The sequence below is a fragment of the Streptomyces sp. NPDC052910 genome (genome assembly GCF_055585605.1).
This window is the reverse complement of the sequence record NZ_JBVJJR010000001.1, coordinates 939,940-997,610: the sequence shown is the minus strand read 5'-3', so window position 1 is coordinate 997,610 and position 57,671 is coordinate 939,940. Positions and strand designations below refer to the sequence as shown.

The window sequence follows — 57,671 nt, the reverse complement described above, 5'->3', positions numbered from 1 at the left end:
GGTGATCGCCGAACTGCACGACCGGGGCGTTCCGGTCGTGCGGTTCGACTCCGGGGATTTCCCCGCCACCCTCGCGTGCTCCGCCTTCATCGGCGGCGAGGCGGGGAAGTGGCGCGGAAGTGTGCGGACCCCGACGCGCACAGCCGAGCTGGGGAGCGTCCGGTCCTTGTACCACCGGCGCCCCTCCGGGTTCGCCTTTCCCCACCTCGACCCTCAGGACGCCCGCTTCGCCGCCGCTCAAGCGCGGTACGGCCTGGGCGGCGTCCTCGTCTCGCTCCCCGACTGCCTGTACGTCAACCACCCGCACCGCATCGGCGATGCCGAGTACAAACCCGCCGGCCTCGCCACCGCCGCGGCGTGCGGCTTCACCGTCCCGTCCACGCTGATCACCAACCGGCCCGACGAGGCCCGCGCCTTCATCAAGCGGCACGGGCCTGTCATCTTCAAACCCCTTTCCATGCCGCTCTACCTGGTTGACGGCAAGGCGCAGACCGTGCCCGTCACCACGGTCGAGGCCGCCGAGATCGACGACGCCCTCGCCGGCACCATGCACCTCCTCCAAGCACAGGTGGAGAAGACCGCGGACGTCCGCGTGACCGTGATCGGGGAGCGAATGTTCGCGGTGCGCATCGACTCCGGACTACTCGACTGGCGGACCGACTACAGCACCCACAGGTACACCCCTGTCAGCCCGCCGCCGGACGTGGAGCACGCGATCTTCGCCTACCTCCGCCACTTCGGGCTCGTCTTCGGCGCGTTCGACTTCGCCCTCACCCCCTCCGGCGCGTGGGCGTTCATCGAGTGCAACCCTTCCGGGCAATGGGCGTGGATGGAGCCCCCCACGGGCCTGCCCATGACCGCCGCCCTCGCTGACCTGCTGGAACGAGGCACCCATGGCACCTGACACCTTTCCCACCGCAACCACATTGCGGCGTCGGCTCGCGGCCCGCCTCGCCGAGGACGGCCGACTGCGCAGCCCGGCGTGGCGCGTGGCCGTGGAAGCCGTTCCCCGGCACGAGTTCGTCCGGTGCTTCTACCGCGAGACCGATGCCCCCGGCCTGACGACATGGACCCCCGTCACGGCCGACCTCGTGGGCAACGGGGAATGGCTGCGGCAGGTGTACGCCGACGAAACCCTCGTCACGCAGTTCGACGGCCAGGAGATCGACTGGACCGACCCGAAGCCCGTCAGCGGCGCACACCCGACGTCGTCCTCGACCCTGCCGGCCCTCGTCGTGCACATGCTGGAAGAACTGCGGGTGCACGAGGGCATGACCGTCATGGAGATCGGCACCGGTACCGGGTACTCGACCGCCCTCATGTGTCACCGCCTCGGCTCCGACCGGGTGACGTCCGTCGAGACGGATCCCCATGTCGCCGCCCGGGCGAGCGACGCCCTCGATCGCTGCGGCTACGCCCCGCGCCTCGTCGTCGGCGACGGCCTGGCCGGAGACCCCCAGGGCGCCCCCTACGACCGCACCATCGCCACGTGCGGCGTTCGCCACGTTCCCCACGCGTGGGTGCGGCAGACCCGCCCCGGCGGGCTCGTCCTCGCCACCCTCCGCGGCTGGATGCGTTCGCTCGGGCTGGTCCGTCTCACCGTCGACCGCGAGGGCCGCGCCGAAGGACGGTGCATCGACAGCGGTCCGAGCTTCATGATCGCGCGGCAGCAGGACGCCCCCGCGAGCCTCGGCATGATCCCCGCTCCGGACGACGGCACCTCACGCCGCACCCCCTACGGGCCCGACGTGCTGACCCCGCCCGGCAGCGGGTTCGTGGCTCAGCTCGCCATGCCCGGCGCCCGGTTCTTCTCCCTGCCGACTGACGACGGCACCCCCTGCACCTACGTGCTCGACGGTACGAACGAGTCCTTCGCCGTCCTCACGCCCAAGGGCGACGACGCGTGGAACGTCCGCCAGGGCGGCCCCGTCGCTCTGTGGGACATGCTGGAAAACGCGCTCGACACCTGGCACGCGGCGGGCTCCCCGACCGCGACGGAGTTCGGCGTCACCGTCACACCGGAGAGTCAGCGGGTGTGGCTCGGAGCACCGGACGGCCCGAGCCTGCGCCTGCCGGCTCCGGGGGCTTCGGGAGGCTGAGGCTCCGCGTAGCCGGGCGAACCCATGCGGCGTACCGCCGTGGCCGGTTGGCCGCCGGCCCGGCGCGCCGGGCCCCGCGCTCGTACCCACGGCCTCCGCGTGACCCCTTCGCCGGCCGGGCTGGACGTCAGCCCGTCCGGCGCGCGAGGAGGGCGGCGCGGAACCGGGGTCCGCCCCCTACCCCGCGAGCACCGCCCGCAACTGTTCCAGTCCCCAGTCCAGGTCTTCCTTGGAGATGACCAGCGGCGGAGCGATGCGGATCGTCGCCCCGTGTGTGTCCTTCACCAGGACCCCCCGCTTCATGAGCCGCTCGGACACCTCCCGCGCGGTCCCCCGGGACGGTGCGATGTCGACGCCGGCCCAGAGGCCACGTCCCCGGACCGCTTCGACGGCGCCTGTGCCGGTGAGGAGGCCGAGTTCGTGGTGGAGGTGCTCGCCGAGGCGGGTGGCGCGCTCCTGGAATTCACCCGTCTTGAGGAGGGCGATCACTTCGAGGGCGACGGCGCAGGCGAGGGGGTTGCCGCCGAAGGTGGAGCCGTGTTCACCCGGCCGGTGGACACCGAGTACCTCCGCGGAGGCGGCGACGGCGGACACCGGGACGACGCCGCCGCCGAGTGCCTTGCCCAGGACGTACATGTCCGGGACGACGCCCTCGTGCTCGCAGGCGAACGTCCGGCCCGTCCGGCCCAGGCCGGACTGGATCTCGTCCGCGATGAAGAGCACGTTCCGTTCGGCGGTGAGCCGCCGTACCGCCGCCAGGTAGCCGGGCGGTGGTACGAGCACACCCGCTTCGCCCTGGACGGGTTCCAGCAGCACGGCCACCGTGTGCTCGTCCATGGCCGCTTCCAGGGCGGCCTGGTCGCCGTAGGGGACGATCTCGAAGCCGGGGGTGAAGGGGCCGTGGTCGGCCCGCGCCTCGGGGTCGGTCGAGAAGCCGACGATGGTCGTGGTGCGGCCGTGGAAGTTGTTCTCGGCCACGATGATCTTCGCCCGGCCGTCCGGCACGCCCTTGACCCGGTAGCCCCACTTCCGGGCGGTCTTGACGGCGGTCTCGACCGCCTCGGCGCCGGTGTTCATGGGCAGCACCATGTCCTTGCCGCAGAGCGCGGCGAGCTCGGTACAGAACTCCGCGTACCGGTCGTGGTGGAACGCCCGGGACGTGAGGGTCACCCGTTCCAGTTGGGCCTTGGCGGCGTCAAGGAGACGACGGTTGCCGTGGCCGAAATTGAGCGCCGAGTACCCGGCGAGCATGTCGAGGTAGCGGCGCCCCTCGACATCGGTCATCCACGCCCCCTCGGCGGTCGCCACCACGACCGGAAGGGGGTGGTAGTTGTGGGCGCCGTGGGCCTCGGCGGCGGCGATGCTGCGTTCGGTGGCGGTCAACGTGTGCTCCGTTCGGGTCGGGGCATGCGGTTGTCCGCCTTTCTAACACCGGCGCGGCCACCGCCGGACCGAGTCCGCGCCCGCACCTGAGAGAATGTGCGCATGGCCCTTGATCGTCCGCGCGCACTGTCCGGTATCCAGCCCACCGCCGGCTCCTTCCACCTCGGCAACTACCTCGGTGCCATCCGGCAGTACGTGGCGCTCCAGGAGACGCACGACGCGTTCTACATGGTCGTCGACCTGCACGCGATCACCGTCCCGCAGGACCCGGCGGAGCTGCGCGCCAACACCCGCGTCGCCGCCGCCCAGCTCCTCGCCGCCGGGCTGGACCCGGAGCGCTGCACGCTGTTCGTCCAGAGCCACGTCCCCGAGCACGCGCAGCTCGGTTGGGTGATGAACTGCCTCACCGGTTTCGGCGAGGCGTCCCGGATGACCCAGTTCAAGGACAAGTCGGCCAAGCAGGGCGCCGACCGGACGACGGTCGGCCTCTTCACGTACCCGATCCTCCAGGTCGCGGACATCCTGCTCTACCAGGCGAACGCCGTCCCGGTCGGCGAGGACCAGCGCCAGCACATCGAGCTGACCCGTGACCTCGCCGAGCGCTTCAACGGCCGGTACGGCGACACCTTCACGCTGCCCGCCGCGCACATCGTCCGCGAGACCGCGAAGATCTACGACCTCCAGGACCCGACCGCCAAGATGAGCAAGTCGGCGTCCACCACCAAGGGCCTGATCAACCTGCTCGACGAGCCCAAGGTCTCCGCGAAGAAGATCAAGAGCGCCGTCACCGACACCGACACGGTGATCCGCTTCGACCCCGAGGAGAAGCCGGGCGTCAGCAACCTGCTCACGATCTACTCCACGCTCACCGGGACGGGAATCGCGGAACTGGAGCAGAAGTACGAGGGCAAGGGCTACGGTGCGCTCAAGACCGACCTCGCCGAGGTGATGGTGGAGTGGGTGACGCCGTTCCGTGCCCGTACGCAGGAATATCTGGACGACCCCGAGACGCTGGACTCTGTCCTGGCCAAGGGCGCCGAGAAGGCCCGTGCCGTCGCGGCCGAGACCCTCGCCCAGGCGTACGAGAAGGTGGGCTTCCTGCCCGCCAAGCACTGAGCCGCTCCGGCATCGGACGGCACGGGGTGGCACCGGGCGTGAGAAGTCCGTCACACCGGACAAGTCCGGACGGTCCGAAGGCGCAGGGAGGACGGCCGTCCTCCCGCGCCCGGGACCAGGACACCTGGCAGGGGACGCGGCGCAGCCGCCACACTGACCACGGGGACCTACAGGCGCACAGGAGGGAGAACTCGATGGGGACCGTAACGCTCGGCGTTTCGATCGCGGTCCCGGAGCCGTACGGCAGCTTCCTCCAGAAGCGCCGCGAGGGCTTCGGGGACCCCCACGCGCACGGCATCCCCACACATGTCACCCTCCTCCCGCCCACCGAGGTCGAGGCGTCGTCGCTCCCCGTGATCGAGGCGTACCTCGCCGAGGTCGCCGCGGCCGGCCGCCCGTTCCCCATGCGGCTGGCCGGGACGGGCACCTTCCGCCCGCTCTCGCCGGTGGTCTTCGTCAACGTGGTGGAGGGCTCCGCGGCCTGCTCCTGGCTGCAGAAGCGGATCCGGGACGCGGCCGGGCCGCTGGCCCGCGAGCTCCAGTTCCCGTACCACCCGCACGTGACGGTCGCCCACGGCATCGCCGAGGAGGCCATGGACCGGGCCTACGAGGAACTGGCGGACTACGAGGCCGCCTGGACGATCGACGGCTTCGCGCTCTACGAGCAGGGGGCCGACGGCGTCTGGCGGCTGGACCGCGAGTACCCCTTCGGCCGGGAGGAACCGGTCCCGGCCGCCGTGCCGCGCCAGACGGGCGCGTTCCGGCCGCCCGCGGCCTCCCGCTGAGCGCAGGCCGGCCGCCGGGCGCTCCGCCCGACCGGCCGTGCGCCGGCTGATCGCAGGAGCCGCCCGACCGCCGGGCGCCGGCCGTGCGCCGCCGGGCCCCGGCGCGCGCCCCCGGGCGCGCACCCCGTCGAGCGGTGAGCGCCGCCCGCATGGGGTAGACGTGGATCATGGACTGGTTGTTCCGGCTGCCGGTGGTCGGGCCCGCCGCGGCCCGACTGTCGCGGACCCACGCGTGGCGCTCGTACGAGACCCTCGACCGCGTGAAGTGGACGCGGCTCGCCGCGGCGATCACCTTCACGAGCTTCGTCGCCCTGTTTCCGCTGCTCACCCTGGGCGCGGCCGTCGCCGCCGCGATACTCAGCGACAAACAGGTGCAGGACCTGGAGCAGAAGCTCGCCGAGCAGGTGCCCGGCATCTCCGGCGCCCTCGACATCGGCTCGCTGGTGGACAACGCCGGCACCGTCGGCGTCGTGGCCGGTGCCCTGCTGCTGTTCACCGGTGTCAACTGGATCGGCACGCTGCGCGAGTGCCTGCGCGCGGTGTGGGAGCTGGAGGAGAGCCCGGGCAACCCGTTCCTGCTGCGACTGAAGGACGCGGGCGTGCTGCTCGGCCTCGGCGGGACGGCCCTGCTGTCCCTCGGCTGCTCGACGTTCGCCTCGACGGCCGTCACCTGGTCGGCGGACAAGACCGGCCTGCCCACCGCCGGCGTCGGCGGCGCGCTGCTGACCGCCGCCGGGTTCTGTGCCGGTGTGCTCGCCGACTTCCTCCTGCTGCTCTACGTCCTCACCCGGCTGCCCCGCGTCCAGCCCGCCCCCCGGACGCTGGTGGTCGCCGCGCTGCTCGGCGCGGTGGGCCTGGAAGTGCTCAAGCTGGTCATCGGCGGCTATCTGAGCGGCGTGGCGGCCAAGAGCATGTACGGCGCGTTCGGCACACCGATCGCCCTGCTGCTGTGGATCAACTTCATCGCCAAGCTGCTGCTGTTCTGCGCCGCCTGGACGGCCACCACGCGGCACGACAAGGCCGACGCGGACCTGATGGCGGAGGACTCCGACGACTGACGGGGGGCGGCGGCCACGCGCGGCCGTCACCCCCCCGCCACTCCCTCAGCTCCGGCCGTCGCGCCGCCTGGCCAGGTCCGGCAGCGGCCACCGGCGGTGCACCACGTACGCCGCCGCGGCCAGCGCCACCACCGAGGCGCCGGTGATCCCGACGGCCGTCCACATGCCGCCGCCCGACCCGGACGAGCCGGTGACCGAGGCCTGGGCCTTGTCCCCGGCCTGGCCTCCGGACTTCCCGCCGTCCTTTCCGGGCGCGTTCAGCGGCGGAACGAGCGTGCCGACGGGTTTGACGTGGCCGGTCGCCTCGAAGCCCCAGTCCAGCAGGGCCGCCGCCTCCTTGTAGACCTCGTTGGGTTCCTTGGTCTCCGGGTTCATCACCGTCACGAGAAGCTTGCGGTCATCGTGCTGGGCGACGCCGGTGAAGGTGTTCCCGGCGTTGGTCGTGGAGCCGTTCTTCACTCCCGCGATCCCCTTGTAGAAGGGCACGCCCTGGCCGGTCAGCAGCCGGTTGGTGTTCTGGATGCCGTAGGTCTCCCGTTTCCCGCCCTTCCGCTCCTCGCCGGGGAACTGCGCGGTGGCGGTGGAGCAGTACTTCCGGAAGTCCGGCTTCTGGAGGCCGGAGCGCGCGAACAGGGTGAGGTCGTAGGCGCTGGAGACCTGGCCGTCCGCGTCGTAGCCGTCGGGGGTGACGACGTGCGTGTCGTTCGCCTGGAGCTGCTCGGCGTGCGCCTGCATGTCCCGGACGGTCTGCTGGACGCCGCCGTTCATGGCCGACAGCACGTGCACCGCGTCGTTGCCCGAGCGGAGGAAGACGCCGAGCCAGAGCTCCTCCACCGAGTAGGTCGACTCCTCCTTGAGCCCGACCTGGCTGCTGCCCTCGCCCATGCCCTCCAGGTCGGCCGGGATGACCTTGTGCCGCTGCTCCTTGGGGAACTTGGGCAGCAGGGTGTCGGCGAAGAGCATCTTCAGCGTGGAGGCCGGTGGCAGTCGCCAGTGGGCGTTCTTCGCCGCCAGCACGTCGCCGGACTCGGCGTCGGCGATCAGCCAGGCGTCCCCGCTCAGTTCCTTCGGCAGCTCGGGCGCGCCCGGCCCGCGCAGTACCTGGACGCCCGGCTTGCCCAGCAGCTCGCCGCCGACCTCGGACATCTTCACCGGGGGCTGCTTGGGCGGCCGGCCCTTGCCGTCGGCCGGTGTCCCGCTCGGCAGCCCGCTCGGGAAGCCGCTCGGCGTTCCGCCCGGTGTCGCGCTCGGGCCGGTTCCGGGGCTTCCCGAGGCGGACGGGGTGTGGGTGGAGTGAGGGGCGCCGGGGGGAGGCGGTGCGGGCGGGGCCGCGAAAGCCGGCGCCGCGGTGGCGAGGGGCAGCAGCAACGAGGCGGAGGCGGCCGCCAGGGCCGCGCCGCGGCGGCGCGCCGCCGCCCCCCGGCCCGTCGCGTTCGGTGATGTCGTGATCGGCACGCCGGTGAACGTACCGTTCCGCCCGCTCCGCGAGGGCGAGCCGGTGGCCCGGGCTCCCGCCGAGGACCCGATAGGACCAGTGCGTACTCCGGATCGCATACTGAAACCCATGGTGAATCCCTCCGGCTCGTCAGCCTCTCGAACCCCCGCCTCCCTGTCCCGCCCCGTCTCCTGGTTCCTGCTCGCCTTCGGCGTGTGGAGCTGGTTCATCTGGATCACTTTCGCAAAGAATCTCTGGAAGGACGGGAGCGGGCTCGCCTTCGACGACGCGGGTGAGCCGACCGCGTACTTCTGGGTCCATCTGCTGCTGGCGGTCACCTCTTTTCTTCTGGGGACGGTCATCGGCCTCATCGGGTTGCGTGGGGTCAGGGCGTTGCGGCGCACCTCATAGCGGTTCCCCGGCCACGTCTCCTGACAGCCTGTCGGCCACAGAAGTCGATCACTTGGCCGATTCCCCGGACGTACGCGCGTTCGTGTGTTTAGGTGAGGCGCGTCACGGAAAGGGGGCGCAGCCATGCGTGGGGTCCGGAGGCGAAGCCGCAGCAAGGTCGTTGTGGCGGCGTTGGCGCTGTTGTCGGTGGGGTTGAGCGGCTGTTCGAGCCTGTCTTCCGACGACGGGGACGAGAAGCCGATCATCGTGGGAACGACGGATTCGGTCATGGGGCTGGATCCGGCCGGTGTCTACGACGCCGGGTCGTGGTCGCTTTTCGGCAATGTCTACCAGTCGTTGCTCACGTTCACGCCGGGTACCGACAAGCCGACGCCCGACGCCGCCAAGAGCTGCGGTTTCATGGACGAGGAGCGGCGGACGTACACCTGCACCCTGCGGTCCGGGCTGAAGTTCGCCAACGGGCACGATCTCACCGCCGAGGACGTCAAGTTCTCCTTCGACCGGATCCTGCGCATCAAGGCCGAGCAGGGGCCCGCGGTGCTGCTGGAGACGCTGGAGTCGGTGCGGACCGAGGGGGACGACAAGGTGACCTTCCGGCTGCGGACGCCGGACGCCACCTTCCCCTCGAAGATCGCCTCCGGGGTGGGGTCGATCGTGGACAGCCACACCTATCCGGCGGGCAAAGTGCGGACGGGCGACGACCTGGACGGCTCCGGTCCGTACCGGCTCGCGGGATTCCGGGCCGACGGCCAGGCCGAGTTGAAGCCCAACCCGCACTACAAGGGCGCCAACCGGACATCCGGAATCCCCGTCACCGTCCGGTACTTCGCCACCCCGGCGAAGCTCAGGGACGCCTGGAAGCGCCAGGAGATCGACGTCGCCTCGCGCGACATGCCGGCCGCCGATGTCGCCGAACTGTCGCTCAACAACAACGATTTCCGGGTCACCGAGAACGCCTCGGCGAGCACCCGCTTCCTGGTCTTCAACCTCAAGAGCAAGTCCCCGGTGAAGGAGGTGGCGGTCCGGCGCGCCGTCGCGTCCGTCCTGGACCGGGTGGCCGTCGCCCGGGACGTCCACCACCGGACGGTCGAACCGCTCTACTCCCTCATCCCGCAAGGGCTCTTCGGGCACACGACGTCCTTCTACGACCGCTACCCGCGCCCGGACGCGGAGGCCGCCCGCCGGGTGCTGCGGTCCGCCGGGGTGACGACGCCGGTGCGTTTCAGACTCGCCTACTCCAAGGGCGTCTCCACGGACGAGGAGACCGGCCTGATCAAGAAGCAGTTGGAGGCGACGGGGCTCTTCCGGATCGAGACCGAGCGCGTGGACTGGACCCGGTTCCAACAGGGCCGGGCCAAGGGCGAGTACGACGCGTACCTGCTGGGCTGGGTCGCGGACTACCCGGACGCCGACACGTTCACCAGCCCGCTCGTGGGTACCGGGAACACGCTCTACTCGGGGTACTCCGACGACCGGATCGACAAGCTGATCCACGACGCCCAGCGCAACGGCCGCCGGGAGGGGAGCACGGACGACTACCGGACCATCCAGAAGATCATCGCGGAGGACGTGCCGCTGCTGCCGCTGTGGCAGAAGAAGGAGTTCGAGGTGAGCAAGCAGTCCATCTCGGGGGCGCAGTACCTGAGGGACGGCACGGGGCTGTGGCGGCTGTGGCGCCTGGGTCGTATCTGACCGACGGACTCCGTACCGTCGCCGCCGTCCACGGCCCTTGACCTCGACCGAAGTCGAGGTTGTTGAGTGAGGGCACCGGCCCGGACGGTCCGGAGCCCGGCTCACGGCACGGAAAGCGGTATTCACCATGGCAACGACCAGCGAACTCCTCGACGTCGTCCCCGCCGACGTCGCCATCGCGGTACGGGACGTCGTACGCGGCCTCCAGGACGCGTTCAACGCCAAGGACGCGCGGGCCCTGGGGGAGTGCTACGCGCGGAACGCCACTTGGACCAACGCCATGGGGCGCCGCGCCACCGGCCGGGCGGAGATCACCGAGGCCGCCCGGACGGTGTTCCCCCTCCTGCCCGACCAGCCGGTGCGCTACGACGTCGTCCGTATGTTCACCATCCGGCCCGACGTGATCGCCGTGAACGTCCTCCAGACGCCGGTCTCCCCGACGGGCGACCCGGTCGAGGGCGCCAAGGGCGCACCGCTCTACGTCGTGTCCCGGGAGGACGACGGATGGAAGATCATCGCCGGGATGAACGGCTTCCTCACCGACCCGGCGGCGGCCTGAGACGGGCGGCGTACGAGGGCCTGGCCGGCTCCCGGGCGTGCGCCGTGGCGCTTCACCGGCGGGGATGCCCGCCGTCCCCGCCCCGGTCGCGGAACCTCCTTGACTTGGAGTGCGCTCCAACTCCTACCGTCTGGGACGACAGCGCACCACAACGCCCCAGGAGGCACCGGTTATGACCAGCGTTCCCACCCGACGGCTCGGCGGACTCACGGTCGGCGCCCAAGGCCTCGGCTGCATGGGCATGAGCCACGCGTACGGAGCCTCGGACGACGACCAGTCGGTCGCCACCCTGCACCGCGCCCTCGACCTGGGTGTCACCCTGCTCGACACCTCCGACTACTACGGCAGCGGCCACAACGAGGAGCTGATCGGCCGGGCCCTCGCCGCCCCCGGACGGCGTGAACAGGCGGTCGTCGCCACCAAGTTCGGGTTCGCCAACCGACTGGGCGAGCCCCCGGTGATCCGCGGCGACGCGGCGTATGTCCGGCAGGCGTGCGAGGCGTCGCTGCGCCGGCTCGGCCTCGACCACATCGACCTCTACTACGCCCACCGCGTCGACCGGAACGTGCCGATAGAGGAGACCGTCGGGGCGATGGCCGAGCTGGTCGCGGAGGGCAAGGTGCGGTACCTCGGCCTCTCCGAGGCGAGCGCCGCCACCATCCGCAGGGCGCACGCCGTCCACCCGATCGCCGCGCTGCAGAGCGAGTGGTCGCTGTGGACCCGCGACATCGAGACCGACGTGCTGCCCGCCTGCCGTGAACTCGGCATCGGCGTCGTCCCGTTCTCGCCCCTCGGCCGCGGCTTCCTCACCGGCCGCTACACCTCCATGGACGGGCTGGAGAAGACGGACATCCGGCGCACCCAGCCGCGCTTCGCCGACGGCAACCTGGAGAAGAACCTGGCGATCGTCGAGCGGCTGGAGGCGCTGGCCGCCGACCGCGGCGTCACCGCCGGCCAACTGGCCCTCGCCTGGGTCCAGCACCGCGGCGAGGACGTCGTGCCGATCCCGGGCACCCGCCGCGAGAAGTACCTGGAGGAGAACGTCGCCGCCGCGACCCTGGAGCTCTCCCCGGCCGAGCTCGCCGCGATCGACGAGGCGGCCCCCATCGAGGCGGTCGCCGGCTCCCGGTACGACGAGACCAGCCTGACCTTCGTCAACGCCTGATCCCTTCGTCAACGCGTGACCCCTTCGCCGACGGCCGATCCCGCACGCCCGACCGAGACCCCGCGGGTTAGGCTCTCCGCCATGTCAGGCCTGCTGGACCTCGCCGTCCTGGGGTTCCTCCACGAGGAACCCCTGCACGGCTACGAGCTGCGCACCCGCATCGCCCGCCTCACCGGGCACGTCAAGGCGATCAGCCACGGCACCCTCTACCCGGCGATCAAGCGCATGGAGGCGGCCGGGCTGCTCGTCCGGGAGGCGCGGCAGGGGGCGGTGGCGGCGCCCCGGCACGTGCTCAGCCTGACCGGGGAGGGCCGGCGGACGTTGCTGGAGCGGCTGCGGGAGCCCGCGGAGCCGTTCGTCACCGACGAGAACCGGTGGTTCGTGCTCCTCGCCTTCCTCCGCCACCTCCCGGACCGGCAGGCGCAGGCCGGCGTCCTGCGCAGACGGCTGGCGTTCCTCCGCGAACCGAGCAGCTTCTTCTACGACGGCGACCGGCCGCTGGGCGCCGAGGACGTGGACGACCCGTTCCGGCGCGGCGTCCTCACCATCGCCCGCGCCACCTCCCGGGCCGAACTCGCCTGGCTGGAGGAGACGATCGCGGAGCTGGAACGGCCGGGGTGAACGCCGAAGGGCCCCCGCTCCAGGAGGAGCGGGGGCCCTTCGTACGTACGACGGGGATCAGAAGCGGCGCGTGATCAGCGCTCGCTTGACCTCCTGGATCGCCTTCGTCACCTCGATGCCGCGCGGGCAGGCGTCGGTGCAGTTGAAGGTGGTCCGGCAGCGCCAGACGCCGTCCTTGTCGTTCAGGATCTCCAGCCGCTGCTCGCCGGCCTCGTCACGCGAGTCGAAGATGAAGCGGTGGGCGTTGACGATCGCCGCCGGGCCGAAGTACTGGCCGTCGTTCCAGAACACCGGGCACGAGGACGTGCACGCGGCGCACAGGATGCACTTGGTGGTGTCGTCGAAGCGCTCGCGGTCCTCGGCGGACTGCAGGCGCTCGCGCGTCGGCTCGTTGCCCTTGGTGATCAGGAACGGCATCACGTCCCGGTACGCCTGGAAGAACGGCTCCATGTCGACCACGAGGTCCTTCAGGACCGTGAGGCCCTTGATGGGCTCCACCGTGATCGGCTTCTCGGGGTTGATGTCCTTGATCAGCGTCTTGCACGCGAGGCGGTTGCGGCCGTTGATGCGCATGGCGTCGGAGCCGCAGATGCCGTGGGCGCAGGACCGGCGGAAGGTCAGCGAACCGTCCAGTTCCCACTTGATCTTGTGCAGACCGTCGAGCACGCGCTCCTTCGGGTCGATCTCGACCTCGAAGTCCTGCCAGGTCGCCTCGGCGGAGACCTCCGGGTTGAACCGGCGGACGCGGAAGGTGACCGTGATGTAGGGGGAGGCCTTGCTCGCGGCCTCCACCTTGTCTTCGATCGCGGTGCTCATCAGTACTTACGCTCCATGGGCTGGTAGCGGGTCTGCACGACCGGCTTGTAGTCGAGCCGGATCGAATCCCTGCCGTCCGCGTCGACCTCGCGGTACGCCATGGTGTGGCGCATGAAGTTGACGTCGTCGCGGTTGGGGTAGTCCTCGCGGTAGTGACCACCGCGGGACTCCTTGCGCGCGAGCGCGGAGACCGCCATGACCTCGGCCAGGTCGAGCAGGTTGCCCAGCTCGATGGCCTCCAGCAGGTCGGTGTTGAAGCGCTTGCCCTTGTCCTGGACGGACACGTTCTTGTAGCGCTTGCGCAGCTCGGCGATCTTCTCGACGGCCGTCTTGATGGTCTGCTCGGTGCGGAAGACCATGACGTTGGCGTCCATGGTCTCCTGCAGCTCCTTGCGGAGCTCGGCGACCCGCTCGCTGCCCGTGGACTCGCGCAGCCGCTCGACCTGCTCCCGGACGAACGCGGCCGGGTCCTCCGGCAGCTCGACGAAGTCGGCCTTGTGCGCGTACTCGGCGGCGGCGATGCCCGCGCGCTTGCCGAAGACGTTGATGTCCAGCAGCGAGTTGGTGCCCAGGCGGTTGGCGCCGTGGACGGACACGCAGGCGACCTCGCCGGCGGCGTACAGGCCCGGGACGACGGTGTCGTTGTCGGCCAGCACCTCGCCCTCGACGTTGGTCGGGATGCCGCCCATGGCGTAGTGCGCGGTGGGCTGGATCGGGATCGGGTCCGTGTAGGGCTCGATGCCGAGGTAGGTCCGCGCGAACTCGGTGATGTCCGGCAGCTTGGCGTCCAACTGCTCCGGCGGCAGGTGCGTCAGGTCCAGGTAGACGTGGTCGCCCTCGGGACCGCAGCCGCGGCCCTCGCGGATCTCCGTGTAGATGGAGCGGGAGACGACGTCACGGGACGCGAGGTCCTTCATGACCGGCGCGTACTTCTCCATGAAGCGCTCGCCGTCCTTGTTGCGGAGGATGCCGCCCTCACCGCGGGCGCCCTCCGTCAGCAGGATGCCCATGCGCCAGATGCCGGTCGGGTGGAACTGGAAGAACTCCATGTCCTCCAGCGGCAGACCGCGCCGGTAGCAGGCCGCCTGGCCGTCACCGGTGAGGGTGTGCGCGTTGGAGGTCACCTTGAAGAACTTGCCGGTGCCGCCGGAGGCGTAGATGACCGACTTGGCCTGGAAGATGTGGATCTCGCCGGTGGCCAGCTCGTAGGCGACCACACCGGCGGACTTCTTGACCCCGTCCACCTCGGTGATGAGCTGGTCGAGGACGTAGAACTCGTTGAAGAACTCCACGCCCTCCTTGACGCAGTTCTGGTACAGCGTCTGGAGGATCATGTGGCCGGTGCGGTCCGCGGCGTAGCAGGACCGGCGGACCGGGGCCTCGCCGTGGTTGCGGCTGTGACCGCCGAAGCGGCGCTGGTCGATGGTGCCGTCCGGGGTGCGGTTGAACGGCAGGCCCATCTTCTCGAGGTCGAGGACCGCGTCGATGGCCTCCTTCGCCAGGATCTCGGCGGCGTCCTGGTCGACCAGGTAGTCACCGCCCTTGACCGTGTCGAAGGTGTGCCACTCCCAGTTGTCCTCCTCGACGTTGGCGAGGGCGGCGGCCATGCCGCCCTGGGCCGCGCCGGTGTGGGAGCGGGTGGGGTACAGCTTGGTGAGCACCGCGGTGCGGCTGCGCTTGGTCGCCTCGATGGCCGCGCGCATGCCGGCGCCACCGGCGCCGACGATGACGGTGTCGTACTTGTGGATCTTCATGGTCGCGTCAGCCCCGGGCTCTAGCGGATGTTCGGGTCGAAGGTGAAGATCACCAGCGTGCCCAGCAGGACGGTGAACACCGTGGCGGTGTACAGCAGCATCTTCAGCCAGAAGCGGGTGGTGTCCCGCTCCGCGTAGTCGTTGATGACCGTACGGAGGCCGTTGGCGCCGTGCAGCATGGCGAGCCACAGCATGATCAGGTCCCACGCCTGCCAGAACGGCGAGGCCCAGCGGCCGGCCACGAAGGCGAAGCCGATCTTGGTGACACCGCCGTCCAGCACCAACTGGATCAGGAGGTGGCCCAGGACCAGGACGACGAGCACGATGCCGGACAGCCGCATGAAGAGCCAGCCGTACAGCTCGAAGTTGGTGCGGGTCGACTTCGGCGTCTTCTTGGTGCGCTTGCGCGGCGCCTCGATGAGCGGGGCCGGGTTGTCGACGTCGTAGAGCGAGACGCCCTCGGCGGACGCGGGGGTGGTTTCAGCGGACATGTCTAGCGTCAGCTCCCGAACAGCGTGTGCAGCGTGTGGCTGAGCACGGGGTAGAAGGCGCCGGCCATCAGGACGACCCAGACGCCCACGACGGTCCACAGCATCTGCTTCTGGTACCGCGGGCCCTTGGACCAGAAGTCCACCGCGATGACGCGGAGGCCGTTGAGCGCGTGGAAGAGGATGGCGGCGACGAGGCCGTACTCCATCACGTTGACGACGGGTGTCTTGTACGTCGCGACGACGTCGTCGTACGCCTCCGGGGAGACGCGGACGAGAGCGGTGTCCAGGACGTGCACGAACAGGAAGAAGAAAATGAGGACGCCGGTGACTCGGTGAGCCACCCAGGACCACATGCCTTCCCGGCCGCGGTACAGCGTTCCAGCCGACACGGAAAACCCTCCGGGAGCGGGGATTGGGGGCTGCCGCCAGCTTGTAACCCAGTCAGGACTGCACTGTCGGTCGGGCCCGGCCGGGTACGGTCCACCGGCCCTGGCCATCGTAGCGACGCCTTGTCGGTTCGGTCGCGCGGGGTCGCCCTGGTGTGATCAAACTGGCATGTACGGGTCGGCGATGGTGGACGAGGGCCGCGTGGGGCGCCATGGTTGGCCGAATGGCCCTGGTTCACTGCCGGAAATTCACCCATAAGGGAGAGTTGTCGGGCGGGTATTCGAGGCTGTCGGCGGCGGAAAGCCCTATCTTTTCCGCGATTGGGAGGTTTTGCTCCATGGGACTGCCTGTCAGAATCACCCGTATCCCTCGTCCGCCGCGGGGCAGGCGTGTCGCGCCCCGCCGGCCGCGCACCGTCGTCGCGCTGCTCGCCGCGCTCAGCCTGCCGGCCGCCGCCGGCTGCTCCCACGACGGTGGAGCGGCGCCGTCCGGCCGGGGCGGCGGGCGGGACGACGCCCGCTCCACCCAGGCGGCGGCGCCTTCCAGCGCACCCAAGGTCACACCCGTCACCGGCACGCCGCGCACGGTCCCGGCCGTCCGCTCCTTCACCGCCCGGGGCGGCCCCGGCTGGCGGCCCACCTCCGCCGTCCGGGTCGTCACCGACCCCGACGGGCCGCTCGCCGACGAGGCCCGGCGGCTGGCCGGTGAGCTCAAGGTCACCATCGCCCCCGGGCCGGCCCACGCCGGCGACGTCGAACTGGCGCTCCGCCCCGGCCAGCGCGGCGGCCCCGAGAGCTACGAGCTCACCACCCGCGACGGCAGGGTGCTGATCACCGCCCCCGACGAGGCCGGCGTCTTCTACGGCACCCGCACCCTCGTCCAGTCCGTCCGCTCCGGCGGCGGGCTCCCCGAAGGCGTGATCGCGGACGCGCCCGACCGCCCCCAGCGCGGTCTCCAGCTCGACACCGCGCGCAAGCACTTCACCGCCGAGTGGATCGAGGCCCGGCTCCGCGAGATGGCCGACCTCAAGCTCAACCAGCTCGGCCTGCACTTCTCCGACGACCAGGGCTTCCGCATCGAGAGCGAGAGCCACCCGGAGATCGTCTCCCCGGAGCACCTCACCAAGGCCGAGGTCCGCCGTATCGTCGCCCTCGCCGGCTCGCTGCACATCACCGTCGTCCCCGAGATCGACTCGCCCGGCCACCTGGGCGCCGTCCTCAAGGCCCACCCGGACCTCCAGCTCAGGGACGCGACCGGCACCCCGTCCCGGGGCGCCGTGGACGTCTCCCTGCCGGGCGCGGCGCGCATCGTGGACGACCTGCTGCGCGAGTTCACGCCGCTCTTCCCCGGCCCGTACTGGCACCTGGGCGCCGACGAGTACCGCGCCCTGATGGCCCGGGACCCGCAGGGCTCCTACCCGCACCTCGCCGACCTCGCCCGGCAGCGCTACGGCTCGCAGGGCCGGGTGCAGGACCTGGCCACCGCCTGGCTCAACGACCGGGCCGCCGTCGTCCGCTCCCTCGGCAAGAAGGCCAAGGCGTGGAACGACGGCTTCTTCCGCGGCGGCCTCGTCGCCCCCGACCAGTCCATCGAGGTCGAATACTGGACCGGGCGCGAGCTCGGCGCCCGGGACCCGCAGGAATACCTGAACGAGGGACGTACGGTCGTCAACCTGAACGACCAGTACCTCTACTACGTGCTCGGGGAGCCGAACGAGTTCCGCTACCCCACCGGCGAGCTGATCTACAAGGAGTGGTCCCCGGCCGTGCTGCGCGGCACCAGGCCGGTGGCGGCCGGGACGGCGGACCCGCGCCGGGTGCCGGGCGGCCGGTTCGCCGTCTGGTGCGACCACGCCGACGCCCAGACCCCCGACCAGGTGGCAAACGGAATCCGGATGCCGCTGGCCGCCGTGTCCCAGCGGCTGTGGGATCCGCGCCCGCCGCGGATGCCCTGGCAGGAGTTCGGCGCCCTGTACACCGCCGTCCGAGGGGGCTGAAACCCGGGCGCCCGGCGGGCTTTCGACCGGTTTGCCGGGCCTTGGGAACGGGTTGGGGGCGGGCCGGGGGAGGGCGCTCCCCACACACCTGCAAAGCGGGCTAGCCTCCGGGGTTGAACCATGCGCGGCGTCCGGTCGTTGTCCAAGCGGAAGGCATCGGCCGGTGCGCGGCGCAGTTGTCCACGGCGGACGTGCGCGCTCGCGCGCCCATCGCACTGAACGAGGGCCCGGATGAAGATCGAATTCCTGCTGCACAATGCGTACGGCATCGGCGGAACCATCCGTTCGACCGTCAACCTCGCCACCGCCCTCGCCGACCGGCACGAGGTCCGCATCATCAGCGTCAACCGCCCCGTGGACGAGCCCGAGCTCACGATCGACCCGCGCGTCCGGCTGACCCCCCTCGTCGACCTGCGCGAGGGCACCGACGGCGACGAGTACGGCGCGCCCCTCAACCAGCGGCCCAGTGCGATCTTCCGCGACGAGCGCATCGACAACGGCCGGATGGCCGCCACCGCCCTCACCGACGAACGCGTCGCCGCCCACCTCGCGGCCACCGACGCGGACGTCGTCATCGCCACCCGCCCCAAGCTCATCGGCTACCTCGCCCGGTACGGCAGCGACCGCTACCTGCGCCTCGGCCAGGAACACCTCACCCACGAGGCCCACGTCCCCGAGCTGCACGCCGTGATGGACCAGGCCATCGCCGCCCTCGACGCCTTCGTCACCGTCTCCGAGGCCGACGCCGGCCACTACCGCGACGCCCTCCCCGCCGACCGCCGCGCGCAGGTGCTGTCCGTCCCCAACGCCGTCCCCGCCCCGGCCGCCGAGCCCTCCGACGGCAACTCGAAGATCATCGTCTCGGCCGGCCGGCTCGTCGGCGTCAAACGCTACGACCGGCTCGTCAACGCCTTCGCGAAGATCGCCGACGAGCGCCCCGACTGGCAGCTCCGCATCTACGGCCGCGGCACCTCCAAGGCCAGGCTCCGCCGCCAGATCGAGGAACTGGGCCTCTACGAGCGGATCACCCTCATGGGTGCCCGCTCGCCCATCGAGACCGAGTGGGCCAAGGGCGCCGTCGCCGCCGTCGCCTCCGACGCCGAGTCCTTCGGCATGACCATCGTCGAGGCCATGCACGCCGGACTGCCGGTGGTCGCCACCGACTGCCCCTACGGCCCGCGCGAGATCCTCGACGACGGCACCGACGGCGTCCTCGTCCCGCTCGCCCCCGGCGGCGAGTCCGAGACCGTGGACGCCTACGCCGAAGCACTCCTCAAGCTCACCGGCGACGACGGACTCCGCGCCCGGCTCGGTGCCGCCGCCCGCGCCGCCGCCCACCGCTACGAGCCCGACGCCATCGCGCAGCGCTACGAGCGGCTCTTCGAGGAACTCCGCCCCGGCTGCACCGCCCCCGCGAAGAAGGGCGGCCTGCTCCGCGGCCTCTTCGGCGGCGGCCGCAAGCAGCAGGCCGCACCCGCCGTCTCCACGCCCACCGAGACCGCCCACCCCGAGGCACGCTGCGCCGTCGCCGCCGACGGCTCCCTCGTCTTCCGGGTGCGAGCCGAGCAGCTCACCGCCGACGACTCCCACCTGCTGCTCCGCCACCGCGGCAGCAAGGGCAAGGAAGCCGTCCGCGTCCCGCTCCGGCGCACCGCCGGCGCCGAGTGGGCCGAGGCCCGCTTCGAGCGCGCCGCGCACACCCTGCCCGAGGGGCGCTGGGACAGCTACGCCGAGCGCAAGGCCGACAAGTCGCGGCGCCGGCTGACCGCCGTCCTCGTCGAGCAGAAGGCCCTGCTCGGGCTGGGCCTTCAGACAGGCCCGTCCGGCGTCGCGCCCTGGATCCCGTACGAGACCAGCGACGGCTTCCTCGCCGTCCGCACCTGGCTGCGAGAACGGCACGCCGAGGTGACGGACGTCCGGGTGGGGCCGGCCCGAGAAGGAGGGGAGGGCGCGGTCACCCTCACGGTGGCCGCCCACGGTGTCGAGCTCCGCGAGGGCGCCGAGCTGATCGCCCGGCTGCGCGGCGCCGACGGCGAGGTGGCCGACGTCCGCGCGCCGCTGGAGGGCGGCACCGGACGGCTGCCGTACGAGCCGATGTGGCGGCGCAGGGGCGACGAGCAGGACCTGTGGGACCTGTACGTACGGCCCGGCGCGGGCGCCGCTCCGGTCCGTCTCGGCCGGCTGTCCGGCGACTTCGCGGACCGCAAGGGGATCGACACCTTCCCGGCGGCGGACCGGGACGGGGTGCGGCTGCGGCCGTTCTTCACGGTGACGAACGACCTGACGATCTCGGTGAAGGACATCGCCGCGGAGGAGTGAGGCGGGGCCCCGGAGGCGTGGGGGCCGCGGGTGTGGGAACGGGGATGTGGGCCGGGAGTGTCAGGCCGGGGGTGTGGGGCCGGAGGTGCCAGGCCGGGGCGCGGTGGGGCGCGCGGGGTCCGTGCCGCGGAGACGGCCGGGCCCCCACCCCCCACAGGAGAGGCCGCGACCGCCGTCCGCTCGCGGACCCCGGTGAGGCCCGCACTCCCTTCAGCGCCGAACGGCCGGAATCCGTCACAGGGCGCGCGGGGGAAACGTCCCGCCGACCCTCCCGGGGCTGGGACTCGAGGACGAGGCGGAGCCGTCCCGGCCGGCCGCTTCCGGCCGGTTCCCTCCGGTCGGCGGTTCCCCTCCGGCCTCTTCTGGACGGAAGCGGTCCGTTGCACGTAACGTGCGGGCCGCGTCGCCCGGTGCGCACGCGACGGCCCGCCGGCCGTCGCCCGCCCGTCAGGCCGGCGCCGACGAGCAGTCGACTCACCGGTGCCGTTCCGGTGCCGATCCGGCGTTCCGTGGGGGGACCGAAGAGATGTATCCGTGCGGTCGATGCCGTGCCGCCGCCGTGGGCCCGGACGGCCGCTGCGCGGCGTGCGGCGCCGAACAGCGGCAGCCCGAGGGGACACCGGCCCCGGCCGCGGGGCAGGCGGGGGCACTTCACCCGTCGCCTCCCGCCTCGCCGCCCTCTCCTTCCTCGCCACCCTCTGCGGCTCCGGCGCTTCCCATGCCTCCCATGCCTTCGGTGCCACCGGCGGGGCCTGCGCCCGCGGGCGGCGCGGCGTACGGAGGCGCACCGGCCGGAGCGGCGCCTCCCGGAGCGGCGCCTCCCGGAGCGGCGCCTCCCGGGTCCACGTCCGCCGGTTTCACGCCTGACGGGGCCGAGCCGCTGGGCGGGATCGATCTGCGCCGTGGTGTGCGGATCTCCCTCACCACCGTCCTGACCCTGACCCTGCTCGGCCTGCTGCTGCTCGCCGCCGCCCGGTTCCAGCAGCGCGGCGCGCTCGGCGACGTGCTGGACGAAGGTGTCGTGCTCAGCGACGCGACGGCGGACCGGGCGAACGAAGCGGACACGTTCTTCGCCTCGGTCTCCCTGGTGGCCGGCGTGTTGGGGCTCGGAACGGCCGGCCTCTGGGCGGCCTGGTTCCGGCGGGTGCGCCTCAACGCCGAAGTGCTGGCCCCCGGTTCGCACCGCTTCGGGAGCGGCTGGGCGGCGGGTGCCTGGTTCACCCCGGTGGTCAACCTGTGGTTCCCCAAGCAGATCGCCAACGACATCTACCGCGCGTCCGCGCCCGCCGGGCCGCAGAGCGCGCGCAAGGGGCTGCTCAACGCCTGGTGGATCAGCGGAATCGTGGCCGGTGTCCTCGCCGCGTCGGGCGCCTTCGGCTACGCGCTCATCGAGGCGAAGATGCGCCGCGACTTCCGGCTGGAACGGTACGACGCCTGGGAGGACGACGTCCGGAACCTGAGGACGCTCGCCGGCGTGAGCGCCTTCGGATACCTGATGTGCGCCGCCGCCGGCGCCCTGGCGCTGCTGGTGGTACGGCAGTTGACGCGCATGCAAGAGGAACGGGCGCTGGAGGCGCTGGGGTACGCCGACCCCGTCGCGCCCGGCGCGCCTCCCGGCCCCGGATACGCCCAGCCCGCGGGCCCGTACGCGGCTCCCTGGCCGTACGCGCAGCCCACGCCCGGCCCGTACGGGGCCCCTGTGGCTTATGGGACGCCCGGGGCGCCGCCCGGTCCCTATCCGGCCGCCGGACCCTACGCTCCCTATCCGCCATCGGGGCAAGGCCCGTTGCCCGGAGCACCGGCCGGCCCGTACGGTCCTGCCTACGGGCCGGCGTACGGCGCGCCGAACGGTTCCCCGTACGGTCCTCCGCCCGGCGCGGGAGGTTCCGCGCCGAACCCTTACACCAACGGCGAGCCCGACGGTGGACCCGCGCATTACTGATCCATGAGTTCTGCCGGTGATGCAGGATGTGGGTGTGCTGGGGGATGACGCTGAGCTGACCGTCGCGGTACGCGCGGCGCAGGGCGGGGACGAGACGGCCTTCCGCGCGGTCTACCGGTCCGTCCACCCCCGCCTGCTCGGGTACGTGCGCACGCTCGTCGGCGAGACCGACGCCGAGGACGTGGCCTCCGAGGCCTGGCTCCAGATCGCCCGCGACCTCGACCGGTTCACCGGGGACGCGGACCGCTTCCGCGGCTGGGCCGCCCGTATCGCCCGCAACCGTGCTCTCGACCACATCCGGGCGCGCGGCCGGCGGCCCGTGATCGGCGGCGACGACAGCGAACTCGCCGGTCGCGCCGGGGGCGCGGACACGGCGGAGGAGGCGTTGGAAGCCCTGGGCACCGAGCGGGCGTTGGCGCTGGTCGCCCGACTGCCGCGGGACCAGGCGGAAGCCGTGGTCCTCCGCGTGGTCGTCGGCCTCGACGCCGCCACCGCCGCGGAGGTGCTGGGCAAACGGCCCGGCGCCCTCCGCACGGCCGCGCACCGCGGGCTGCGCAGACTCGCCCAGTTGATGAACGGAACGGACGCGACCGGAGGGACCGGGGTGAACGGACGACCGGGGCCGGACGGTACCCCCGGCCCGGATGTCCTCCCCGGACCGGACTGCCTGCCCGGCCCGGACTGTCTCCCTGGGCCGGACAGCATTCCCGGACAGCGCAGATCGCCCACCGGGCCGGGTTCTTCCCGCGGTGTGACGCGATCGGGCGCGCGGACGCAGAAGGACATGTGATGGCGGACGACCACGAGCACGACTGGTTGGAGCACGACGACCGGTTGGACGGCACGACGCTCGCCTCCTGCGCCGCCTGCGTCACCGACGCCTCCGGCGCACCGGCTCCCGACCCCGGGCGGGCGGCCGCCGCCCTGGCCGCGCTGCGCGCCCTGGCCGCTCCCGCCCCGGAGCCGGACCGCCCGCTCCCGGGCGAGGACGCCGCCGTCGCCGCCTTCCTCGCCGCCCGCCGCGGCACGCCCACCGAACAGAAGCGTCGTGACGGGGCGTTGAACACGTCCCGGCGCACGCCCACCCCCTCGGACACGGCCCCGACCGAGTCGACCTCGACCGAGTCGACCCCGACGGCGGCGACGTCGACGGTGGCGGCCCCGACGACAGCGGCCCAGCCTGCGGCGATCCCGACGGCGGCCCCGGTGACAGCGGCCCCCGTTGGGGCGGCCGGCTCCCCGGCCGTTTACCGGCACGGGGCCGGAGAGCCGGACCGGCGGCCGGGCAGGGCCGCCGGGCCGGGGATGGCCGGATCCGCCGGACGAACCGGACCGGACGACGTGAACGACGTGAACGACGTGGATGTCGCGGATGTCGCGGACGTCGCGGACGACGCAGGCGGTGCGGACAGTGCGGTTGGTGGCGGAGCGCGCCCACGCGGCCGGAGCGCCGGTAGGCGTCGCCGCGGCGGCCGAGCCGGCAGTACCGGCAGTACAGGACGCTACGGGGGCTCCTCCCACCCGGCACCCCGTTCCCTGCCGCGCCGCCGCCCCGCACGGGCGGCGCTGGTCGCGGCTCTGGCGGCATGTGCGCTGAGCGGCATCGCTGTGCTCTCCGGCATCGTGGCGGTGCCCGCCCCGTTCAACGCCGCCGGCCGGGAACCGGCCGCGGTGGACGGCCGGGCGGGCACCACGGCCGGGGGCGGCCCGCACACCGCCCGACCGCGCCCCTTCGGCGCCGCCTCCGACGGCCCGGCCGACGACCGTGCCGAGGACGGGCGTGACGGGAAGGGCGCGGGCACCCACGCCCTCCCGCCCTCCGCCACCGCCTCGCCCCTCGGCCGCGGTACACCCCGCACGGGCGAGAGTTCCCCGGCCCGGTCCGGCGCGGGCGACGACCGGAACGAGGAGACGGCCTCCCCCTACCGTGGGGACTCGGAAGCAAGCCTCGAACAGGCCGTCGACCTCTGCCGCGATTACCTCGCCCGGGGCAAGTGGCGGGAGCAGGCGGACGGGGACACCGTCCGTGCCCTCGAACACCAGGCCGGCGGCCCGTCCGGCATCCGCGCCTACTGCACCCGCCTCGTCCACGACCATGACCACGTTTCCGGCGACGGGAACGGCGGTGCCGGGGAAGACGAGGACGGGGACGACGGAGACGACGAAAGCGAGGCCGGGGACGGTGGCGAAGCAGGCGCCCCCACCGGCCGTGACGGAGCCGGCGGGCCCCGGTAGCCGCGACAGGGACAGGGACAGGGGCAGGGGCAGGGGCAGGGGCAGGGGCAGGGGCAGGGGCAGGGGTCGGGGGCAGCGGCAGCGGCAGAAGGACCCCCGCCAACGGCGGTGACGCGATGCCCGATCGCCCGACACCCGCCCCACCGGACTCCCGCCCGCCTCCCCACCCCATGGCCACCGGCCACCGCCCCGCCCCGCCCCGAACCCCACGAGCCGGAACGCCGGGTGTGACGCTTTCCGGGGCCGTGGCGCTGTAGGGAGTGGGCCGACTGGTCATCGGCCGCGTGGAAGCCGCAGTTCCCCCCATGCCGCAGGCTCCGCGCAACAGCGCGGGCGGGGTAGGTCCCCCCGGCCCTGCCCGCGCTGCCCTCCCCGTCGACCGGCCGTCGCTCCTCTTCGCTCTTCGCCCTCTCCTCTCCCTCGCGTTCCCGCACTCCGCCCGGTGCCCCTCGGCGACCCGGCCTGCGCGTCCCCTGACAGTGCCGCCCGGCCGTCGCTACAGTCCGGTTCCTCGGAACACGGCCGGCGGGAGGCAGCAGCCCATGGCACAGGAGTCGGACACCACCCGGACCACCGAGTCGGGCCTCGGCGTCCGGCCCGTCTACGGGCCGGAGGCGCTGGACGACTGGGATCCCGCCACCCGGCTCGGCGAACCCGGCGCGTACCCGTTCACCCGCGGTATCCACCCCACCATGTACACCGGGCGGCCCTGGACCATGCGGCAGTACGCGGGGTTCGGCAGCGCGGCCGAGTCCAACGCCCGCTACCGGCAACTGATCGCCCACGGCGGCCACGGCCTCTCCGTCGCCTTCGACCTGCCCACCCAGATGGGCCACGACTCCGACGCGCCCGAGGCCCGGGGCGAGGTCGGCAAGGTCGGCGTCGCCGTGGACTCCGTCGAGGACATGCGCGTCCTCTTCGGCGGCATCCCCCTGGACCGGGTCTCCACCTCCATGACCATCAACGCCCCGGCCGCCCTGCTGCTGCTCATGTACCAGATCGTGGCCGAGGAACAGGGCGTGCCCGCGGACCGGCTGACCGGGACCGTCCAGAACGACGTCCTGAAGGAGTACATCGCCCGGGGCACCTACATCTTCCCGCCCGCTCCCACACTGCGTCTCACCTCCGACATCTTCCGCTACTGCAACACCGAACTGCCCCGGTGGAACACCATCTCCATCTCCGGCTACCACATGGCCGAGGCCGGCGCCTCGCCCGCGCAGGAGATCGCCTTCACGCTGACCGACGGCATCGAGTACGTCCGCGCGGCCGTCGCCGCCGGTATGGACGTCGACGACTTCGCCCCCCGGCTCTCCTTCTTCTTCGTCGCCCGGACCGCCTTCCTCGAAGAGATCGCCAAGTTCCGCGCTGCCCGCCGGATCTGGGCCGGTGTGATGCGCGACCGGTTCGGCGCCCGCGACCCCCGGTCGCAGATGCTGCGGTTCCACACCCAGACGGCCGGGGTCCAACTCACCGCCCAGCAGCCGGAGGTGAACCTGGTACGGGTAACCGTCCAGGCCCTCGCGGCCGTGCTCGGGGGCACCCAGTCCCTGCACACCAACTCCTACGACGAGGCCATCGCCCTCCCCACCGACAAGGCCGCCCGCCTGGCCCTGCGCACCCAGCAGGTCCTCGCCCACGAGACGGACGTGACCGCCACGGTCGACCCGTTCGCCGGCTCCTACGCCGTCGAGTCCCTCACCGACGACCTGGAACGGGCCGCCCTCGGCCTCATGACCCGCATCGACGACATGGGCGGCGCGGCGGCCGCCATCGAGCGCGGATTCCAGAAGGCCGAGATCGAACGCAACGCCTACCGGATCGCCCGGGAGACCGACGACGGCGACCGCGTGGTCGTCGGCGTCAACCGCTTCCGGCTCGACGAGGAGGAGCCGTACGAACCCCTCCGCGTCGACCCCGCTCTCGAAGCCCGGCAGTGCGAACGCCTCGCCGCACTCCGCGCGGCCCGCGACCGGCGGGCGGTGGACACCGCCCTGGCCCGCCTGCGCGCGGCGGCGGCCGGGACGTCGGAGAACGTCCTGCCCCCGATGAAGGAGGCGCTGCGCGCCCGCGCCACGGTGGGCGAGGTGTGCGGGGCGCTCCGCGAGGTCTGGGGCTCCCACGTGCCCACCGAGAGTCTCTGACCGCTCCCTCCCGGTCCGGTGGATTTGCGACACTGGACCGATGTCCGCACCACGCCGCACCTGCCCCGTCTGCTCCCGCGAGATCGCCGTCGTGGGCGGCCGCTACGCCCGCCACGACCCGCCCGGCCGGCGGGTCTCCTACGAACTGGTCTCCTGCCCCGGCTCGCGCCGCTCGGCGCCCCTCCTGGCCACGGAGCCGCGGCTGTTCGACCCGGAGGAACCGCCGATGGACGGGCAGGGCCAACTGTTCTGATCCGGAGCGGGACAGTGGGCCGCCGGTGTGGCTAGCGGGCGCAGAGCACGTCCTCCCCGGGGCGCCGCCCGGTGAGGAGGAAGTCGGTGACCTTCCGGTCCCCGCACGCGTTCCCGTCGCCCAGGTACACGCCGTGGCCGCCGCTGTCCACCGAGACCAGCCGCGCCCGCCGGCCGAGTGCCTCCCGCATCTTCAGCGCGCCGAAGTGCGGTGTCGCGGGATCGCGCAGGTTCTGGATCATCAGAATGTTCGACGGCCCGTCGGAGGTTATTCGGGTGGGCTCGTCGGCGGGGGCCCACTTCCAGAAGACACACGGGAAGACGCCGGCCGGCATGCCCCCGGTGAGCGGGTACCGCGCCCGGTCGGCCGCCACGGCCCGGGCGGTCTCCGGAAGGGAGTGCGGCCACCGGACGTCGTTGCAGACGGTGGCCACGGTCACGGCCGCCTCGTGCTCGGGCACGGAACCGGCCAACGCGGACGGCAGGACCGGCGTCACCCGCGGGTCGCCGGCATCCTTGACCAGCCGGGCGGCCCCGGCGAAGGTTTTGTCGCTGTACATCGTCAACTGCAGTGCCTGCCGCAACCGGTTGCCGGTGAGGGCCTTGCCGGGAGTGGTGGTCGGCTTCGGGTGGCGGTCGAGCCGGTCCGCCAGGGCGAGGACCATCGGGCGGACGTCCTCGGCGCGCCGGGCGAGGCGGAGTCCGCCGCCGCCCTCCGGGCCGTCCTTCTCACGCGCCGGGTCGGCGGCCCAGCGGGCGAAGTCGGGGAACCGCTGTTCCATGGCCGGCGACAAGTTCGCCGACCAGGCGCGGGCCACCCGCTGCGGATCGGGGTCGCCGATGCTGTCCAGCACCCAGCGGTCGGTGCGGTCCGGGTACTTCTGCGCGTACTGCGCGGCGACGTAGCTGCCGTACGAGGAGGCGAAGGCGGAGATCTTCTCCTCGCCCAGCGCCTTCCGGAAGCTGTCGATGTCCCGCACCTCGTTGGCGGTGCTCATGCTGCGGAGCAGTGGGCCGCCGTCGGCCGCACAGGCGTCGGCGATGTGACGGGCGCGGCGCGCGCTGTCCGTGATGTCACCGCCCGGTCCCGGCCACGGCCGGAGGTTGACGAGGTCCCGGTCGTCATCGCTGAGACCGCACCCCGTGCGGTCGCTCCCGCCGATGCCCCGCGGGTCCAGGGCGACGAGGTCGTAGGCGCCGCCCAGCTCCTTTTGCAGCGCCTTCCCCTTCTGGGTCAGCCGTTGTGTGCCCGAACCGCCGGGACCGCCGGGGATGACGATCAGCGTGCCCCGTCGGGCCTCGGGCCGGTCGCTCGGCACCCGCGACACTCCGAGCCGCGTCCGCGGCCCGTCCGGGTCGCGGTAGTCGAGCGGTACGGAGAGCTCGGCGCACTCCTGCCGGGCCGGCCCGTTCTCCTGCGCGCAGGGTCTCCAGCGGAGCTCCGGAGCCGGGCTGTCGGCAGCGTGCGCGGGCACGCCCGAGAGGGTGGCGGTGACGGCGGAGACGGACAGGGCGAGGAGGAGGCCCGATCGGGCGCGATGTGTCATGGAGACAAGGGTTGTTGATCCGGCACCCCTCGCACATCGGGGAAACCCCCCAGAACGAGGTGGGGGATCCCCTCCGGGAAGTGTTCGAAGAGAGGTGTCCGAGCGCCCACGGGCCTCCGGCCGTCGAGCGGTCCGTGCTCCTGACGTGTAAGTTTCCAAGTCAGCGCCGAAGCAGGTGTGTTGTGACGCAACTCTCCTCTCCCGCGGTCTCGTTCCGCTCGGCCCGGCACGCCTACCGTGAGGAGATCGGGCCGGAAGGGGAGGGGCTTGCGGTGGCGGGGTTCGGGAGCTGTGAGTCGGACGGGATCGTGGGGCTCGGGCGCGCGCTGGCGCAAGGGCAGGTGTCGGCACGGGAGTTGGCGTCAAAAGCGTTGCGGCGGATCGAGGTGACGCAAGGGACGCTCAACGCCTTCCGGTGGATCCGGGACGAGGGAGCCCTGCGCGACGCCGACGCGGCCGACCGGCGGCTGCGGGCGGGGGAGAGAGGGGCACTGCTGGGGGTGCCCGTCGCCGTCAAGGACGACATGGACGTCGCCGGGCTGCCCACCGCCTTCGGTTGCCGCGGCGACTTCCCGGCGAAGCGGACCGACAGCGAGGCCGTGCGCCGGCTCCGCGCCGCCGGCGCCGTGATCGTCGGGAAGACCAACACGCCCGAGCTGGGACAGTGGCCGGTGACCGAAGGGCCGGCGTTCGGGGTGACGCGCAACCCGTGGAACACGGCCTACACGCCCGGTGGCTCCTCCGGCGGCTCGGCGGCGGCCGTCGCCGCCGGAATCGTGCCCGCGGCCCTCGGCTCGGATGGCGCCGGATCCGTGCGCATCCCGGCCGCCTGGACCCATCTGGTGGGCGTCAAGCCGCAGCGGGGACGCATCTCCGCGTGGCCGGAGCGCGAGGCGTTCCGCGGGCTGACGTGCGGCGGAGTGCTGGCCCGTACGGTCGTGGACGCGGCGTTGCTGCTGGCCGCCGCGAGCGGCTCGCACGCCGGTGACCTGCACCGGCCTCCCGCGGTGGATGTGGTCGCCGCCCTGGCGAAGGCCCCGCGGCGGCTGCGGATCGCGACGTCGCTACGACCCGCGTACGCGGCGGTACGGCACCGGCTGGACCCCCGGGTGCGGGCCGCGACCGTGCGCACGGCCGAGCGGCTGGCGGAGCTGGGGCACGAAGTGCTGCCGGAGGAGCCCAGGTTCGGGCCGGTGGGTCTCACGTTCGTACCCCGGTCCATGTCCGGAGTGCGCGAGTGGGCGGGCCGGGTCCCGGAACGGCGGTTGCTCGACGGGCGGACCCACCTCAACGCGCGAGGCGGGCTGGTGCTCGGCGGGGCCGTGCTGCGCGCGGCGCGCGCGGCGGAGGCGCCGCTGCGCACCCGGATGAGCGCGCTGTTCGGCCGCTACGACGTGCTGCTCACACCGACCACGGCCGCGCCGCCGCTGCCTGTGGGCGCACTCGACGGGCTCTCCGGCCGCGAGACCAACTCGCTGATGATCACGGCGTGTCCGTACGCCTGGCCCTGGAACGTCCTGGGCTGGCCCGCCGTGAACGTTCCCGCGGGCTTCACGGAGGACGGGCTGCCACTCGGCTCCCAGTTGCTGGGACCGGCCGGGGCCGAGCCGCTGCTGATGGCCTTGGCGCGACAACTGGAAAGGGCGGAGCGGTGGTTCGAGCAGCGGCCGCCCGTGGACCAGAGCGCGGGGGAAACCGCGCCGTAGGGCAGCCGGTCATCCGGCGGAGCGACCCGACGCCGCGCCGCGATGACGAACCCCCTTTGGGGGAAGGTTTCTTCTTCCGGCACGAAACCGGCCCAGAGAGACTTTTCCCTGTAAGTCGCCATTATTTCCCGGAACTCCGTCCGGCATGCCGTAGATGCCCAATCCGGCCCGAGACGCAACCCGTCCGGGTGAGACGTCGAGGGAGGCCCTGCCCGAGGTGCGTATCCGGCGCTAGCCTCCTTGCGGGATGGCGGGGCCAGGGTGGCCCACGGGCCCGCCGGGTCGCAGGGCCGGGCAGACCGTGGGCGCCGGGAAAGGACGGCGCCGTCCGGAGGGAGGGAACGACGATGAGAACCACCGTGACGTTCGGGGAGCTCGCCACGCTGCACGGCGAGGCGCTGCCGCCGCGCACGGTGCTTTCCAGCCTGCCGGCGGCCAACGGCGACCCGTCGTTGTACCCCATGCTGGTCAGATCCGAGCACGGGACGACCGTGATCTACGCCTGCCAGTACCGGCAGGACGCGGGAAGCCCCGGCCTCCTGGCGGCACTGGGGCTGGCGCCCAGCACCCCGGGGCACACGGTCACCTGCATTCCCGCGGGCGTCACCACCCGTTGACCGCCGACCACCTCGCCGACCACCTCGCCGACCGCACCCGCTGACCGCGCGGAGGGCGCCGCGTCACGGGCACATCCCGACACGGTGTGACGCCACGCGGCACGCCGCGGCCGGCCGAAGACCTCCCTCTCCGTCGTCGGCCGCCCCACCGTACGGATACGGCGGGGCGTTGATCCACCGTGACCAGACCCCGCGGCATGGCTCGCCATCGCCGCGTCCACCAGAGAAACCGAAGGAACTCATCCCCGGCGGCGATCCGCCCGGGGATGGAGTGCCCGGTCCCGTCGGTCCGGCGGTCGGGCGCGGAAGCCCGGCGAGTGCGGCAACCAGGGCATTCCCAGGGCATCCAGTACGTCCCAGGACACGAGCACGTTCCACGTCCAAAGAAAGGGAATGGAATGGACAACCTCATCAGCTTCGAAGAGCTCGCCGAGGTCTCCGGCGAAGTCCTGCCCGAGCGCACGGTCATGGGCATCATGGCCGTCCCGTTCGGCCCCGGCGACGGCGGTGCGGGCAGCGCCGCCGGCAGCTCGTCCAGCGCGGCCAGCGGTGGCGGCGTCTTCGCCCCCGCGCCGAGCGACCACGGCACGACGATCCTGTCGAACTGCCAGTCCTACGACCGGCCGCAGACCGCGGGCCTGCTCGGTTCGCTCGGCCTGCCGTCCCAGAACACCACGAGCGGCGTGACCTGCACGCCCGCGGCCATCTCGAGCCACTGAGCCGCGACGGGTCGCCGACCCGGTAGCGGAACACCGCACCCGCCCGGCGGGGGAGGGCCGTCCCCTCGGTCTTCCCCCGCTGTGTGGCGGGACCGGGCCGTTCACACCAGGTGCCCGAGCGCCGGCACATGAGCCCACACCGTCCGACCGAAACCGAACGCCAACGGGCCCGATGGCCCGTCACCACCGGGGGAGCGCCCATGACCCTGCCCTTCGTCCCGGGCACCGGCCGAGCGGGAGCCTCGCCGGGGCGGCGGCCGACAGCGGCCGAACGGCCGCCCGGGGAGCCCCGGCTGGTGCCCGGCATCGAGCTCGTCGGCGCGTTCGAAGGGTCCGGATACCGCGACCCGCCCCACCTGGTCTGCCGTCCCGACGGACAACTGGTGCGTCTCCCCGGCCTGCTGTATCAGGTCGTCCGGGCGCTGGACGGCCAAACCGAGGACCGACGCGATGCCCTACGCGACGAAGCACGCGATGCCCTTCGTGACGACGCACGCGGCGTCCCACGCGACGAAGCACGCGGTGCCCCACGCGACGACCGGTACGGCGAGCGCCGCGAGGAGCCGCCGACGGACGGTGGCGAGGGCGGCAGCACGCCTGACGGCAGCATGCCTGGTGGCGGCGGGCCCGTCATGGCCCGGGTGGCCGAGGAGCTGAGCCGGGAGACCGGGCGCCGGTTCACCGCCGAACACATCGCGTACCTCATCGACGAGAAGCTCGCTCCCCTGGCGCTCACCACCTACAGCGACGGCTCCCCACCGCCGCCGGCCCGCCGGACCGACCCGTTCCTCTCGTTCCGGTTCCGGCTCGCGGTGGTGCCCGAGCGCGTCACCTGGTTCGTCTCCGGCCTCTTCGCATGGCTCTTCCACCCCTTCCTCGTGTACATCGCGGTCTGCGTCTTCGTGGTCGGCGAGGCGTGGCTGTGGACGACCCAGGAGACCGGGATCGCGTTGCAAGCGGTGCTCACTGCCCCGGGCAGCGTGCTCCTCGTGGTGCTCCTGGCCATCGCCTCGTGCGTCTTCCACGAGTGGGGTCACGGCGCTGCGTGCCGGTACGGAGGCGTCCGGCCCGGTGCCATGGGCTGCGGCATCTACCTCGTCTGGCCCGCCTTCTACACCGACATCACCAACTCCTACCGGCTCGGCAGGGCCGGACGCATCCGGGCCGACCTCGGTGGTGTCTACTTCAACGCGCTGTTCGTCCTCGGCCTGTTGGCGCTGTACGGGGCCACCGGCTTCCAGCCCCTCCTGGTCGCGGTCGTCGCCGTCAACCTGGAGATCATCCAACAGCTCCTCCCCACCCTGCGGTTCGACGGCTACTACATCGTGGCCGACCTCGTCGGCATCCCCGACCTCTTCTCCTACATCGGGCCCATCCTCAAGCGCGTGCTGCTCCGACGCCCGCCGGACGAGCGGCTCCGGGCCCTCAGACGCCGGCCTCAGATCGTGGTCGCGTTCTGGGTGCTGTGCCTGATCCCCGTGCTCCTGCTCCAGGTCGGCATCCTGCTGTACAACCTGCCCCGACTCCTCGCCGCGGACTGGCAGAAGGCCCAGTGGCTGCTGGCGAACGCGGGCGCGTCGGGCCACCAGATCCTCGGCATGACCTCGGCCTGTCTCCAGATCGTGCTGCTCGCCCTGCCCATCGCCGGGCTGTTGCTCGCCCTGGTACGGCCCACGCGTTCGCTCCTCCGGTTCCTCGGCCGGTTCGTCACCCGTGAGGCGGGGAGGGGTGGCGGCGCGTCCGGAGGGCAGGCCGACGGCGTTTCCCGCCGGTGAGGCGCCAGGGCGCCGACGGGGTGTCGGAGCGCGCGGTCAGGGCGCCAGGACGTCCAGTTCGGCCATGGCGCCCGTCGCGATCTCCCGGGTCAGGGCCTCCGCGCGTTCCGCGTCGCGGAGGCGGACCGCCTCGGCGACCCGGACATGGAGCGTGACCGCGGCCGGGTCGGGATCCGTGAACATCACCCGATGCCGGGTCCGGCCGGTGAGCACCTCGGCGACGACGTCGCCGAGGCGGGCGAACATCTCGTTGCCCGAGGCGCGCAGGACGACGCGGTGGAACGCGATGTCGTGCAGCAGATAGGCGTCCAACTGCTGCCCCCGTGAGGTGGCGACCATCCCGAGCGCGTGCTCGGTGAGTTCGGCGCACTGTTCCGGGGTGGCCAGGCGGGCGGCGAGGCCCGCCGCGACGGGTTCCACCGCGGAGCGGAGCACGGTCAGCGACCGGAGCTGGCGGGGGCGGTCGGGTCCGGCCAGCCGCCAGCGGATGACCTGGGGGTCGTAGACGTTCCACTCCTCGGGCGGCAGCACCGTCACGCCGACCCGCCGCCGTGAGCTGACCAGGTGCATGGACTCCAGGACGCGTATCACCTCGCGGACGACCGTGCGCGAGACCCGGAAGCGCTCCTCCAGCTCGTCCGTGCGCAGCACGCTCCCCGGCGGGTAGGCGCCCGCCGTGATCTCGGGTCCCAGGGACTCCAGCACTCGTGCGTGCGGTCCCTGCCCATGGTTGGCCATGAGATCAGCCTACGTGTCCATGGCGAGACGATTAAGTATGACGTTTGAGTCACAGAGGCTTGATACGTCGTACTTCATCAGGTTCAGTGGAGCGGCAGCCGACGCCGAGGATGACGTCGGAGACAGTGAGGTGTACATGACCACCGCCGACAGCGGAGCCACCCCCGGCGACGGGGTGTCCGGCTCGCCCATGCCTCCGGCGACCTCCCGGGTCGTCGTCGTGATGGGCGTCGCCGGTACCGGCAAGACCACCGTCGGCCCCCTCGTGGCGGACGCCCTGGGCGTCCCTTACGCGGAGGGCGACGACTTCCACCCGCCCGCGAACATCGCCAAGATGTCGTCCGGTATCCCGCTGGACGACGCCGACCGGGCCCCCTGGCTCGACGCGATCGGCGCCTGGGCGCGCGACCGGGCGGGCCGCGGAGGGGTGGTGAGCTGCTCCGCGCTCAAGCGCGCGTACCGCGACCGGCTCCGCGCCGCCGCGCCGGGCGTGGTGTTCCTGCACCTCACCGGCGACCGGGAGCTGATCGCCGGCCGGATGGCCGCCCGCAAGGGGCACTTCATGACCACCCGGTTGCTGGACTCGCAGTTCGCGACGCTGGAACCGCTCGCCGCCGACGAGGCCGGCGTCGCCGTGGACGTGGCTCCGGAGGCGTCCGTCATCGCCGAACGGGCGACGGCCGCCCTGCGCCGCGTCTGACCCGCCCGGTCGTTCGCGATCACGCGCTCGTGGTGATGCGTCCCCCACACTCGCGGTGCGCCGCACGCCTCGCGGTGTCCCGTGTCCTCCGCAGTGACCCGTGTTCCTCGTGGTGACCTGTTCGCCTCGTGGTGAACGGGTCACGGTCTCGTCCGGCCGGCCGGTAAGCCTCCGGCGGCGGAACGAAGCGGAGCGGAACGAAGCGGAACGGCCGTTCAGCGCCGTTCCAGGCCCCCACCCCGCGGCCCCGCCGCGCCCCCACACACCCAAGGAAGCCCCGTGAGCACTCTCAGCGTCGAGATGCTGGCCGCGGCCCCCGCCGAACCGATCACCTCGGCGGGCCACGCACAGTTGGGCATCGCCGTGCTCGCCGGCATCGCCGTCATCGTTCTCCTCATCACCCGACTCCGCCTGCACGCGTTCCTCGCGCTGACCGTCGGGTCGCTGGCCCTCGGCGCGGCCGCCGGAGCGCCGCTGGACAAGGCCATCGCGAGTTTCAGCTCCGGCCTGGGCTCCACGGTCGCCGGGGTCGGCGTCCTCATCGCCCTCGGCGCGATACTCGGCAAACTGCTGGCCGACTCCGGCGGTGCCGACCAGATCGTGGACACGATCCTGGCCAAGGCCGGCACTCGGTCGATGCCCTGGGCCGTCGTCCTCATCGCGGGCGTCATCGGACTGCCGCTGTTCTTCGAGGTGGGGATCGTGCTGCTGATCCCCGTGGTGCTGCTGGTGGCCAAGCGCGGCGGGTTCTCCCTGATGCGCATCGGCATCCCGGCCCTGGCCGGCCTCTCCGTGATGCACGGCATGGTCCCGCCGCACCCCGGACCGCTGGCCGCGATCGACGCGATCGGCGCCGACCTCGGGGTGACCCTCGCGCTCGGCGTGCTGATCGCCGTACCGACCGCGGTGATCGCCGGGCCGCTGTTCTCCCGTCTCGCCGCCCGCTGGGTGGACGTCGCCCCGCCCGAGAAGCTGATGCCCCAGCGCCCGTCCGAGGATCTGGAGCGCCGCCCGGGCTTCGGCGTCACCGTGGCCACCGTCCTGCTGCCGGTGGTGCTGATGCTGGTCAAGGCACTCGTCGACGTCGTCGTGGACGATCCGAAGGACCACGTCCAGCGGGTCGCGGACGTCGTCGGCTCCCCGCTGATCGCCCTGCTCGCGGCCGTCCTCGTCGGCATGGTGACGCTCGGCCGGGCCGCCGGCTTCGGCCGTGACCGGCTGGCCTCGACCGTCGAGAAGTCCCTGGCCCCGATCGCCGGCATCCTGCTGATCGTCGGCGCGGGCGGCGGGTTCAAGCAGACGCTGATCGATGTCGGCGTCGGGCGGATGATCCTGGACTTCTCCAAGGACTGGTCCGTCTCCGCCCTCCTCCTGGCCTGGCTGATCGCGGTCGGCATCCGGCTCGCGACCGGCTCCGCGACCGTGGCCACCATCTCGGCCGCCGGACTGGTGGCCCCGCTCGCGGCCGACATGAGCACCGCCCACACCGCCCTCCTCGTGCTGTCCGTCGGCGCCGGCTCGGTGTTCTTCAGCCATGTGAACGACGCGGGTTTCTGGATGGTGAAGGAGTACTTCGGTCTGGAGGTCGGACAGACGCTCAAGACCTGGTCGGTGATGGAGACGATCATCTCGGTGGTGGGGCTGGGGTTCGTGATGCTGCTGTCGCTGGTGATCTAGGCGGGACGGCGGGGTCCAGCCGTCCGCGCCGGCCCCGCCCCTCGCACCGCCCCCGCCGCCCCACACCCCGAGGGCTACTCCCACGAGCGCTACGCCCCGACCGCCTCCGCCAGGTACTTCCGCACCTCCGCGGCATCCTCCGTGGCCAGCCCGATGTACCCGTCCGGCCGGATCAGGAACAGCCCCCGCCCGTAGGCACGCGCCAGATGCCCGTCCACGTCGGTCAGGCGTGCGATCCGCACGAGGGGCCCGGCCACGTCCGCCGGAAGCTCCTCCTCCGCCTCCCGTCCGACGGCGAGGAGGGTGAAGCGCACGGCGTCGAACAGGTCGAAGAGGCGGACCGGCTCGCCGGACTCCGTCGTGCAGGGCGCGTCCGGCGCCCGGTCGCCCGCGCGGGGCGCGTCCTCGGCGAGGCCGGTGCGCGTCTCGCGGGTGAGCGGGCTCTCCCGGTAGCGCAGGTCGAGCTGGTGCGCCTCCTTGCCCCGGTGTCCGCTCAGCTTCAGCCCCTCCCGCCCGGAGCTCCGGTGGATGCGGGTGCTGAGACCGAGCACGCCAGCCGCGACGGGCAGTCGCTCCGCCTCGTACGAGTTGAGGAGCGCCTCCGGAGCACCGTGCCGCACCACGTGCCCCAGCTTCCAGCCCAGGTTGCAGGCGTCCTGGACGCTGGTGTTCAGCCCCTGGGCACCGGCGGGGGAGTGCACGTGGGCGGCGTCCCCGGCGAGGAACACCCGTCCCTCGCGGAACCGTTCCGCCATGGCCGCCCGCGCGCGGAACACCGAGGACCAGTCCACTTCCCCGACCGTGAGTCCGGTCCGCTCCGCGACCAGCGCCCGGATCCCGTCCGGTGACGGGTCCGGCTCGCCGTCCTGGAAAGAGGCGATCAACTGGAAGGCGTCCGTCGCGTACAGCGGGCAGAGGACCAGCATGCCGCCGGGGTGGTCCTGCCAGGTGTGCCAGTGGGTTCGCGGCAGGTCCGCCACGTGCACGTCGGCGACCAGCATCGGCGTCGGGTCGACCGTCTCCCCGGTGAACGGCGTGCCCAGCAGGGTCCGTACGGTGCTGCGCCCGCCGTCCGTGCCGACGAGCCAGGCGGCGCGCACGGTGGACGCCGTGCCGCCCGTGGTCTCCAGGTGTGCGGTGACGCCGTCCTCGTCCTGGGCCAGAGCGGTGAGCCGGGTGCCGAACTCGACCGTGCCGCCGAGCTCCGCGAGCCGTTCCCGCAGGATCTCCTGGGTACGCCACTGCGGCAGCAGCAAGGGCTGGCCGTAGGGCGCGTCGGGCGTCGGGTCGACGCGGGTGAACATGTCCCACTCCGCGACCATCTTCCCGTCCCGCCAACTGCTCATCAGCGGCGCGGGGCCGCCGGCCGCGAGGAAGCGGTCGACGATGCCGAGTGCCGCGAAGTGCTCCAGGGTCCGCGGCTGGATTCCCTTCCCGCGTGAGCCGACGAAGCCCTGCTTCGCCGCGTCGATCAGCCGGAACGGGACACCCTGTCCGGCGAGGAGGCAGGCCAGGACCAGGCCGGACGGGCCGGCGCCGACGATCAGCACGTCCACGTCCCCGGTGGCGTTGGAGTCGAGCATTCCGGGCGTAGTGGGCATTTCCGCGGTAGTCACAGGGTCCCCCCTTAACGGCGTTCAATTTAACGTTGTTAAGGATGTGCTGAACGGCGTTAAGCTGTCAAGGTGGCAAATCGACTGGACCGCGACCAGGTAGTGAGCACTGCGCTGGAGCTGCTGAACGACGTGGGGCTGGAGGGGCTGACCCTGCGCCGCATCGGCAAGGAGCTCGACGTCCAGGCGCCCGCGCTGTACTGGCACTTCAAGAACAAGCAGGATCTGCTGGACGCGATGGCCACGGAGATGCTGCGCCGGCTGAACGCCTCGCAGGAGGCGGAGGGCGGATTCGCCAAGGCGACGTGGCAGGAGACGCTGGCCGGCAGCCACCGGGCGCTGCGGCGGGTGCTGCTCGCCTACCGCGACGGCGCGAAGGTCTACAGCGGTACCCGCTTCACCGACACCTCGTACGCCGTTCCGATGGAGCGGTATCTGGCGTCGCTGGTCGAAGCCGGTTTCACACCCCGGGCCGCCGCCCGGGCGTTCTACACCGTGTACTGCTTCACGATCGGTTACGTCATCGAGGAGCAGTCGGCGGCGGATGATCCGGAACACGGCGTCAAGGGCATCGACGTGTGCGAACGCACCGAACGGCTGGCGGAGTTCCCGCTCGCCGCGGCGGCGGGGCCCGAACTGTTCGGGGACGCTGACGCCGGGTTCGAGGCGGGGCTGACCGCGATCGTCGCGGGCATCGCGGCGACGCGGGAGCGGAGCGGGGAGGCGCGCGCCGCGGACTGAGCGCTCCCGGCGGGCGCCCGGCGCCGGGGCGAAGCGCTGAACTCCGCGCCCGGTCCGCGGAGTTCAGCGCCCGGCTGCCGCCTTCTCCCGCGGGGTCGCCTCCAGCCCCCGCCGCAACAGCGGGGTCAGCCGTCGCTCCACCCCCACGTGCAGCACCCAGGCCAGAGCCAGCATCAGCCCCACCGTCAGCGCCAGCACCCCGTACGACGGGATCCCCAGCCTCCGGTGCAACACCTCCACCACGACCCACCCCAGGTGCTCGTGGACGAGGTAGAAGGGGTAGGTCAGCGCCCCCGCGATGGTCAGCCACCGCCAGGACGGCCACCGGGCCCCGCCCACGGCCACGGCCGCGACCGCCGCGTACCCGAGCGCGAGCACGGCGATGATGACGAGCGGGGAGCGGTACGAGAAGTGGTGCGGGCCGGGGGGATGCCACAGGCCCGCCACCGCGTAGTGCTGGCCGATCAGGAAGCTCACCGCGACGATCCCCCAGGCGGTCAGCGAGTGACCGTACCGGTGGACGAGGTAGAGGCCGATGCCGCCGATGAAGAACGACGAGTCCGCCGGCATCACCACCACCTTGAGCGCCTCGACGTGCGCGGCCGTGGTGAGCGCCGAGACGAGCGTCCACACCGCGCAGAAGAGGATCACGCGGTGGCGGGTCGCTCCCGGCAGGACGACGAAGAGGGCGAAGAGGGCGTAGAAGCGCACCTCCACCCACAGCGTCCAGCACACGCCGAGCACCCGCTCGGCCCCGACCGGCTGTTGGAGCATCGTCAGGTTGACCAGCGTGTCGCTGGCGGAGACCGAGCCGTAGTGCCGGGCGAACGGGAGCGCGAAGGCGGCGGTGACCAGCAGGATCGCCGCCCAGTAGGCGGGGTAGAGGCGCGCGGCGCGGGAGGCGGTGAAGGAGCGGAGGGAGCGCCCCCAGCCGCTCATGCAGATGACGAAGCCGCTGATGAGGAAGAAGATCTGGACGCCCAGGCAGCCGTAGGCGAACGCCTGTGACAGGTGGGGGAATTGAAGGCGTGGCGAGGTACCCCACGCCTTGGTTATCTCGCCGCCGCGGCCGCCGTAGTGGTACAGCGCGACCATGAGAGCGGCGATGAGGCGGAGGCCGTCGAGGGCGGTGAGGCGGTGGTGACGGCGGGGGGTGGGGTGCCCCGGTCCCTGCCCCAAAGGGGGCATCCCCACTTCGCCGTTTCCTGGGGCTGCGCCCCAGACCCCCTTTTCGCGGCCTCGCCGCTCGTCCTCAATCGCCGGACGGGCTGATATGGCCCGTCCGGCGATTGAGGACAGTGCGCGCAGCGCGCTTCGGGGGTGCGGGGGCTTGCCCCAGCGAGAAGCGGCGAAGTGGGGGTGCCCCCTCTGGGGGAGGGGCTGGGGCTCCACTCCTGGCCGGCTCACTTGCGCCCCTTCCCGCGCAGCCGCCGCTGCACCACCCGCGCCCGGCGCGCCAGCCGGCGGACCGCAGGGTTCCGCGGGAGGAAGGCGAGGCGCGAAGGAAGAGCGCCCGGGAGGCCCAGGGCCGTGAGGCGGCGGCGTTTGAAGTAGCGGCGGGTGCGGGCGTCCAGGCGCTGTGCCAGGTAGCGCTCGGCGACCGGTCGCAGGTCGGGGTTGACGCGCGGCTGCATCGCGTAACCCACCGCCGCCAGCAGGCCGTTCAGCTCGGACGCGTCCGGTGGCACCGCGTCGCCGGCCGCCTGCTCCAGCGCGGGCAGCAGCGCGTCGACGATCGTCACCGGCGCCCGGTTGCCGTTCTCGTACGGCGTGAGGCGGTCGAGCAGCAGGTCCGTGCCGGTGCGGGCGGCCGGGATGCCGTAGAAGACACCCGCCGTGACCAGCGCGGTCGAGAAGCAGCCGGCCACCAGGGCGGGCCGCAGCCGCTGGAACACCACCTCCGCCAGGGCGGTGGCGTCCAGCACGGTGAGCCGGACCCCGAGCCGGCCGGCCTCCTCCTCCAGCAGCCGCGACCAGCGGGCCGGGGCCGTCGGGTGCGGCTTGAACACGACGTCCCGGTGGCCGCGCCCGGCCACGCCCCGCAGCATGCGGACGTGCAGCCGTTCCTCTTCCTCGGGCGTGAGAATCCCCAGCGCCGAGAGGTACTGGCCGAGCAGCAGCGCGGCACCCTCCGGGGCGGGCGGCGGCGGGGTGGCGTCCGCCAACTCGGCCAGCACCTTGGTGAAGACCTCGCCGGGGACGATCTCCGGGCGGACCCCGAACTCCCGGAGCAGCAAGGGCCGCAGGCCCGGTACGAGGTCCAGGTGGAGCAGCCGGCGGACCCGCGTGCCGACCAGCGGATCGAGCCTGCTGCGCGTCGGGCCGTAGCTCATCAGCCCGTCCGCGTAGACGTCCAGCGGGGCGTCGGGGAAGATCCGGGCGACCGCGAGGGCGGGGTCGACCTGGAGGGATTCGAGGACGAGCGACACGTCGTCCGTCCCCAGGTCCCACAGCAGCCTCAAGTGCCGCTCCCACAACGGGACGTCGTCGGGGCGCGGCGACCAGCCGCCGGGGTGCAGCGGGCTGATGACGTCGTTCCAGGAGACGACGTCGTCGAAGCGGGTGCGGAGCCGGTCGAAGCCGGGGGCCAGGTCGGGTCCGGGGGTGGTCTCGGGGACGGCGGCGTTGTTGGTGACGAGCAGCAGCCGACGGCCGGCCGCGGCGAACAGGCCGGCGTCGAGGGCGGCGGCGAGGGTCGCGGCGCCGTAGAGGGTGGAGGCCAGGAAGACCTGGACGGTGCGCGGATGCCCGGGCATCAGGCGGGCACCCCCGTCCGGGGCGCGGGCACGGGCCGGCGGCGCAGCCTGCGCAGCCGGGCCGCCCGGTCGGCGTCCATCGCGTTCAGGGCGTCGTTCAGCAAGGCCGGGGGCATCCGTTTCATCGCGGCGGCACTCATCGACCGCAGGGCGCGGGCGACATCCGGTTCGAAGCGTTCGATGGAACCGAGGTGGTGGGAAATGATCGCGCAATAGGTGCGCACGGCTTTCGGCAGCAGCGCGTCGGCGTCCCGGTCCCGCCGGGTTTCCTCGATCACCTGGTCGAATGCGCGCAGGAAATCCAACTGCCGGACATCACCGATCTGCGTGAGGGACGAGGCCACTCCCCGGCGGTAGAAGACGCCGAGCAGCCCGGCTATCGCGAAACTCCGGGCCTCCCGGTGCAGCCGCCAGATCCAGGGCCGGTCCTCGGCGGTGCGCAGTCCGTGCCGGAAATGCAGAAGTCCGTCGTCCAGCAGCCGTCGGTGGTAGATGCCGGCCCAGGCGTACGGGTAGTCGACGGAGGTCGAGCGGTCGGCGGGGAGTATCGCGTCGCGTGGGTCGAGGACGACGCCGCGCCGGCCGTCGGGGACGCGGTGGAGGCTGCGGTTCCGGCCGGTGCACTGCACATGGTCGGTGCGGACGAAGTCCACCCCCAGATCCTCGATGACCTGCACCAACCGTTCGTAATGGCCGGGTGCGAGCCAGTCGTCGCCGTCCAGGAAGGTCACATATTCGCCCTGGGCCGCGTCCAGCCCGGTGTTGCGGGCGGTGGCCAGGCCGCCGTTCTTGTGGTGGCGCTTCAGCACCACCCCGGGGATATCCTCCCGGGCCCGTTCCAGAAGCGCGGGTGTGCCGTCGGTCGAACAATCGTCGACGAAAATGAATTCGAAATCGTCGCGGGTGTTCGCATTCAGGCTGCGCAGGGTGTCCGAGGCGTAGGTCTGCACATTGAAGAACGGCACGATGACGGAGAGCTTGACCACTCGCGTCACGGTAGGTGACGCCCCGGCATTCGTTCTTTCCGGTGCTGTAAGCGAAGATGAACGAAGTGCGGCGGAATGATGAACCGGACGCGCGTGCCGGCCGCTTCGCCGCATGGCGGCGCGCTGTTAACCGAGTGTTGAACCCGCGTTGGTCAGCCAAACCGGATCGATTCCTATCGTCGGTGCCGTGCCCGCAGCGCCCTTGATGACCTCATGTACCGAATCCCCGCCCCGCGTCGCCGTACTCGCGGACTCCGACACCCGGTGGAAATGGGGAGCGCTCACCGCGCACCGGCTCGCGCCCGGCGCCCGCCTGGACGGCTTCCTGCTGCGCGGCCGGGCCACCCCCACCTCCCGCCAGCTCACCGAAGTCGGAGTGCGGGCCGACGCGTTGCGGGAGGTGACGGCGGTCGAGTTCGCGGGCGCGGCCGGCCGGCCCCCGTACGACGTCGTCCTCCTCGCCTGCGTCGGCGGCGCGGTCCAGGCGATGCTGCACGCGCTCGCCCGGGCCTGGTCCGACGCCGGACGCCGCCCGGTGGTCGTGACCGGCTACGTCGGCGTCGTCTACGAGAAGCTCGCCGACGGCCTGCTGTTGCGGCACGGGGCCGATGTCGTGCTCGCCAACTCCCGGCACGACGCGGACCGTTTCCGCGCGGTGTACGAGGGGGTCGGCGCCCCGGTGGACGGCGTCACGGAGTGCGCCCTGCCGTTCCTCGGAGGGCGCCCGTACGAGCCCGCGCCCCGCGAAATGCGGCCGTACACCGTCACGTTCGCCGCGCAACCGTCCGTACCGGAGAGTCGAGCGGACCGGCTGTACCTGTTGCGGCGGGCCGCCGGACACGCCCGGGCGCATCCGGACCGCGAGGTGCTGATCAAGCTGCGCAGCAAACCCGGTGAGCACACGACACACATCGAGGAACACCCGTACCAGAAGCTCGTCGGCCGGCTCCCCGGCGGCCTCCCCGTCAACTGCCGCCTGGTGTACGGCAACATGGGCGCGGTCCTGGACCGCACCGACCTGCTGGTCACCGTCAGCTCGACCGCCGCCCTGGAAGCCCTGCACCGGTCCGTCCCCACGGCCGTCCTCACCGACCTCGGCATCCGCGAACAGCTCGGCAACCACCACTTCCTCGGCTCCGGCTGCCTCGTCTCCTGGGACCAGCTCGACGCCGGACGGCTGCCGAAGCCCGAGCCCGCGTGGTCGGCCCGGCAGGGCGTGGCCGCCGAGCAGCCGTACGAGCGGGCGTTCGACGCGGCGCGGCGGCGGGTCGCGGACCTCGTCGCCCGTGACCGACTGCCGCCCCTCAGCCCGTACTACACACCCGAAACGGCCCCCGGCTACCTGCCCGCCGTCCTCGCCCGCCACGGATTCGACCCCCACGGGCGTCCGCTGCCCGGCCGCGCGTCACCCCCGCCCGGCGGGGGCGCCCTGCGCCGCGCCGGGCGCGGGGTCCTGCGCGGTGCCGCCCGCGGGGCGTACCGGCACGGCGTGCAGCGGGTGGCACCCGTCATTCGGCGGATGGGGGAGCTGTGAGCCCGGCGACCGACGCCCGCCACCGCACCCCGCACCCCCGCCGCCCCGCGCCGGACGGCGCGGCCGGAGCACCCGAGCCCGAGGAGTCCTTGATGCCCTCCGTCCTCGCCGTCGTCCCCGCCCGCGGCGGATCCAAAGGCGTGCCGGGCAAGAACCTGGCGCCCGTCGGCGGGATACCGCTCGTCGCCCGCGCGGTGCGTGCCTGCCGGGCGGCCACCCTCGTCACCGACGTCGTCGTCTCGACCGACGACCCCGCCGTCGCCGCCGCGGCCCGCGCGGCCGGCGCGGAAGTCGTCGAGCGGCCCGCGGAACTCGCCGGGGACACGGCGACCAGCGAGGCGGCGGTGCTGCACGCCCTGGACGCGTACGAGTCGGCGTCGGGGCGGGCGGTCGACACCGTCCTCCTCGTGCAGTGCACCAGCCCCTTCGTCACCGCCGAGGAGATCGACGGCGTCGCCGCGGCGGTGCATCGGGGGGAGGCGGACTGTGCGCTGACCGTGGCGCCTTTTCACGGCTTTCTGTGGCGGGAGGGGGATGAAGCGCTTCCCCCGGCGGACCCCGGCCGTACCGCCACCGCGCCCCCGCCCACCGGCGCCCGGGGCGTCAACCACGACGCGTCCCACCGCCCCCGCAGGCAGGACCGCCCCCGGGATCTGCTGGAGACCGGAGCCGCCTACGCCATGCGGGCCGACGGGTTCCGCGCCGCGCGGCACCGCTTCTTCGGACGTGTCGAGCCCGTCCGTACCGACCCCGCGCGGGTCCTGGAAGTGGACGACCCCGCCGACCTGGCGCGCGCCCGCGCCCTCGCACCTCTCCTGGACGCCGACGCGCCCGCCATGGATTCCCCCGCCGCGCGGCCGGCCGACGGCACACCGGTCGGCATGCCGGACGCCTTCCCGCACGGCTTCCCCGGGCGTGACGACATCGACGCCGTCGTCCTCGACTTCGACGGGACGCAGACCGACGACCGGGTCCTGGTGAACGCCGAGGGGCACGAGTTCGTCGCCGTGCATCGCGGCGACGGTCTCGGGGTCGCCGCGCTGCGCCGCGCCGGGCTGGCGGTGCTGATCCTGTCCACCGAGGTCAACGGCGTCGTCGCCGCCCGCGCCCGCAAGCTGCGGGTGCCGGTGGTGCACGGCACCGACCACAAGGACGCCGCGCTCAAGGAGTGGTGCGCCGAACACGGCATCGATCCGGAGCGCGTGCTCTACGCCGGGAACGACGTCAACGACCTGCCCTGCCTCCGGCTCGTCGGCTGGCCCGTGGCCGTCGCGGACGCCCACCCCGCCGTACGCGCCGCGGCCCGGGCCGTGACCCGCAAGCCCGGCGGCGCGGGCGCGGTCCGCGAGATCGCCGGACGGATTCTGGGCCCTGAGCTCTGACACCCCACGCTGCGGACCCTCGCACCCCAGACCTCACGTCTCGCATCCCACGCCTCACATCTCGCACCCCACACCCCACACCCCGCAATCCCACGCCGCACACCCAACGTCTGCCGAACCCCGTCGAGTACCCGAGACGCACCATCCCCCCCCCGCCACTCCGCCCGGCTTCCCCTGGCTCTCCTCCGAGCCTCCGGGCCCCGCCTCGCACCGCTCGCCGGGCTCCACACCCCCGCTCCACCGTCCCCACACGAAGGAACCGCATTCCCATGACACCCGTGAACCTCGCCGGTCCCTCCGCCGCCTCCGGTCTCCCCGCGGCCGCTGCCGGCACCCGCACCCGTCACCTCGGCGACCGCCCGGTGGGCCCCGGACACCCCGTGTACATCACCGGTGAAATCGGGATCAACCACAACGGTGACCTCGGTACCGCACTCGCCCTCGTCGATGCCGCGGCGGACGCGGGCTGTGACGCGGTCAAGTTCCAGAAGCGGACCCCGGAGGTCTGCACTCCGCGCAGTCAATGGGCACTCGAACGGGACACCCCCTGGGGCCGAATGACGTACATCGACTACCGCCACCGGGTGGAGTTCGGGGAAGACGAATACCGCAGGATCGACGAGCACTGCCGCGCCCGCGGCATCGCCTGGTTCGCCTCGCCGTGGGACGTCGAGTCCGTCGCCTTCCTGGAGAAGTTCGACCTCCCGGCCCACAAGGTCGCCTCCGCCTCGCTCACCGACGACGAGCTCCTGCGCACCCTGCGCGCCACCGGCCGCACGATCGTGCTGTCCACCGGCATGTCCACACCCCAGCAGATCCGGCACGCCGTCGAGGTACTGGGCAGCGAGAACATCGTGCTCTGCCACACCACTTCCACCTACCCGGCCCGGGCCGCCGAGCTCAACCTGCGCGTCATCCACACGCTCCAGGCCGAGTACCCCAACGTCCCCATCGGCTACTCGGGCCACGAGACCGGTCTCCAGACCACCCTGGCGGCCGTCGCCCTCGGCGCCGCCTTCGTCGAGCGGCACATCACCCTCGACCGCGCCATGTGGGGCTCCGACCAGGCCGCCTCCGTCGAACCCGGCGGTCTGCAGCGGCTGGTGCGCGACATCCGGGTGGTCGAGGAGTCCCTGGGGGACGGGGTCAAGCGGGTGTACGACAGCGAACTGGCCCCGATGCGCAAGCTCCGCCGGGTACCGGGCGTCGTCGCCGAGGCGGGGGAACGGGCCGACCGAACGGACCGGACGGACCGGGCCGACGCTGACGGGACCGACGGGACCGGTGGGACCGACGGATCCCGCGGAGGCGACCGGACCGACGGAAGCGACCGGACATCCGGGGCCGCCGCGGCCGCCGCGACCGCCGCGACCGGTGACCGCGCACCGGCCGCGGTCTGACGGGCGCATCCGATGACCGAACCCGCCGACGGCCCGGTGGACCCGCGGGACCCCCGGCGGCCCGGGGACCCCGCCGCCGCACCGGACCCCGGCCCGGCCGGGACCCTGGCCTTCGTGGAAAGCCCGGTCCAGCTCCTCAACGTCCTGGAGTGGGCACACGCCCGCACAGGTGCTGCCCCCACGCCTCCGGTGCCGCCCGTGCCTCCGGCCCCCCTCTCGCCCTCACCGCTCCCCGCGCCCGCCCCGCTGCGCGCCGGCGTCCCCCGCCAGACCGACCGCCACACCGCGGACCACCGCCCGCTCCCGGGCGCCACCACCGGCGCCACCACCGGCGACGGCGTCGGCGGCACCACCGACGACGGCACCGGCACCCCCACCCGCGGCAGCTCCCGCGCGACCGACGACACCGTCATCGTCGTCCTCGCCCCCCACGACCCCATGACCCGCGGCCAGCTCCGCCGGATGGCCGAGCTGGCCCGCGAGCAGGGGTACCGGCTGCGCTGGGAGGAGGCGCGCGGTGGGGCCGGGGCGCCGGTGCAGACCGTCGGGGGGCTGGCCGGGCCGCTGCGCGCCGCCCGCCGCATCGTCATCGGCGACCCGTTCTCGCGCTACGTGCAACTGCTGCTCACCCTCACCCGGGCCCGGGAACTGGTGGTGGTGGACGACGGGACGGCCACCATGGAGTTCGTCGGCCAACTCGCGCGCGGGGAACGGTTCGTACGGTGGCACCGCCATCGGGGCGGGCGCGGTGGGTGGGGAGCGCGTGACATCGTTTTCGCGCCGGTGTCCGCTTCGGCGCGCCGGATGCTCACCCCGAACAACCGCCGAAGTGTGGAGCTGTTCACCTCGATGCCGGTCGAACCGCCCCCGGGGGTCTCCGTCACGGCGAACACCTTCGCCTGGACCCGCGCGGCGTTCGGCCCGCCGCGCCTCACCCGGAGCACGGACCTCGTCGGAACCTCCCTGGTCGAGACGGGGGTCGTGGAGGCGGAGCGCTACCTGGAGGCCGTCGCGGCGCTGGCCGGGGCACACGGTGCCACCCGCTACTTCGCGCACCGCCGCGAGGACACCGACAAGCTGCGCCTCATAGCGGGGCGGCTCGGCCTGGAGGTCGTCCGGCCCGATCTGCCCCTGGAACTGACGGCCCGGCGCGGGCCCATAGGGCGTACGGTGCTCAGCTTCCCGTCCACCGTCGTGCACACGCTGCCGCTCGCGCTCGCCGGGACCGGGGTGACCGTGGCCGTCTGCGACATCGACCCCGGCTGGCTCACGGCCCACGCCTCGCCCCGCGCCGAGGGCTTCCTCTCCCGCGTCACGGGCAGCGCCCGCGATGTGCGCCGCCTACCCCGGATGTCGGCCCACGCCAGTACCACCTGACGGTGTCTCGCAAAGGTACGCCGTAAATACGGGTCATACCCCCCTCCCGACCCATCCATGCGGCTGAACTTTTCATGATCGGAGGGCAGTTGCCCCGTGCAGGGCTCTACTCTTCAAAGGGTGAATCACCTGATGCCCTGCGAAGCCGCACCCGAAACTTCTGTCGACGACCCCGAAGGCGACCCGACCGGCGACGTGACCGGTGACCCGACCGGAGGCCCGGCCGGAGCGCTGCCCGGCCGCCTTCCGGCCGGCCTGCGGGCCGAACTCATCGCCTTCCGCCGTGACTTGCACATGCACCCCGAGCTGGGTCACCGCGAGTTCCGTACCACCGCGGCGGTCAGGGCCAGACTGGAGAAGGCCGGGCTCCGTCCCCGGACGCTGGACTCCGGCACCGGGCTGATCTGCGACATCGGGCGGTCCCGGCCGGGCGCCACGCGCCGGCCGGTGCTGGCCTTCCGGGCGGATCTCGACGCGCTCCCGATCCCCGACACCAAGCAGGTCCCCTACCGGTCCACCGTCCCGGGCGCGGCCCACGCCTGCGGGCACGACGTGCACACCACCGTCGTCCTCGGCACCGGTCTGGTCCTCGCCGCGCTGGCCGAGGAGGGGCTGCTGCCGCACCCCGTCCGGCTGATCTTCCAGCCCTCCGAGGAGGTGCTCCCCGGCGGTGCCCTCGACGCGATCGAGAGCGGCGCGCTGGAGGGCGTCGGCCGGATCGTGGCGGTGCACTGCGACCCCAAGGTCGAGGTGGGCCGGATCGGGCTGCGGACCGGGCCCATCACCTCCGCCTGCGACAAGCTGGAGGTCGCGCTCGACGGCCCCGGCGGCCACACGGCCCGTCCCCACCTGACGACGGACCTGGTGACCGCCGCGGCCAAGGTGGCCACCGAGGTGCCGGCCCTGCTCGCCCGCCGGATCGACACCCGGTCGGGCCTCGCCGTCACCTGGGGGCGGCTGGAGGCCGGGCACGCGGCCAACGTCATCCCGGAGCGCGCCGAGCTGTCCGGGACCGTCCGCTGCCTGGACATCGAGGCCTGGCGGGACGCCCCCGACCTGGTGCACGCCGCCGTGGACGAGGTGGCCACGATGCACCGCGCCAAGTCGCAGATCACCTATGTCCGGGGCGTCCCCCCGGTGGTCAACGACGGGGAGATCGCCGGGCTGCTGGGCCGGGCCATGGCCGCGCGGCGCGGGGCCGAGGCGGTGGAGGACACCGAGCAGAGCCTCGGCGGGGAGGACTTCTCCTGGTACCTGGAGCGGGTGCCCGGGGCGATGGCCCGGCTGGGCGTCCGCCCGGTGGGCGACACGACACGCCGCGATCTGCACCGCGGGGACTTCGACGTGGACGAGGGGGCCATTCAGGTGGGAGTGGAGCTGTTCACGGCCGCCGCTTTGCTCGATCGCAACCAAATGTAGGTTTGGCGGTCGGGTTCGGTACGCGACGATCCGATAACGGCTTGGGACTAGCCCTTTTCAGGCCATCTACGCGCGTTACGATCCCCTCGAACCAGCGCCAATGGAGGCGCTTCGAGTGAAGGGGCCCTCGTGCGCCGGGTATCCACGATCACTGTCGCGGGCATTGCCACCGCGGCTCTCGCATTCACCCTCACCGCCTGTGGCGAGTCCTCGACCGAGTCGGGCGACAAGAAGGACAAGGGTCTCGGTCTCGCCTTCGACGTCGGCGGCCGTGACGACCACTCCTTCAACGAGTCCGCCGCCCGCGGTGCCGACAAGGCCGAGAAGGAGCTGGGCGTCAAGTCCCGCCTGATGACGGCCAAGAACGGCGAGACGGAGGCCGAGCGCGAGCAGCGGCTGAACTCGCTGGCCGAGGCCGGGTACAACCCCGTCATCGGCGTCGGCTTCAACTACCAGAAGTCGATCGAGAAGGTCGCCAAGGATCACCCCGACACCACCTTCGCCGTGGTGGACTCGGTTGCCCAGGGCAAGAATGTCGAGAGCATCACCTTCGGTGAGCACGAGGGCTCCTACCTCGCCGGCGTTGCCGCCGCCCTGAAGTCCAAGACCCACAAGGTCGGCTTCATCGGCGGTGTCAACAACGCCCTCATCCAGAAGTTCCAGGCGGGCTTCGAGCAGGGCGTCAAGGAGACCGACCCCAAGGCGCAGGTCACCTCGCAGTACCTGTACCCGAACAACGACAAGGGCTTCAACGACCCGGCCGCGGCCAAGGACAAGGCCAAGGGCATGCTCGACTCGGGCATCGACGTCATCTACACCGCGGCCGGCCTCTCCGGCAACGGCTCCATCGAGGCCGTCGCGGACCGCAAGGACACCTGGGCGATCGGCGTCGACTCCGACCAGTACCAGCTCCCGGGCCTGGCCAAGTACAAGGACCACATCCTCACCTCCGTGGTGAAGAACGTGGACGTGGCCGTCTTCGACCTGGTCAAGAGCGTCAAGGACGGTAAGCCGATCACCGGCCCCAAGACCTACCTGCTCAAGGACGGCGGCGTCTCGCTGGTGACCTCGGGCGGCTTCATCGACGACATCAAGGACAAGATCGAGGCCGCGAAGAAGAAGATCGCGGACGGTCAGGTCAAGGTCAAGGACAAGCCGTAAGCCACGGCCGGCTCCGGCCGGCCGCCCCGGCTGACCGGGCCCGGCGGGGGAACACCCTCGCCGGGCCCGCACATACGCGCCAACGCTACGCGCGTAGCGTCCTGTTGCCGCGTGTAGCGTCACCCCCGCCCGTCCGGAGATCTCCACCGCGCCCCCACCCGGTGGACAGCCCGGTGTCACCCCCGCTCCCTTTCCCCGAGGAGAGTGCGCCATCAAAGCGTCCAGCAAAGAGTCCAGCAGCGGCACCGCCCCTGCCGTGGAACTGCAAGGCATCACCAAGCGGTTCCCCGGCGTCGTGGCCAACCACGACATCTGCCTCACGGTCCGCCGTGGCACCGTCCACGCCCTCTGCGGCGAGAACGGCGCCGGCAAGTCCACCCTGATGAAGATCCTCTACGGCATGCAGAAGCCGGACGAGGGCACCATCACCCTCGACGGCGAGCAGGTCAGCCTGCACAGCCCGGCCGACGCCATCGCGCGCGGCATCGGCATGGTGCACCAGCACTTCATGCTCGCCGACAACCTGACCGTCCTGGAGAACGTCGTCCTCGGCGCCGAGAAGCTCCACGGCATCGGCGGCAAGGCCCGCAAGAAGATCAAGGAGATCTCCGACGCGTACGGCCTCGGCGTCCGCCCCGACGTCCTCGTCGAGGACCTCGGCGTCGCCGACCGCCAGCGCGTGGAGATCCTCAAGGTCCTCTACCGGGGCGCCCGCACGCTGATCCTCGACGAGCCGACCGCCGTCCTGGTCCCGCAGGAGGTCGACGCGCTCTTCGACAACCTGCGCGAGCTCAAGTCCGAGGGCCTGACGGTCATCTTCATCTCCCACAAGCTCGGCGAGGTGCTCTCCGTCGCGGACGACATCACCGTCATCCGCCGCGGCACCACCGTCGGCACCGCGATCCCCAGCGAGACCACGCCCAAGCAGCTCGCCGAGCTGATGGTCGGCGAGGAACTGCCCTCGCCGGAGACCCGCGAGTCCACGGTCACCGACACGCCGATGCTCACCGTCGAGGGCCTGCACCTGTCGGCCACCGACTCCGACGGCGTGGTCCGTACCGTCCTCGACGGCATCGGCTTCACCATCCACAAGGGCGAGGTCCTCGGCCTCGCGGGCGTGGAGGGCAACGGCCAGGCCGAACTGGTCGAGGCCATCATGGGCATGCGCGACCCGGACAGCGGCACCGTCACCCTCGACGGCACCGAGATCACCCACGCGCCGACCCGCAAGCGGCGTGAGGGCGGCATCGGCTACATCCCCGAGGACCGGCACCGCCACGGCCTGCTGCTGGAAGCCCCCCTGTGGGAGAACCGCATCCTCGGCCACGTCACGGAGAAGCCCAACAGCAAGGGCGCGCTCCTCGACAACAGGGCCGCCCGGGCCGACACGGAGCGCATCGTCCGCGAGTTCGACGTCCGTACGCCGGGCATCGAGGTCACCGCGGCCTCGCTCTCCGGCGGCAACCAGCAGAAGCTGATCGTCGGCCGCGAGATGAGCCACAAGCCGAAGCTGCTCATCGCCGCCCACCCCACCCGTGGTGTGGACGTCGGAGCGCAGGCGCAGATCTGGGACCAGATCCGCGAGGCGCGCCGCGAGGGACTCGCGGTGCTGCTGATCTCCGCCGACCTGGACGAGCTCATCGGGCTCTCCGACACCCTGCGGGTGATGTTCCGCGGCCGTCTGGTCGCCGACGCGGACCCCGCCACCATCACCCCGGAGGAGTTGGGCTCGGCCATGACCGGCGCCGCGACCGGGCATCTCGAAGCCCCCGAAGAGCCGTCGGCCCCGGCCGGCGGAGCGAACGACGACAGCGACAGTACGGAAGGAGGCGACTCCAAGTGAAGAAGTTCGACAAGAACAAGATCATCCTGGGGATCGCCGCGCCCCTGCTGGCGATCGTGGCGGCCGTGGCCATCACCTCGATCATCATCGCGGCCACCGGCAAGGACCCGTTCCACGCCTACCAGGTGATGGTCGACTTCGGCTCGAAGAGCGACAGCCAGGTCTGGATCATCAACAAGGCCACCCCGTACTACCTGTCCGCGCTGGCCGTCGCCATCGGCTTCCGGATGAACCTCTTCAACATCGGCGTCGACGGCCAGTACCGCATCGCGGCCTTCTTCGCCGCCGTCGTCGGTGGCGCGCTCACGCTGCCCGGCATCATCCAGATCCCGATCATCATCATCGTGGCGATGGCGGTCGGCGCCATCTGGGCGGGCATCGCGGGTCTGCTGAAGACCACCCGCGGCGTCAACGAGGTGATCAGCACCATCATGCTGAACGCCATCGGCGCCTCGGTGATCGGTTACTTCCTCCAGGACGGTCGGCTGGCGAAGAAGGAGGGCAACCTGATCCACACGCCCTACCTGCCGGACTCGTCGCACTTCTTCGAGATCCCGACCACGCCCAAGCCGATCTTCGGCTTCGTGATCGTGGCGGCCGTCGCGGGCCTGGCCTACTGGTTCATCCTGGGCCGCACCCGCTTCGGCTTCGACCTGCGCACCGTCGGCCAGTCCGAGTCGGCCGCGCAGGCCAGCGGCGTCAGCGTCAAGCGCATGATCATCACCTCGATGCTGCTCTCCGGCGCGGTCGCCGGCCTCGTCGGCATGCCGACCCTGCTCGGTGTCTCGTACAACTACGGCACCGACTTCCCCACGGGCATCGGCTTCACCGGTATCGCCATCGCCCTGCTCGGCCGCAACCACCCCGTCGGCATGGCGCTCGGCGCCCTGCTCTGGGGCTTCCTGGACCGCACCGGCACGCAGCTCGAGTTCGAGGGCTACGCCCAGGAGATCGTCGGCGTGATCCAGGGCGTCATCGTCCTCTGCGTCGTCATCGCCTACGAGATCGTGCGGCGCTACGGCCTCAAGACCCAGCAGCGCAAGGTCGGCGAGGAGCTCGCCGCCCAGGCCCGCAAGAGCGACAAGGCGGAGGTTTCCGCGTGAGTACCACCTTCACCTCCGGGCTCGCCGACCGGCTGAGCGGTAAGAACAAGGGCGACGGCGGGAAGCGGAAGCTCTCCTACCCCGTCATCATGCTGGGCCTGGCGGGCGCGCTGATCCTGCTCTCCGCGCTGCGCGCGATCACCGGCGCCAACGACCTCACCGGCTCCGGCCAGTTCGGCTCGGCCCTCGCGGCCGCGGTGCCGATCGGCCTCGCCGGTCTCGGCGGCCTCTGGTCCGAGCGGGCGGGCGTCGTCAACATCGGCCTCGAGGGCATGATGATGCTGGGCGCCTTCTCGGCCGGCTGGATGGGCTGGCAGCACGGCCCCTGGGTCGCGGCCGCGGCCGGCGTCGTCGGCGGCGCGCTCGGCGGCCTGCTGCACGCCGTCGCCACCGTCACCTTCAACGTGGACCACATCATCTCCGGTGTGGCCATGAACATCCTGGCCCTGGGCATCACCCAGTACTTCGCCAAGCTGTGGTTCGGCGCCGAGGGCAGCGCGGCCCAGCAGGCGGGCGGCAACGACAAGCAGTCGCCCGTCATGAGCAACATGGGCGACTTCTCCATCCCCGGGCTCGCCGACTGGCTGCACGACGTGGAGAAGCACCACTGGTTCCTCATCTCGGACCTGGCCGGCATCGTGCGCGGCTTCGTCTCCGAGGTGTCCTGGCTCACGATCGTCGCCGCGCTGCTCTTCGTCGGCACGTTCTTCGTGTTGTGGCGCTCGGCCTTCGGTCTGCGCCTGCGCTCCTGCGGCGAGAGCCCGGTGGCCGCCGAGTCGCTCGGCGTCAACGTCTACACGTACAAGTACGCGGCGGTCGTCGTCTCCGGCGCCCTCGCCGGCCTCGGCGGCGCGTTCCTCGCCATCGGCACCCACATGTACTCCGACGGCCAGACCGGCGGCCGCGGCTACATCGGTCTCGCCACGATGATCTCCGGCAACTGGCGGCCGGGCGGCGTGGCCATGAGCGCCGGCCTGTTCGGCTTCATGGACAGCCTCCAGTTGCGCTCCGGCGGCCCGACCGTCCACGCGCTGCTGCTGCTGATCGCCGTGCTGCTGGTGGGCTTCGCGGCCTGGCGCTTCAAGGGCGGCAAGATCCGCGCGGCCGTCGCCGCCGCGGTCGTCGCCGTGGCGCTGTTCGTCTGGTTCGCCCTGACGGACACCGTGCCGCTGGAGTTCGTGGACGCCACGCCGTACGTCGTCACGCTGCTGGTGCTGTCGCTGTTCTCGCAACGGCTGCGGATGCCCAAGGCGGACGGCAAGCCCTACCGAAAGGGTCAAGGAAAGTGACCTCTCCCGTCATCTGGGAGGAGCTGCGCGCGGAGGCCCGGGACGCCATGTCCCGGGCCTACGCCCCGTACTCCGGCTTCCCCGTCGGTGCCGCGGCCGTCGTCGACGACGGCCGCGTGGTCACCGGCTGCAACGTGGAGAACGCCGCCTACGGCGTCGCCCTGTGCGCCGAGTGCGGCCTGATCTCCGCCCTCGTCTCCTCCGGCGGCGGCAAGCTCACCGCCTTCACCTGCTGCGACCGCAACGGCGACGTCCTGATGCCGTGCGGCCGCTGCCGCCAGCTCCTCTGGGAGCACGGCGGCCCGGAGCTCGCCGTGGACACGGCCTCGGGGATCCGCCCGCTGGCCGAACTCCTGCCGGACGCGTTTGGGCCCGCCGACCTCGATCGATGAAGATGTCCTCAAGCGCCGGACGGGCCGACACGTCAGCCCGTCCGGGTCACTTTCCGGCCCCGGGAAGACCTGAGGACGCACGAACTTAAGGAAAATGTGCTGATGGACGCCATTTCCGTCATCCGCGCCAAGCGCGACCGCGGCCGTCTGACCGACGAGCAGATCGACTGGATGATCGACGCCTACACGCGGGGCGAGGTCGCCGACGAGCAGATGTCCGCGCTCGCCATGGCGATCCTGCTGAACGGCATGGACCGTGCGGAGATCGCCCGCTGGACGGCGGCGATGATCAAGTCCGGCGAGCGCATGGACTTCTCCTCGCTGCCCGTACCCACCGCTGACAAGCACTCCACCGGCGGCGTCGGCGACAAGATCACCCTGCCGCTGGCCCCGCTGGTCGCCGCCTGCGGCGCGGCCGTCCCGCAGCTCTCCGGCCGCGGCCTCGGCCACACCGGCGGCACCCTCGACAAGCTGGAGTCCATCCCCGGCTGGCGGGCGCTGCTCTCCAACGACGAGATGATGGACGTCCTGCGGAACGTCGGCTCCGTCATCTGCGCGGCGGGCGACGGTCTCGCCCCCGCCGACAAGAAGCTCTACGCGCTGCGCGACGTCACGGGCACCGTCGAGGCGATCCCGCTGATCGCCTCCTCGATCATGTCGAAGAAGATCGCCGAGGGTACGGGCTCGCTCGTCCTCGACGTCAAGGTCGGCTCCGGCGCCTTCATGAAGAACATCGAGGACGCGCGCGAGCTCGCCTCCACGATGGTCGGCCTCGGCACCGACCACGGCGTCAAGACCGTCGCCCTGCTCACCGACATGTCGACCCCGCTCGGCCTCACCGCGGGCAACGCCCTCGAGGTCCGCGAGTCCGTCGAGGTCCTCGCGGGCGGCGGCCCGGCCGACGTCGTCGAGCTCACCCTCGCCCTCGCCCGCGAGATGCTCGCCGCGGCCGGCCTGCCCGACGCGGACCCGGCCAAGGCGCTCGCCGACGGCTCCGCCATGGACCACTGGCGCCGCATGATCATCGCCCAGGGCGGCGACCCCGACGCGACCCTCCCGGTCGCCCGCGAGCAGCACGTCGTCACCGCGTCCGCGTCCGGCGTCCTCACCAAGCTCGACGCCTACGCCGTCGGCGTCTCCGCCTGGCGCCTCGGCGCGGGCCGCGCCCGCAAGGAGGACCCGGTGCAGGCCGGCGCCGGCATCGAGATGCACGCCAAGCCGGGCGACACGGTCACGGCGGGCCAGCCGCTGCTGACCCTGCACACGGACACCCCGGAGAAGTTCGACTACGCCCTCGCGGCCCTGGACGGCGGCGTCGGAATCGCCCCGGCCGGCACGGACTTCACGCCGAACCCGATCGTGCTGGACCGCATCGCCTGACCTGCGGACGCCTTGAACGGGTGAACGGGGCCGGTGGCTTGCCACCGGTCCCGTTGCCGTATCCGGCGGTTCACGCGGCCAGGGGTGCCGATCACCGTCCTGAGGGTGAGCGAAGCTCGCAGCGCCCCGGGTGCTTCGGTTCTCGTGCCAGACTCGGAGCATGAGCGAACAGGTACGTCTCACCGCCGCCGTCACGCATGAGGACGACTGGTACGTGGCCCGCTGCCTCGAAGTGGAAGTAGCCAGTCAGGGCCGTACGTTCGAGGAGTCACTGGACAACCTTCGCGAGGCCTTGGAACTGTACTTCGAGGACGAGCCTGTGCCTGCTGTGCACGACGTCATCACCGCTCCCGTTCAGGTGCGGGCCGCGTGAGCGCGGCAGCGTTTGAGTGCCCCTGTCCCGCCCCTTCGCCGTTTCCTGGGGCTGCGCCCCAGACCCCGCTTGTCGCGGCTCCGCCGCTCGTCCTCAAACGCCGGACGGGCTGGAATAGCCTGTCCGGCGTTTGAGGACAGCGCCCGAAGGGCGCTTCGGGGGTGCGGGGGCGCAGCCCCTACAAGAAACGGGAAAGGGCGGGCCCGGGGCACCCCACACGAAGGGGCCGCCCCCGCCAGGACAGGTGGCGGGAAAGCGGCCCCTTCGGGCTCGGGGAAGTCGGGGCTCAGGCCCGGGCCGACAGGCGCCGCGCGGCCACCCGCCGTTCCACGAGAGCCTTGCGCGTCGCGTACAGCGTGATCGCCCCCGCCACCACCATCGCCCCGAGACCGAGGACGATCACCCCGTCCCAGCCCCCGGCCCGGAACGCGAGGGCGCCGACCGCGCCGCCCACCGAGCTGCCCAGGTAGTAGGCCGTCTGGTAAAGCGCGGACGCCTGGGCGCGGCCCGTCGTCGCGGTGCGGCTGACGGAGGACGAGGCGACGGCGTGGCCGGCGAAGAAGCCGGCGGTGATCAGGACGAGGCCGAGGAGGACGGCCGTCAGGGAGGAGGCCAGAGTCAGCAGCAGCCCCAGGGACGTCGTGCCCATGGCCAGGTAGAGAGCGCCGCGCCGGCCCAGTCGGCCGACCAGTTTGCCGGCCGCGGCCGAGGAGGCCGTGCCGACGAGGTAGACGAGGAAGACCGAGCCGACGAGGCCCTGCGGCAGGGAGAACGGTGCTCCGG

General features: G+C 72.2%; 49 protein-coding genes (2 of these 49 only partly in view). 36 read left to right on the top strand and 13 right to left on the bottom strand.

The features are described 5' to 3' along the window. Together tgmB and tgmC are read left to right on the top strand one after the other, a co-directional pair. Positions 1-904, top strand: the 3' portion of a protein-coding gene (gene tgmB / locus ACZ6X9_RS04250) for an ATP-grasp ribosomal peptide maturase (RefSeq protein WP_469776346.1). 59 nt of this gene lie to the left of the window's left edge; only the last 904 of its 963 coding nucleotides appear in the window; the start codon falls outside the window, past its left edge; it ends in the stop codon at positions 902-904. Further along, positions 894-2,099: an ATP-grasp peptide maturase system methyltransferase gene (gene tgmC / locus ACZ6X9_RS04245; protein WP_469776345.1), complete on the top strand. Its 1,206-nt coding sequence runs from the start codon at positions 894-896 to the stop codon at positions 2,097-2,099. The genes tgmB and tgmC overlap by 11 nt, the downstream gene beginning before the upstream one ends. A 177-nt stretch (positions 2,100-2,276) precedes the next feature. Here tgmC and rocD read toward each other — a convergent pair whose 3' ends face one another. Further along, on the bottom strand, positions 2,277-3,482 hold the full coding sequence (rocD, locus tag ACZ6X9_RS04240) for an ornithine--oxo-acid transaminase (RefSeq protein ID WP_469776344.1): 1,206 nt from the start codon (positions 3,480-3,482) through the stop codon (positions 2,277-2,279). 102 nt (positions 3,483-3,584) lie between these two features. On the opposite strand from rocD, the gene trpS reads away from it, so the two are divergent. The 3 genes from trpS (at position 3,585) to ACZ6X9_RS04225 (ending at position 6,441) form a co-directional block, all read left to right on the top strand. Continuing rightward, positions 3,585-4,598 carry a tryptophan--tRNA ligase gene (gene trpS / locus ACZ6X9_RS04235; protein ID WP_436778778.1) on the top strand — a complete coding sequence of 338 codons (1,014 nt, stop codon included), beginning with the start codon at positions 3,585-3,587 and terminating at the stop codon, positions 4,596-4,598. A gap of 194 nt (positions 4,599-4,792) precedes the next feature. Then, positions 4,793-5,383 (top strand): 2'-5' RNA ligase family protein, encoded by a 591-nt coding sequence (locus tag ACZ6X9_RS04230; protein ID WP_469776343.1) that lies wholly within the window; start codon positions 4,793-4,795, stop codon positions 5,381-5,383. 167 nt (positions 5,384-5,550) lie between these two features. Beyond that, on the top strand, positions 5,551-6,441 hold the full coding sequence (locus ACZ6X9_RS04225) for a YihY/virulence factor BrkB family protein (RefSeq protein WP_469776342.1): 891 nt from the start codon (positions 5,551-5,553) through the stop codon (positions 6,439-6,441). 45 nt (positions 6,442-6,486) lie between these two features. Here ACZ6X9_RS04225 and ACZ6X9_RS04220 read toward each other — a convergent pair whose 3' ends face one another. Further along, a complete protein-coding gene (locus ACZ6X9_RS04220) occupies positions 6,487-7,647 on the bottom strand; it encodes a D-alanyl-D-alanine carboxypeptidase family protein (protein WP_469776650.1) in 1,161 nt (386 codons plus the stop codon). 358 nt (positions 7,648-8,005) lie between these two features. Here ACZ6X9_RS04220 and ACZ6X9_RS04215 point away from each other — a divergent pair, with 358 nt between their 5' ends. From ACZ6X9_RS04215 to ACZ6X9_RS04195, 5 genes are all read left to right on the top strand, one after another. Beyond that, positions 8,006-8,287 (top strand): SCO4848 family membrane protein, encoded by a 282-nt coding sequence (locus ACZ6X9_RS04215; RefSeq protein WP_469776341.1) that lies wholly within the window; start codon positions 8,006-8,008, stop codon positions 8,285-8,287. 246 nt (positions 8,288-8,533) lie between these two features. Next, the gene (locus tag ACZ6X9_RS04210; RefSeq protein ID WP_469776340.1) at positions 8,534-9,979 is read left to right on the top strand and encodes an ABC transporter substrate-binding protein; all 1,446 of its coding nucleotides are present in this window, start codon (positions 8,534-8,536) and stop codon (positions 9,977-9,979) included. Positions 9,980-10,106: 127 nt separating this feature from the next. Beyond that, positions 10,107-10,538 (top strand): YybH family protein, encoded by a 432-nt coding sequence (locus ACZ6X9_RS04205; protein ID WP_469776339.1) that lies wholly within the window; start codon positions 10,107-10,109, stop codon positions 10,536-10,538. A 172-nt stretch (positions 10,539-10,710) separates the two neighbouring features. Next, positions 10,711-11,703: an aldo/keto reductase gene (locus ACZ6X9_RS04200; protein WP_469776338.1), complete on the top strand. Its 993-nt coding sequence runs from the start codon at positions 10,711-10,713 to the stop codon at positions 11,701-11,703. Between the two features lie 90 nt (positions 11,704-11,793). Beyond that, the gene (locus ACZ6X9_RS04195; RefSeq protein WP_469776649.1) at positions 11,794-12,324 is read left to right on the top strand and encodes a PadR family transcriptional regulator; all 531 of its coding nucleotides are present in this window, start codon (positions 11,794-11,796) and stop codon (positions 12,322-12,324) included. Positions 12,325-12,381: 57 nt separating this feature from the next. Here ACZ6X9_RS04195 and ACZ6X9_RS04190 read toward each other — a convergent pair whose 3' ends face one another. From ACZ6X9_RS04190 to sdhC, 4 genes are read right to left on the bottom strand one after another with little or no spacing between them, the layout of a single operon-like run. Further along, complete coding sequence (locus ACZ6X9_RS04190; protein ID WP_469776337.1) at positions 12,382-13,140, bottom strand: succinate dehydrogenase iron-sulfur subunit; 759 nt, start codon at positions 13,138-13,140, stop codon at positions 12,382-12,384. Further along, positions 13,140-14,894, bottom strand: coding sequence for a succinate dehydrogenase flavoprotein subunit (gene sdhA / locus ACZ6X9_RS04185; protein WP_469776336.1), 1,755 nt, complete (start codon positions 14,892-14,894; stop codon positions 13,140-13,142). Before sdhA ends, ACZ6X9_RS04190 begins: the two co-directional genes overlap by 1 nt. A gap of 20 nt (positions 14,895-14,914) precedes the next feature. Then, a complete protein-coding gene (locus tag ACZ6X9_RS04180; RefSeq protein ID WP_436779899.1) occupies positions 14,915-15,385 on the bottom strand; it encodes a succinate dehydrogenase hydrophobic membrane anchor subunit in 471 nt (156 codons plus the stop codon). Positions 15,386-15,393: 8 nt separating this feature from the next. Continuing rightward, complete coding sequence (gene sdhC, locus ACZ6X9_RS04175) at positions 15,394-15,774, bottom strand: succinate dehydrogenase, cytochrome b556 subunit (protein ID WP_223768973.1); 381 nt, start codon at positions 15,772-15,774, stop codon at positions 15,394-15,396. 335 nt (positions 15,775-16,109) lie between these two features. On the opposite strand from sdhC, the gene ACZ6X9_RS04170 reads away from it, so the two are divergent. From ACZ6X9_RS04170 to ACZ6X9_RS04140, 7 genes are all read left to right on the top strand, one after another. Further along, the gene (locus ACZ6X9_RS04170) at positions 16,110-17,768 is read left to right on the top strand and encodes a beta-N-acetylhexosaminidase (RefSeq protein WP_469776335.1); all 1,659 of its coding nucleotides are present in this window, start codon (positions 16,110-16,112) and stop codon (positions 17,766-17,768) included. Between the two features lie 231 nt (positions 17,769-17,999). Beyond that, positions 18,000-20,087, top strand: coding sequence for a glycosyltransferase (locus tag ACZ6X9_RS04165; RefSeq protein WP_469776334.1), 2,088 nt, complete (start codon positions 18,000-18,002; stop codon positions 20,085-20,087). Positions 20,088-20,994: 907 nt separating this feature from the next. Then, positions 20,995-22,029 carry a DUF4328 domain-containing protein gene (locus ACZ6X9_RS04160; protein WP_469776333.1) on the top strand — a complete coding sequence of 345 codons (1,035 nt, stop codon included), beginning with the start codon at positions 20,995-20,997 and terminating at the stop codon, positions 22,027-22,029. Positions 22,030-22,063: 34 nt separating this feature from the next. Then, positions 22,064-22,819, top strand: coding sequence for a sigma-70 family RNA polymerase sigma factor (locus tag ACZ6X9_RS04155; RefSeq protein ID WP_469776332.1), 756 nt, complete (start codon positions 22,064-22,066; stop codon positions 22,817-22,819). Next, positions 22,819-24,264, top strand: coding sequence for a hypothetical protein (locus ACZ6X9_RS04150; protein WP_469776331.1), 1,446 nt, complete (start codon positions 22,819-22,821; stop codon positions 24,262-24,264). The genes ACZ6X9_RS04155 and ACZ6X9_RS04150 overlap by 1 nt, the downstream gene beginning before the upstream one ends. A 542-nt stretch (positions 24,265-24,806) precedes the next feature. After that, positions 24,807-26,408, top strand: coding sequence for an acyl-CoA mutase large subunit family protein (locus ACZ6X9_RS04145; RefSeq protein WP_469776330.1), 1,602 nt, complete (start codon positions 24,807-24,809; stop codon positions 26,406-26,408). Between the two features lie 40 nt (positions 26,409-26,448). After that, complete coding sequence (locus tag ACZ6X9_RS04140) at positions 26,449-26,661, top strand: hypothetical protein (protein WP_223768675.1); 213 nt, start codon at positions 26,449-26,451, stop codon at positions 26,659-26,661. Between the two features lie 31 nt (positions 26,662-26,692). On the opposite strand, the gene ACZ6X9_RS04135 is transcribed toward ACZ6X9_RS04140, so the two are convergent. Continuing rightward, complete coding sequence (locus ACZ6X9_RS04135) at positions 26,693-28,207, bottom strand: alpha/beta hydrolase (RefSeq protein WP_469776329.1); 1,515 nt, start codon at positions 28,205-28,207, stop codon at positions 26,693-26,695. Between the two features lie 272 nt (positions 28,208-28,479). Between ACZ6X9_RS04135 and ACZ6X9_RS04130 the strand changes: the two genes are divergently transcribed. From ACZ6X9_RS04130 to ACZ6X9_RS04115, 4 genes are all read left to right on the top strand, one after another. Next, a complete protein-coding gene (locus tag ACZ6X9_RS04130) occupies positions 28,480-29,913 on the top strand; it encodes an amidase (protein ID WP_469776648.1) in 1,434 nt (477 codons plus the stop codon). A 347-nt stretch (positions 29,914-30,260) separates the two neighbouring features. Then, on the top strand, positions 30,261-30,530 hold the full coding sequence (locus tag ACZ6X9_RS04125) for a hypothetical protein (protein ID WP_469776328.1): 270 nt from the start codon (positions 30,261-30,263) through the stop codon (positions 30,528-30,530). A 398-nt stretch (positions 30,531-30,928) separates the two neighbouring features. Then, positions 30,929-31,249, top strand: a complete 321-nt coding sequence (locus ACZ6X9_RS04120; RefSeq protein WP_469776327.1) for a hypothetical protein — start codon at positions 30,929-30,931, stop codon at positions 31,247-31,249. Positions 31,250-31,449: 200 nt separating this feature from the next. Next, the gene (locus ACZ6X9_RS04115) at positions 31,450-33,024 is read left to right on the top strand and encodes a hypothetical protein (protein ID WP_469776326.1); all 1,575 of its coding nucleotides are present in this window, start codon (positions 31,450-31,452) and stop codon (positions 33,022-33,024) included. A gap of 36 nt (positions 33,025-33,060) precedes the next feature. Here ACZ6X9_RS04115 and ACZ6X9_RS04110 read toward each other — a convergent pair whose 3' ends face one another. After that, positions 33,061-33,762 (bottom strand): FadR/GntR family transcriptional regulator, encoded by a 702-nt coding sequence (locus ACZ6X9_RS04110; RefSeq protein WP_469776325.1) that lies wholly within the window; start codon positions 33,760-33,762, stop codon positions 33,061-33,063. 190 nt (positions 33,763-33,952) lie between these two features. Here ACZ6X9_RS04110 and ACZ6X9_RS04105 point away from each other — a divergent pair, with 190 nt between their 5' ends. Further along, entirely contained in the window at positions 33,953-34,462 is a 510-nt protein-coding gene (locus ACZ6X9_RS04105; RefSeq protein WP_469776647.1) for a gluconokinase, read from the top strand. 279 nt (positions 34,463-34,741) lie between these two features. Next, positions 34,742-36,139, top strand: coding sequence for a GntT/GntP/DsdX family permease (locus ACZ6X9_RS04100; protein WP_469776324.1), 1,398 nt, complete (start codon positions 34,742-34,744; stop codon positions 36,137-36,139). A gap of 89 nt (positions 36,140-36,228) precedes the next feature. Here the strand turns inward: ACZ6X9_RS04100 and ACZ6X9_RS04095 are convergent, their stop codons facing one another. Further along, entirely contained in the window at positions 36,229-37,740 is a 1,512-nt protein-coding gene (locus ACZ6X9_RS04095) for an FAD-dependent monooxygenase (RefSeq protein ID WP_469776323.1), read from the bottom strand. Positions 37,741-37,824: 84 nt separating this feature from the next. Here ACZ6X9_RS04095 and ACZ6X9_RS04090 point away from each other — a divergent pair, with 84 nt between their 5' ends. Further along, a complete protein-coding gene (locus ACZ6X9_RS04090; protein ID WP_469776322.1) occupies positions 37,825-38,493 on the top strand; it encodes a TetR/AcrR family transcriptional regulator C-terminal domain-containing protein in 669 nt (222 codons plus the stop codon). A gap of 63 nt (positions 38,494-38,556) precedes the next feature. Here the strand turns inward: ACZ6X9_RS04090 and ACZ6X9_RS04085 are convergent, their stop codons facing one another. From ACZ6X9_RS04085 to ACZ6X9_RS04075, 3 genes are all read right to left on the bottom strand, one after another. After that, positions 38,557-39,681 (bottom strand): acyltransferase family protein, encoded by a 1,125-nt coding sequence (locus ACZ6X9_RS04085; RefSeq protein WP_469776646.1) that lies wholly within the window; start codon positions 39,679-39,681, stop codon positions 38,557-38,559. Between the two features lie 215 nt (positions 39,682-39,896). Then, positions 39,897-41,249, bottom strand: a complete 1,353-nt coding sequence (locus tag ACZ6X9_RS04080) for a polysialyltransferase family glycosyltransferase (protein WP_469776321.1) — start codon at positions 41,247-41,249, stop codon at positions 39,897-39,899. After that, positions 41,249-42,235: a glycosyltransferase family 2 protein gene (locus ACZ6X9_RS04075; RefSeq protein WP_469776320.1), complete on the bottom strand. Its 987-nt coding sequence runs from the start codon at positions 42,233-42,235 to the stop codon at positions 41,249-41,251. The genes ACZ6X9_RS04080 and ACZ6X9_RS04075 overlap by 1 nt, the downstream gene beginning before the upstream one ends. 205 nt (positions 42,236-42,440) lie before the next feature. Between ACZ6X9_RS04075 and ACZ6X9_RS04070 the strand changes: the two genes are divergently transcribed. The 12 genes from ACZ6X9_RS04070 to ACZ6X9_RS04015 all read left to right on the top strand — a co-directional run bounded on the left by ACZ6X9_RS04070 (position 42,441) and on the right by ACZ6X9_RS04015 (position 56,888). Beyond that, positions 42,441-43,769 (top strand): DUF6716 putative glycosyltransferase, encoded by a 1,329-nt coding sequence (locus ACZ6X9_RS04070; protein ID WP_469776319.1) that lies wholly within the window; start codon positions 42,441-42,443, stop codon positions 43,767-43,769. Positions 43,770-43,861: 92 nt separating this feature from the next. After that, complete coding sequence (locus ACZ6X9_RS04065) at positions 43,862-45,151, top strand: cytidylyltransferase domain-containing protein (protein WP_469776645.1); 1,290 nt, start codon at positions 43,862-43,864, stop codon at positions 45,149-45,151. Between the two features lie 269 nt (positions 45,152-45,420). After that, positions 45,421-46,551, top strand: coding sequence for an N-acetylneuraminate synthase family protein (locus ACZ6X9_RS04060; protein ID WP_469776318.1), 1,131 nt, complete (start codon positions 45,421-45,423; stop codon positions 46,549-46,551). A gap of 12 nt (positions 46,552-46,563) precedes the next feature. Next, positions 46,564-47,928: a hypothetical protein gene (locus tag ACZ6X9_RS04055; protein WP_469776317.1), complete on the top strand. Its 1,365-nt coding sequence runs from the start codon at positions 46,564-46,566 to the stop codon at positions 47,926-47,928. A gap of 132 nt (positions 47,929-48,060) precedes the next feature. Then, positions 48,061-49,347: an amidohydrolase gene (locus ACZ6X9_RS04050; protein WP_469776644.1), complete on the top strand. Its 1,287-nt coding sequence runs from the start codon at positions 48,061-48,063 to the stop codon at positions 49,345-49,347. Between the two features lie 129 nt (positions 49,348-49,476). Further along, the gene (locus tag ACZ6X9_RS04045) at positions 49,477-50,508 is read left to right on the top strand and encodes a BMP family lipoprotein (RefSeq protein WP_469776316.1); all 1,032 of its coding nucleotides are present in this window, start codon (positions 49,477-49,479) and stop codon (positions 50,506-50,508) included. A 256-nt stretch (positions 50,509-50,764) separates the two neighbouring features. Further along, positions 50,765-52,351 carry an ABC transporter ATP-binding protein gene (locus ACZ6X9_RS04040; protein ID WP_469776315.1) on the top strand — a complete coding sequence of 529 codons (1,587 nt, stop codon included), beginning with the start codon at positions 50,765-50,767 and terminating at the stop codon, positions 52,349-52,351. Further along, positions 52,348-53,454, top strand: a complete 1,107-nt coding sequence (locus ACZ6X9_RS04035) for an ABC transporter permease (RefSeq protein WP_469776314.1) — start codon at positions 52,348-52,350, stop codon at positions 53,452-53,454. The genes ACZ6X9_RS04040 and ACZ6X9_RS04035 overlap by 4 nt, the downstream gene beginning before the upstream one ends. Next, positions 53,451-54,743 carry an ABC transporter permease gene (locus ACZ6X9_RS04030; RefSeq protein ID WP_469776313.1) on the top strand — a complete coding sequence of 431 codons (1,293 nt, stop codon included), beginning with the start codon at positions 53,451-53,453 and terminating at the stop codon, positions 54,741-54,743. Before ACZ6X9_RS04035 ends, ACZ6X9_RS04030 begins: the two co-directional genes overlap by 4 nt. Continuing rightward, positions 54,740-55,135: a cytidine deaminase gene (locus ACZ6X9_RS04025; RefSeq protein WP_469776312.1), complete on the top strand. Its 396-nt coding sequence runs from the start codon at positions 54,740-54,742 to the stop codon at positions 55,133-55,135. Before ACZ6X9_RS04030 ends, ACZ6X9_RS04025 begins: the two co-directional genes overlap by 4 nt. A 96-nt stretch (positions 55,136-55,231) precedes the next feature. Next, positions 55,232-56,515, top strand: coding sequence for a thymidine phosphorylase (locus ACZ6X9_RS04020; RefSeq protein WP_469776311.1), 1,284 nt, complete (start codon positions 55,232-55,234; stop codon positions 56,513-56,515). A gap of 160 nt (positions 56,516-56,675) precedes the next feature. Beyond that, positions 56,676-56,888, top strand: coding sequence for a type II toxin-antitoxin system HicB family antitoxin (locus ACZ6X9_RS04015; protein WP_469776310.1), 213 nt, complete (start codon positions 56,676-56,678; stop codon positions 56,886-56,888). A 286-nt stretch (positions 56,889-57,174) separates the two neighbouring features. Here ACZ6X9_RS04015 and ACZ6X9_RS04010 read toward each other — a convergent pair whose 3' ends face one another. Beyond that, positions 57,175-57,671, bottom strand: the 3' end of a protein-coding gene (locus ACZ6X9_RS04010) for an MFS transporter (RefSeq protein ID WP_469776309.1). Its footprint extends 859 nt past the window's final position; the window shows 497 of its 1,356 coding nt (coding positions 860-1,356); the start codon falls outside the window, past its right edge; its stop codon occupies positions 57,175-57,177.

Excerpts from the sequence above, each read along its gene's own strand:
- ACZ6X9_RS04215 (WP_469776341.1), top strand. The coding sequence starts at position 8,006 with ATGGTGAATCCCTCCGGCTCGTCAGCCTCTCGAACCCCCGCCTCCCTG.
- ACZ6X9_RS04110 (WP_469776325.1), bottom strand. The coding sequence starts at position 33,762 with ATGGCCAACCATGGGCAGGGACCGCACGCACGAGTGCTGGAGTCCCTG.
- ACZ6X9_RS04095 (WP_469776323.1), bottom strand. The coding sequence starts at position 37,740 with ATGCCCACTACGCCCGGAATGCTCGACTCCAACGCCACCGGGGACGTG.
- sdhA (WP_469776336.1), bottom strand. The coding sequence starts at position 14,894 with ATGAAGATCCACAAGTACGACACCGTCATCGTCGGCGCCGGTGGCGCC.
- ACZ6X9_RS04145 (WP_469776330.1), top strand. The coding sequence starts at position 24,807 with ATGGCACAGGAGTCGGACACCACCCGGACCACCGAGTCGGGCCTCGGC.
- trpS (WP_436778778.1), top strand. The coding sequence starts at position 3,585 with ATGGCCCTTGATCGTCCGCGCGCACTGTCCGGTATCCAGCCCACCGCC.
- ACZ6X9_RS04085 (WP_469776646.1), bottom strand. The coding sequence starts at position 39,681 with ATGCCCCCTTTGGGGCAGGGACCGGGGCACCCCACCCCCCGCCGTCAC.
- ACZ6X9_RS04065 (WP_469776645.1), top strand. The coding sequence starts at position 43,862 with ATGCCCTCCGTCCTCGCCGTCGTCCCCGCCCGCGGCGGATCCAAAGGC.
- ACZ6X9_RS04170 (WP_469776335.1), top strand. The coding sequence starts at position 16,110 with ATGGGACTGCCTGTCAGAATCACCCGTATCCCTCGTCCGCCGCGGGGC.
- ACZ6X9_RS04135 (WP_469776329.1), bottom strand. The coding sequence starts at position 28,207 with ATGACACATCGCGCCCGATCGGGCCTCCTCCTCGCCCTGTCCGTCTCC.
- ACZ6X9_RS04070 (WP_469776319.1), top strand. The coding sequence starts at position 42,441 with ATGACCTCATGTACCGAATCCCCGCCCCGCGTCGCCGTACTCGCGGAC.
- ACZ6X9_RS04205 (WP_469776339.1), top strand. The coding sequence starts at position 10,107 with ATGGCAACGACCAGCGAACTCCTCGACGTCGTCCCCGCCGACGTCGCC.
- ACZ6X9_RS04120 (WP_469776327.1), top strand. The coding sequence starts at position 30,929 with ATGGACAACCTCATCAGCTTCGAAGAGCTCGCCGAGGTCTCCGGCGAA.
- ACZ6X9_RS04150 (WP_469776331.1), top strand. The coding sequence starts at position 22,819 with ATGGCGGACGACCACGAGCACGACTGGTTGGAGCACGACGACCGGTTG.
- ACZ6X9_RS04230 (WP_469776343.1), top strand. The coding sequence starts at position 4,793 with ATGGGGACCGTAACGCTCGGCGTTTCGATCGCGGTCCCGGAGCCGTAC.
- ACZ6X9_RS04180 (WP_436779899.1), bottom strand. The coding sequence starts at position 15,385 with ATGTCCGCTGAAACCACCCCCGCGTCCGCCGAGGGCGTCTCGCTCTAC.
- ACZ6X9_RS04080 (WP_469776321.1), bottom strand. The coding sequence starts at position 41,249 with ATGCCCGGGCATCCGCGCACCGTCCAGGTCTTCCTGGCCTCCACCCTC.
- ACZ6X9_RS04140 (WP_223768675.1), top strand. The coding sequence starts at position 26,449 with ATGTCCGCACCACGCCGCACCTGCCCCGTCTGCTCCCGCGAGATCGCC.
- ACZ6X9_RS04190 (WP_469776337.1), bottom strand. The coding sequence starts at position 13,140 with ATGAGCACCGCGATCGAAGACAAGGTGGAGGCCGCGAGCAAGGCCTCC.
- ACZ6X9_RS04050 (WP_469776644.1), top strand. The coding sequence starts at position 48,061 with ATGCCCTGCGAAGCCGCACCCGAAACTTCTGTCGACGACCCCGAAGGC.
- ACZ6X9_RS04225 (WP_469776342.1), top strand. The coding sequence starts at position 5,551 with ATGGACTGGTTGTTCCGGCTGCCGGTGGTCGGGCCCGCCGCGGCCCGA.
- ACZ6X9_RS04165 (WP_469776334.1), top strand. The coding sequence starts at position 18,000 with ATGAAGATCGAATTCCTGCTGCACAATGCGTACGGCATCGGCGGAACC.
- ACZ6X9_RS04015 (WP_469776310.1), top strand. The coding sequence starts at position 56,676 with ATGAGCGAACAGGTACGTCTCACCGCCGCCGTCACGCATGAGGACGAC.
- ACZ6X9_RS04125 (WP_469776328.1), top strand. The coding sequence starts at position 30,261 with ATGAGAACCACCGTGACGTTCGGGGAGCTCGCCACGCTGCACGGCGAG.
- ACZ6X9_RS04115 (WP_469776326.1), top strand. The coding sequence starts at position 31,450 with ATGACCCTGCCCTTCGTCCCGGGCACCGGCCGAGCGGGAGCCTCGCCG.
- tgmC (WP_469776345.1), top strand. The coding sequence starts at position 894 with ATGGCACCTGACACCTTTCCCACCGCAACCACATTGCGGCGTCGGCTC.
- ACZ6X9_RS04060 (WP_469776318.1), top strand. The coding sequence starts at position 45,421 with ATGACACCCGTGAACCTCGCCGGTCCCTCCGCCGCCTCCGGTCTCCCC.
- ACZ6X9_RS04200 (WP_469776338.1), top strand. The coding sequence starts at position 10,711 with ATGACCAGCGTTCCCACCCGACGGCTCGGCGGACTCACGGTCGGCGCC.
- ACZ6X9_RS04055 (WP_469776317.1), top strand. The coding sequence starts at position 46,564 with ATGACCGAACCCGCCGACGGCCCGGTGGACCCGCGGGACCCCCGGCGG.
- ACZ6X9_RS04105 (WP_469776647.1), top strand. The coding sequence starts at position 33,953 with ATGCCTCCGGCGACCTCCCGGGTCGTCGTCGTGATGGGCGTCGCCGGT.